The sequence below is a fragment of the Dyadobacter linearis genome (assembly GCF_907165045.1).
GTDB classification, from domain to species: Bacteria; Bacteroidota; Bacteroidia; order Cytophagales; family Spirosomataceae; genus Dyadobacter; species Dyadobacter linearis.
Genome location: NZ_CAJRAU010000010.1, coordinates 57,672 through 114,939 on the forward strand (window position 1 = coordinate 57,672; position 57,268 = coordinate 114,939).

Consider the following 57,268-nt stretch of genomic DNA (forward strand, 5'->3'; position numbering starts at 1 on the left):
GATATTTTCAATAATTCCGTAAATGCGGCGGTATTCAGGCCGGAAATCGTGGCCCCATTCAGAGATACAATGTGCCTCATCAATGGCTACAAAGGATATTTTGACTCTTTTCAGGAAGTCCAGGTTATCTTCCTTCGTAAGCGATTCCGGCGCGATATAAAGCAATTTCAGGCTTCCGTCCAGCGCGTCAGATTTAACGCGTGTCATTTCGGCCTTGGTCAATGTGGAATTTAAAAACTGAGCATTGATACCAAAAGCGGTCAACTGGTCGACCTGATTTTTCATCAATGCAATAAGGGGTGAAATAACGATCGTCAGCCCGTCGCTGACCAGTGCTGGCAGTTGATAGCAAAGCGATTTACCAGCCCCGGTAGGCATGATTACAAATGTATTTTTTCCCAGAAGTATGTTTTGAATAATAACTTCTTGGTCACCCCGGAACTGACTATATCCAAATATTTCTTTGAGTTTTTCTTTTAACGTGTCTAGTACGACATGATCAACCTGCTTTACCATACTCTGTTAACAAAATGGTTATTCCAAACTTCTATATCTTTGTTTTTTGATTTGAATATCCACAATTGTATCCTTTTAAACTGTGTTTCAGATTTGAAATTAATAAAAAATATCCAGTCAATAGCAAAAGAAGTAATACGGCAGGAGGCAGAAGCTTTGCATACAATTATTGAACTGATTGATGATGAATTTGAAAACTGCGTATATACTATTTTAAATTCGGGAGGCCGGGTTGTGATTTCGGGAATAGGCAAAAGCGCGATCGTAGGGCAGAAAATCGTAGCTACCTTAAACTCAACCGGAACGCCCGCATTGTTCATGCACGCAGGCGATGCTATTCATGGTGACCTTGGAATGATCCAGGATAATGATGTGGTATTGGTGATCTCAAAAAGCGGCGATACGCCGGAGATCAAAGTTTTGGTTCCGCTGCTGAAAAGAACCGGTGTGAAAATGATCGCGATGGTCAGTAACAGGGATTCTTATCTGGCAAAAAACAGCGACTTTATCCTGCACGCATACGCGCCCAGAGAAGCCGATCCGCTAAACCTGGCGCCAACTACCAGTACGTCCGTTACGATGGCGCTGGGCGACGCTTTGGCTATTTGTTTGCTGGAAGCGCGAGGGTTTACGCACGACGATTTTGCCAAATATCACCCGGGCGGGGCCCTTGGAAAAAGGCTTTATCTGAAAGTCTGCGACCTATACCCGCATAATGCACTGCCAAGCGTAACAGAAAGTGCTACATTACAGCAGGTTATCCTCGAAATGACTTCAAAAAGGCTGGGGGCAACCGCAGTAATAAAAGGGGAAAATCAAATGGCGGGCATTATAACCGACGGAGATTTACGCCGGATGCTGAAAGAACACGAAGGCGAAAGCTTGCTGAATTTGAAAGCCAGCGACATTATGACGATCGCGCCGGTCACGGTTTCACCCGATGAATATGCGGTGAATGCGTTGGAGATCATGCAGTCGAAGAGTATTACCCAGCTAATTGTCGTTGAAAACAACCAGGTACTGGGCTTCGTCCACCTGCATGATCTGTTACGCGAAGGATTGGTGTAATTTGGTACCCTGAGCGCACGGGCTAAGTGCCGATTGCCGAAGGGATTATCTGAATCTTTTGGATTGCTGCACGGTGCGTTCGTCTTTCCGAATAAAACGGTTGGCGAAAACGTTTGCAAGCATTGCCCCTACCAGTCCGTAAAAGCCCATATCGTATTTGCCGGGAAGCTCCGGATCAAATAATTTGGCAGCTTTATAGAATGTGAAATAGATCACCAATCCCATCAAAATCGTCATTACAATCGAATTGACGGCACATAGTGCCGATTGCAGAACTCTGTTCCGGTACTGGAAAATGGCGTAAGCAGAAATACCGGCCACAAGAATTGCCAGTGCGATCAAATAATAAACGGGCTGGATATTGGATTGCACGGGCGTAACCTGGTGCGTCAGTTTTGTTGCGGTGAGCAACGCGTTCTGATCTCCCGAGAGTGATACTTTATTCCAAATCGGGAAAGCAAGGAACATGCCCATTCCGATCACTGCAATAGCTAGAAAAACAGTTTGTACTCTTTGTAACATTTCTTTTAAATATTATTATTCAAAATTTTGAAAGGCAAATTTAGCAAGACTAACCCAGCGGCGAAAATATCAGGAGACAACTTCACCGTAGAGGTCAAATTCTTCTGCATTATTAATCTTAACGTTCGCAAAATCGCCTAACCTAACATATTGACTAGCTGGAACAAGTACTTCATTATCTACTTCCGGCGAATCGAATTCAGTCCTTCCGATAAAATGGCCTCCTTCTTTGCGATCGAATAAAACTTTGTAGGTATTCCCGATTTTCTGCTGGTTCAATTCGTAGGAAATTCCCTGCTGCAATTCCATGATCGCGTCGGCGCGTTCCTGTTTGATTTCGGCAGGCACATTATCTTCCAAAGTATACGAATGTGTATTGTCTTCGTGAGAATATTGAAATGCGCCCAAACGGTCGAAACGCAGTTTTTCTACAAAATCGTAAGTTTCATCAAAAAGTGCTTCGGTTTCGCCCGGGTGCCCTACGATCAATGTTGTGCGCAATGTGATGCCTGGTACCTTTTCGCGGATACTGTAAATGAGAGATTCCGTTTTTTCACGCGTAATACCTCTGCGCATTGATTTCAAAATCTCGGTAGAACCCGTTTGAAGCGGCATATCAAGGTATTTGCAAACATTACTGCGCTCATTCATAATGTCCAGGATATCCATCGGGAAACCGGCAGGATAAGCATATTGCAGCCTGATCCACTCAATTCCTTCTATGTCGGAAAGTTGGGCGATCAGGTCTGAGAGGTTTCTTTTTTTGTAAATATCAAGACCGTAGTAAGTCAAATCCTGCGCAATGAGGATCAGCTCTTTGGTACCTCGTTTCGCAAGTGATTTGGCCTCTTTTATCAACTCGTCTATCGGGCGGGAAATGTGGCCTCCGCGCATGATGGGGATCGCGCAAAAACTGCACGGCCGATCACAGCCTTCGGCAATTTTCAGGTAAGCGTAATGTGTTGGAGTTGTTAATAAACGTTCGCCTACGAGCTCGTGTTTGTAATCTGCTTTGAGCGTTTTCAGCAATCTTGGCAATTCGTTGGTGCCAAACCAGGCGTCGACGGTCGGGATCTCTATTGAAAGCTCATCTTTGTAACGGTGTGACAAACAGCCGGTAACATAAACTTTATCCACCATTCCAGCTGCTTTTGCGTCGGCATAGCGTAGAATGGTATTGATCGATTCTTCTTTGGCATTATCAATAAACCCGCAGGTGTTGATCACCACAATCTGAGAATCATCTCTTTTAGACTCGTGAGCTACTGCAAAACCGTTACCCTTCAACTGAGTATACAATACTTCCGAGTCCACCACATTCTTGGAGCAGCCCAGCGTGACGATATTGACTTTGTTTTTTACTATTCCTTTGGTTTTCATTGGGATTAGCTATCAGCGGTTGGCTTTCAGCTATTTGAATTAAAAAATTTGCAATGCCTTTGGTAGCAAGTAATTGATTGTGAACTGAGAATCGGGGCGCAAAGTTCGGAAAAAAATAATCAGAATCATCATTTTAAGGCATTAGCGGAAAACGTCGCTTGTGATGTATGGGCGTAATTTTCTTAAAATATTCAAAAATTGCCGCCACACCTTTCGCTTGTCCTGAAAGGTAAAACACCTCACCGCTGGTCAGTATGAACTTGAAATATTGGACTATGTACCTCGATGTGTGATTACTGTACACGTCCACGGATGCAATGGTATCTTCCCGTAAAACGAATTCATTTCCATCCTTTTCCACCCACACTGTTTTTGACTCAGGATCGAATGTCAGTACCAGATTTTTCGAATGTTTCCAGTGATTTATGTGTAGAATGTGTATCCAGCCGGCCAGGAAAAGGAGCATTACGACTATGATTGCAAACATTAGATAACTCCTCCAATCGCCGTCAGATGGATATACATTCAGGTTGAAAAGAATTGTCGTGAAAATACCTGCCATAAATGTAAAAATGTAGGCCATGGAATTTTCAAATGTCACAAAAAAGCTGACGACAGTCGTTTTATAAACGCGGGGCTCCTTGAGAACACCGTAGATTTCGTTGTTGTGTTTCGTCAGCCGAAATACAATTATAAAGAGTGGAGCTGTGGTACCGCCCAACGCTATTATAACAACAATAAATGTTTCCCAATTAGTCAATCAACCTATTTTCTTAAACAAAGAATCCACAAACTCAGCCCGGTCAAATACTTGTAAATCATCCATTTTCTCGCCGACACCAATGTATTTCACAGGAATTTTGAATTCGTCGGAGATACCGATTACCACGCCGCCCTTGGCTGTTCCGTCGAGTTTCGTAATAGCGAGGGCAGTGATTTCTGTTACTTTGGTGAACTCGCGTGCCTGGATAACTGCATTTTGTCCCGTACTTCCGTCTAACACGAGAAGAACTTCGTGCGGCGAGTCGGGGATGATCTTTTGCATGACGCGCTTAATCTTCGAAAGCTCATTCATGAGATTGACTTTCGTATGCAAACGTCCCGCCGTATCGATGATAATCACGTCGGCGCCAATTTCGCTGCCTTTTTTCAATGCGTCGTAAGCAACCGCCGAAGGGTCAGTATTCATTCCGTGGTCGATCACAGGAACGTCAACCCTTTTTCCCCATAATTTCAGTTGGTCGACCGCCGCTGCGCGGAACGTATCAGCTGCTCCGAGTACGACCTTGTGCCCACGCTGGTGAAACTGATGCGCCAGCTTGCCGATCGTAGTCGTTTTACCAACACCATTTACACCTACAACCATAATCACGTAAGGTTTTGGTAAATGCTGGGTTTCGAAACTGTCTTTAATATCGATGGATTTATTCTCTGTAAGCAGCGCAGCGATTTCCTCCCGAAGAATGCTGTCCAGCTCTGCCGTAGTCGCGTATTTGTCTCTTGCGACTCGTTCTTCAATGCGTTTGATCACCTTCACGGTAGTCTCTACACCAACATCTGAACTGACCAGAATATCTTCCAGTTCGTCCAGAACATCCTCGTCAATAGTGGTTTTACCCACAATAGCGCGTGAAAGTTTGCCAAAGAAGCTGTCTTTGGTTTTTTCAAGACCCTTATCTAATGTTTCTTTTTTTTCCTTCGAAAAAAAGCCGAATAAGCTCATAATCCATATATGTTAACGGACCAAAAATAAAACAAAAAAAGTCCCAACAGGGACTTTTTAGTAATACAATATCACACTTCGGCTTCGCTCAGTGGAATAAATGCGATCAATGTCAGTCTGAGCGTAGCCGAAGACTAGTTTTTCAAAGCGCCTTGAACACCGTCAAGGGGAACGATTTCTTCTTTGAAGGTATAAGCTCCGGTTTTAGGAGATCTTACGGCTTTAATCACTTTGGCAAATGATTTACCGCCTTCTTTTTTCAGGGTAGCAACTACTTTCTTTGCCATGTCTGTATATTGTTAAAGTTTAAAAACTTATTTGATCTCTTTATGGACGGTATAGCGTCTCAGGAAAGAATTGAATTTCTTCAGTTCCATACGGCCTGGCGTATTTTTCCGATTTTTTGTAGTCACATAGCGTGACATTCCCGGAACACCGCTTTCTTTCTGTTCTGTGCATTCCAGTATGACCTGTACTCTATTACCTTTCTTAGCCATTTCTTTAATCGTTTTTACAAATAGGAGTGCAAAAGTAACAACATTAATTTTAATACCAATAATAAGAGCAAAATATCCGCAGAAATTTTTGATGATTTTTCTTGAAAGCGGGCTTAGTTAACCTCTTGTAGTACAAACGGGTAACTGCATCAAAGTTGCTGATAAAATCTATTTTATGCGTGATTCATGAAGGAAATATCGAGCAAACATGCTTTCTTCGTGTGATGTTTGAACACATTCCTTAATCTGGCGGAAATTTAAAAATTGAAAACAATGACAGTGAAAAAAAGCACTTCTTGGGCGATCGTAGCCCTGGCGGTTTACTTCGTGACAGGATGCTCTTCGAAGGACGATCGTGATAAATATGACCATTACTACGGATCTGGAAGCAAGTCGAGAGAGGAAACTGCACTTGTGAAGCTGGCAAACGACAAGAAAAATCAACCTGAAAAACCTGCTGTCGCTCCGGCTGCTGCGGCTCCTGCTGCCGCAGGTGACTCTGCAAAAGCGGGCGATTCGACTGCTGCCGCTGCACCTGGCGCAGCCGCAACTCCAGCAGTAGCCGCTGCTCCAAAACGCAAAGCGGTACCCTCCGAAGTTTCTGCATTGCTTAATAAACATGCTTGCTTCGCGTGCCACCAGGCTTATGACAAAGTAATCGGGCCGGCATATTCGGAAGTGGCTAAAAAGAAATATTCTGCCGACGAGATTGTAGCGCTGGTACACAGCCCAAAGCCGGAACACTGGCCTGGCTACCCTCCAATGGCGCCGATGGCGCACGTTCCGAAAGCGGATATCGTGGTGATTGCCAACTGGATCAATTCTTTGTAATAGAGACTTTTTTAGTCTGATAAATACGGGCCGTCCATGCTATGGACGGCCCGTATGCATATCTTTGTTATAGCATTTTCTATTATTATGACTCAAAATACCCTGCAACCGGCTGATATTACGGACGAACTTTTAGCCACTTACGAAACCGTAATCGGGCTGGAAGTACATTGTCAGCTATTGACAGAATCCAAATTGTTTGCCCGGGACGTGAATCGCTTTGGCACCGAACCCAATACCAATATCGGCCCGCTTACCCTCGCTTTGCCGGGCACACTTCCCAAAATCAACAAAAAAGCAATCGAATATGCAGTGCGGCTCGGGCTGGCTTGCGGGTGTTCGATCAGCAGGAAAACTACTTTTGACAGAAAAAATTACTTCTATCCTGACCTTCCGAAAGGATACCAGATCTCGCAGGATAAAAAACCCATTTGTGAAAATGGCGGCGTTGCGATTTCATTCAAGAATGCAGAGGGAAAAACTACTGACAAAGTAATTCGCTTTCACCATATTCACTTAGAAGAAGACGCGGGAAAATCTGTTCATGAAGGTGACCAGGAGGAAACTTTACTGGATTACAACCGCGCGGGAACACCGCTGGTAGAAATGGTTTCTGAACCGGATCTGAGATCAGCAGAGGAAACAGGCGCTTTTGTAACAGAAATCCGCCGCTTGGTCAGGTACCTGGGTATCAGCGATGGAAATATGGAAGAAGGTTCGCTGCGTTGCGATGTAAACGTTTCTGTTCGCAAATACGGCGCGCCGGAGTATGGTACCAAGGTTGAAATTAAGAACATGAACTCGATTCGCAATATGATGCGGGCGATCAGTTTTGAAGAGAGGCGCCAGGTTGCATTGGTTGAAAGCGACGGCCAGGTTCAGCAGGAAACGCGGATGTTCGATGTGGATAATGGGCAGACTTACGGAATGCGGGTAAAGGAAACGATGAACGATTACCGTTACTTCCCCGATCCTGATCTTTCTCCGGTCGTTATTTCGGAGGAGTGGCTTTCGGCTATTACATCTGCAATGCCTGCCTTGCCGCACGAATTGCGCGAGAAATTTGTGAACCAATATGGTATCCCCACTTATGATGCGATGGTATTGACCGATACCAAGGAAATCGCTGACTATTTTGAAGCGGTTTGTAACAAAACACCAGCGTACAAAACGGTTTCGAACTGGTTAATGGGCCCGGTGAAATCTTTCCTGAACGAAAATGGAGGAGATATTGCGCTTTTTCCTGTCAGCCCACAAAGTCTGGCCGATCTGATAGACCTGGCTGAGTCGGGTACGGTGAGTAACTCAGTGGCTACACAGAAAATTTTCCCGGTGCTTTTGGCAGAGCCGCAGCGTGAGCCGAAAGAGATTGCTGCAACAAATAACTGGCTGCAAAACAGCAATACAAACGAGCTGGAATCGTTGGTAGATGAGGTAATTAATTCAATGCCAGACAAGGTAGCGGCTTACCGCAAAGGCAAAAAAGGTTTGATAGGATTGTTTGTAGGAGAGGTTATGAAGAAGTCAAACAATACGGCGGATCCTAAACTGGTGAATCAATTGTTAGCAAAGAAATTATAATATTGAGTTTTCCCTAACAAGATCTGAACTTAGGTTATGAAGAAATTGATGAAAAGCGTTTTACTGGCTGCACTCGTTTTTGCGGGAATGCAGTCGCAGGCACAACAGCTTGAACCGAAGGAGTTTACTATTAACGGGAAAGTAAAAAGCGGCGCCAAAGGCGAGAAGGTTATCTTGTCGAAATCCTCGGCCGGCGGATCAGCTGTAAAAGTGGATTCCACACAGCTTGGTGCAGATCGCAGTTTTACGATCAAATCGAAGGAAAGTGACAGAGGGAGCTTTTTTACAGTAAATATAGCTGAACGGCAAAAAGTAGTGCTGTTGGTAGAAGGCGGCGAAACTTTTAACATTAATGCAGACGGTACTCCGAAAGACGCAAAAGGTAATGGAGGGAAAGCCGAGGTAACAGGTTCCAAAAACATGGAATACTATGCGCAGATAGATCAGCTGATGCAGGCTTTTGCTGCAAAAGTGACCGTTTGGAATGAAGAATATGCTGCCGCAGAAGAAAAGAAAGACACTAAGAAAATTGCCGAGATCCAGCAATCATTTGCGAAAGCTGACGGAGAGAGACTGACGGTGATCCGGAAACTGCTGCCAGAAATGGGAACTTCGCTGGTCGCGCTATTCACGGCCAATAACTTTTTGAATCCCGAAACAGATATTGAGGTCCTTAAAAAGCTGGCTGCCGATTACGAGCAGGTACAGCCTATGCCGACTTTGGCAAAAATGTTTATCGGGCAGATCAAAAGATTTGCGGGTGTCACGATTGGTCAGGACGCGCCTGATTTTACACTAACTAGCCCCGAAGGTAAGCCGGTTGCATTGTCGTCGCTGCGCGGAAAATATGTATTAATCGATTTCTGGGCTTCGTGGTGCGGACCTTGCCGGATGGAAAATCCGAATGTGGTGCGGATGTATGATAAGTTCAAAGAGAAGGGTTTTGATATTTACGGCGTTTCGCTCGACGATAACGAGAAAGCCTGGAAAACGGCGATTGCCAAGGATAATTTGAAATGGCAACACGGCTCAGAACTTAAAAAATGGAACTCCGGCGTGGCGCAGACTTACGGTGTGAATGCAATACCAGCCACTTTTTTGGTGGATAAAGACGGCAAGATCATCGCTAAAAACCTGCGCGGGCCTGCGCTGGAAAGCAAGTTGACCGAATTGCTCGGAGGAGCTCAATAGTTTACTTTTTGGTTATATCAATATCAAAATCCGCGGAAAACATTCTGCGGATTTTTTCTTTATATTACTATCAGATAGGATCTTCCAGCATATAAAGAAATCGCAGCGGATCCGGGTACAGAAATTCGTAGGGAAAATGCTGGGTAAGTTTTTCGTTGGAAATGATCTTGAAATCGGGCTTCGCTGCGGGTGACAAAAAGGTAGGCGCTTCCCAGCCGAATTGTGCGCAGGTATCCAGATAAATGGCTTTTCGGGGTGGGTGTAGCGGCGCTACTATATTGAAAGTCTCGTTTTTTACTCCCAGTTTCAGCATTGTTAAGATTACAGCCGCGCCATCATCGCGGTGAATGTAATTAACAGGTATTTCGCCGGTTGACATATCTTTTTGTCCCTGCACATATTTGCCCGGAATGCGGTTATAGCCCAGCAAACCGCCGAATCTGAGAATACTAACCGTTTTTTCAGGTCTTAATGATTCAATTAGATTTTCAGCCAAAACCATTTCCTGCGCTGGCGAATGTTCCGGAAGTGTTACATCTTGTTCGGTTACAATTCTGTTCAGATCCGGGTAAATGCTAGTTGAACTGATGAATATGACTTCTTTGACCGGAGAGTTCCTGATCGCGTCTACAACTGCCTCTATTTGTTTTGTATAAAAGCCCGGTTCATTTTTTCCCGAGCGCGGCGGCAGGGAAATGATCAGTGAATCGGTATCGAAAAATGCGCTGACAGAGTCATTTTCTGGAAAACCTGGTGTTAATGGTAACCGAAAACCTTCCAGCCCCCGACGCTCGAAATCGGCCAGCTTCCCCTCTGAGGTGGTGCTCGCTTTCACTACCGATGTAATAGGATCGACCAGCAAGCGTTGAGCTAATGCAATGCCCAGCCAACCGCATCCAAGAATGCTTATCCGTTTTTTTTCTATTTTTGAAGCTTCACCTGACATGTTATTTTCTCGTAATCGAATGGTTTATTTTAAGAATATCATTCTGCTTTTTTTGCTCGCTGCACTCTCGTTCTCCTGCAAGCCCGATCACCGGAGCGAGCCGGATATTAGTGACATTAATATCAATATCGTTTCAGAAAACCTCGATCAGGAGCTTTTTGCCTGCAAGTCTGTTACAGAAGTACAAAATTTTTTAAACAAACACAGTCACCTTCAAAAGTATTACTTCACCGAAGCGCCGGTCGAATCTCCGCAGCTTGCGGGTTATTTGTTCAGTGTTTTACAAAATCCTGATTTTCAGAGTTTCAGAGGGGAGCTTGATTCACTGATCGGCGACAGGAAAGCAGGAATTGTCGATTCCCTTTCAAATGCATTCAAACGGATCAAGCATTACTATCCTGCCTTTCAGGCCCCCAAAGTCGAATTTATCGTCACGGGATTCACCGGCAGCGATCTGTATATATCCGATTCACTGATTATTATCGGACTGGATTACTTCGGCGGGCCCGAGGCAAGATACCGGCCGGATGTTTTCGATTACCAGCTCCGGCGCTATCAGAAAGCGTACATTGTTCCGTCGATCGTTTTCTTTTTATCCAATAAATATAACCGGACAGATCCGGGCGACCCGACGCTTCTGGGCGATATGATCGGCTACGGAAAAGGTTACGAGTTTGTGAAATTTATGCTTCCCCACACGCCCGACAGTTTTATAATCGGCTATTCCGAGGCGGATCTTAAAAAGACTTATAACAGCCAGCAGAACATCTGGGGGTACTTTATAGCGAGTAAGTTGTTGTATGAAAAGAATGTGCTGCAAAAGAGGAAATTCATTGAAGAAAGACCATTTACCACCGAAATAGGAGAAAAAGTGCCTGGTGCAATTGCGCGCTGGGTCGGCTGGCGGATCGTGGGAATGTTTATGGATAAGAATCCGGAAGTATCTATTGTAGAGTTGATGGAGATCGATAATGCCAGCCGGATTTTGCAGGAATCGGGGTATAGTGGCCAGCCAGACGAAGTGGAGTAACTTTTTTACTTACTTTTGCTAAAACGAGTATTTGACTGAAAAGGCATTGATACCATTTACGCTGATCATATTTTTATTGCTTGTGCCGGGTTTTGTGGTAATAGGCGTGTACCTGGAAAGAAAGGTATCCGCATTTATCCAGGACAGAATGGGGCCGATGGAAGTGGGTAAATGGGGTGTGTTACAACTCTTTGCTGATCTTTTAAAGCTACTTCAAAAGGAAGATATTGTTCCCAAGGCAGCCGATAAGTGGCTTTTCCTGATTGCTCCCTTCGTTATTTTTGTCGCCGTTTTTGCCGGATTTGCTGTCGTGCCGCTTGCTCCTGATCTAGCCGGTTCCGGTGCTGCGGTGGGTGTGTTTTTTCTCCTTACGATCGTTTCAGTTGATGTTGTCGGACTGTTAATGGCGGGCTGGGGTTCTAATAACAAATTCGCATTGTTCGGTGCCATGCGCGCCGTGGCGCAGATCGTTTCCTACGAAATTCCGCTTGGGTTATCCATACTGTGTGTGGTAATGCTCACGCAAACCCTTGACTTGCAAGCAATCAGCTTCCAGCAAGGCATTTACGCTGTTGATCCGGTCTATCTTTTTGAAATGAAGCAATTTGGGCTGGATATCAGCGCGATAGGTGGATTTCTATCCTGGAATATCGTACGAAATCCTTTTCTGCTGATCGCCTATGTCATCTTTTTCATCGCCTCTCTTGCGGAATGTAATCGCGCTCCATTTGACTTGCCGGAAGGCGAATCTGAGTTGGTAGCAGGTTTTCACACAGAATATTCAGGAATGCGCTGGGCCATATTTATGCTTTCAGAATATGGTATGATGCTGCTTGTGTCGCTCCTTGGCGCTATTCTTTTTCTCGGAAGCTGGAATACACCATTTCCAAACATCGGTCCGCTGCGGCTCGCAGACTGGACCAGCGGAGAGCCGGGAACCTGGTTTGGATACCTCAGCGGCGCGTTTTGGTTATTGGGTAAAGCTGTATTTGGTGTGCTTGTCCAGATGTGGGCGCGATGGACGTTACCGCGTTTGCGGGTGGACCAGCTGATGTACCTGGGCTGGAAAGTGCTCACGCCGGTAGGACTTGTACTCTTCTTTATCTGCGGCGTGTGGCGACTAATAGGCATCTGATTTTCAAATGCTTAGTTCGTGATTTCAGCTCCGTCCAGAATATAGTTCATCTGGTAAATATCATCTGTATTGAGCTTCAATGTACCCGTGAAAGTAAGCCTTTCGTCAGTCTTGAATTTTTTCCCGTCTTTCTTTTTAAAATTAAGTGTCATCACAGTCTCCGGCCCTGCGCCACCGCAAAAAAAGCAGGCGCTGAATGGGAATGCAGATAACACGTACAGATTAGCATCCAGATCCACCGGAAGAATATAGCCTGTGATCGCTACCTGCTGGTTTTTTAGTTTCTGCACGCTCGGCCCGAATGTCGGGTGAAGCATATAAATGGATTCTTCCGCGTACCATTTTTTCTTGAAAGTAACATCTCTCAAAGTCTCCCAGGTTACTTTAATCGGCTCATTTGTAGGTTTGAACGCGAGTAAAGAGGTAATGCAGAAAAGGAATATGATCGTATTGAAGGATTTCATTTTGAATCGATTTGAATAAGGATTTCGCCTGACTAACAAATTTATGCAGATTATCATTCCTCTGCCAGCGTGCGCGAAATATTCAATTTATAAATACCGATAGAAGGCAGGGCAGCGGCTATTGCACCAACTGCCAGTGCAGCAAAAAGCAGATAGACCTCCTCAGGCAGTATCGCAAATTTGCCCAGTGAATAATGGAAATCTTGTTCTGCCGCCTTTGAAAAAAGCATTAACCCGACCCTGCTGAGTAATATTCCTGCGAAAAAACCGACAACCGAAAGGAAAAGCCCCTCAATCAGTAACATTAAAAAAAGCGACGTGCGGGTTGCGCCCATTGACAGCATCAGCGCCATTTCATATTTTCTTTCTTTTAAAGAATTATAAAGGGAAACAAAAACACTCACGCCGGCGATCGTAATAATAACCAGCGCGATCGCGCGCAAAGTTTCGATACCCACTCCTAGCAAAGAGAAAAGCCGGTTGATTTCAATGCTGGGTAATGCGGCTTGCATGGAAGTGTTCGTATTGACCTGCCGCGGGATCGTCATTAATCCCATCGGGTTGCGGAACTGGATCAATGCGCTCGTCACATCCTGCCCTTCCTCTTCGGCCTCGCCACCAGCTTCCTCATGATGCTCTTCCGGTTTTCCGGCACCAGCCTCCGCATGTTCGTGAACATCCCAGATACTCGAAAGCCGGGTTACGATCAGTTGGTCCACGACCGTCCCGCTTGCTGCGAAAATGCCGGTTACTTTATATTTTTTATGATCGTGCTGGTCGCCTTCGCCGTCGAGCCCGTGCGAGCTGGCAAATGTATCACCGATTTTCAGTCCGGCATTGCGGGCTACTTTACTCCCCACGGTAACTTCCATCGACGCATTATGAATATGCCCCTCTGCAACCTTTACCTTATAATGCTCAATATATTTTGGAGTTGTCCCAAGAATGCGGAAACCCTGGTAACTGTCGCCCATTGAAAGCGGGATAACCGTTTTGACGAAAGGATTTTTGCGTAAAGAATTCACCTCCGCCAGCGGCACGTTTCCGGTAGGCGCGTCGATCTGGTAAATACTGGACAGAATAAGTTGCAGCGGACTTCCTTTGGCGCCCACCACCATATCTATCCCCTTGATATTTTTCCTGAACTGCTCGTCGAGTTGTTGGTTCAAAAGCAAAAGCAGAGAGATCATGCCAATACCAAGCGCCAGTAACAATGCACTGAGAAAGCTGTTAAGCTTCTTTTCCCTGATATTTGCGAGGCTGATCTTGAAAAGGTTCATTGCTTTTTGTTTAACTAGGCCTGCCGGGCCGCAGATAGATTCGCCGCCGGGCTACAAAATTACCTGATTGGAAAATTCACTTTTAAGTCGCTGATCGTGCGTTACTACCACCAGACTGGCTCCTATGGAAGCGGATTGTGTTTTTAATAGGTCAATTACGCGCTGACAATTAAGGTCGTCGAGGCTGGAAGTAGGTTCATCGGCCAAAATCACATTCGGATCATTCATTAATGCCCTCGCAATGCTCACCCGCTGCTGTTCACCCTGACTGAGCTGCGATGTTTTTTTGGACAAATGTTCTGCGAAACCAAGCTCGTTGGCCAGATAAATAGCCCTCTTCCGATCCTGGTCTTTTTCTGCCAGAAAGTTGGATAACAGCATATTATCAATCACAGACAATGCGCTGACAAAATGCGCCCGCTGGTAAACGATTCCAATAGTCTTCGCCCGAATCAGCGCGATTTGTTCATGCGAAAGGTGCTTGATCGATCTTCCGCCAATAATCACCTCGCCGGATTCGGGTTGTAGCAGGAGTGCCAGCAGGTGCAACAGGGTGGTTTTTCCCTTTCCCGATTGTCCCAGGATCAGTAGAGTTTCCCTGTCACCGCAGCTGATATCAGGAAATTGAAATTTTTTTTGAGCAGAATAGGAAAACTTTAAATTGTGACTCGTAATCATTTCCCGGATCTTTTTTGGTCTGCAATGATAGCAAAGTTTTATTTGAGGTCAATTTAAAACGTCTGCGAATGTGCTTTCGGAGGGATTTCTAAAAATTAGGACCGCTACAAATAATTTTATCGGAAATACGTTGAAATGGTGATACACTCTGAAGAAAATCAACAACTATCCTATTTTTGCAAAAAAACGATTTGAAAATGCGTAGAAATTTTGAATTCAAGACAGTACCCGGGACGCTGGCGTTGATTTTTACCCTTGGACTATTAATAGCAGGTAAAGAATCTCAGGCGCAGAGCCGGGCTATTTTTGTCCCATATTCTACGGCAGGTTTTGGTATCGGTACTTCCAGCTATTTCGGCGATATGGCTCCTTACAGAAGACCGCTTGCTTCGATGTTCAAAATGGTGCGGTGGAGTATCGGGGGTAACTATACAAGGCACTTTACACCACGTCTGGGCGCCAGGGCCAGCTTCACTTACGCAAGAATTGCGGGCGACGATTACATTATGAACCGCGGCTCAAAATATGAGAGCAACGTATTTTATGCCAGAAACCTGCATTTTCGCAATGATCTGAAAGAATTTTCGGTTCAAGGTATTTTTAAATTAATTCCAGATGGTCGCAGTTACGACAGACGCCCGCAGTTTGGTGCCTATCTGTTTGCAGGTGTCGCATTAACAGCCCACAATCCAAAGGCACTTGATTCTCTTGACGGAGATTGGGTTAAATTGCAGCCGCTGGGTACAGAGGGCCAGGGAAATGAAGGTTATGCCAAACCTTATTCATTGGTACAGTTTGCAATACCGGTAGGAATCGGAGTTCGGTACAAGATCAATTCAAGATTCGATATCTCGGCTGAACTGGGTTTCAGGAAAACTTTTACCGACTACCTGGATGACGTTGCTGGAAAGTATGCAGATCCGGCTTTGTTTGCGGATGATCCATTGGCGGCGACAGTATCCAACCGTTCTACTAATCCGATTGCAGTAAGAAAAGGGGCCGACAGAACGGAATCTTTGAAGAAATTTTTGCAGGTTAATTATCAGATTGATGCCGCAGATCCTCTTGCAGCACTTCCCGCTACTGGTTATGGCGCACCTGGGAGCGCACGCGGGTATAGCCCCAGGTTGAAGGATAATTATCTGTTCGGTATGATCCATATCAACTATATGCTGCCTTCTCAAATTAAATGTCCTCCTTTAAAATAAAGGCACACTTTGAAATATTTTTCTAGAAACTATATTGATAAATACTTGCTGTACATCTTGTCGGCAGGTATTTATTTTTTTGCCGCAATTTATACAACCACAATTGCTCAGAAGATCGAGTTAGGAGCTGGAATTGGGGGTTTTAATTACAAAGGCGATATTGCTCCTACGCAAAAAATTCGCTTCATCAAACCGGCCGGTAGTTTGTTTTTCCGGTTCAATCCTAATCAGGCATTGTCGCTTCGCGCTGAAATTGCGGGAGGTATTATCGGTGCGGATGACAAGCATAGTGACGATCCTTTTCAGCTAGCGAGAAACAAGTCTTTCACGACCAGGATATTCGAAGGAAGCGCAGTCGCGGAATATAACTTTCTGAATTTCCAGGAACGCAGATTAGCTGTCAACTGGAGTCCTTATTTATTTGGCGGGGTAGGGTATTCAAAGTTTGATCCCAAAGTTCAGACCAATCCTTACAAAACATCCACATTTACGCTGCCTTATGGTGTTGGTATCAAATACCAGGTTCGCCGGCCGTGGAATATTGGTATTGAATATGGCGCGAGAAAGACTTTTACAGATTTTCTTGATGATCTGGGTGGCAAGCCAGTCGCAACCGACAAGCTAGTACAAGGCGACCCTTCACTGAAAGACAACTACTATTATCTCCGGTTATCAGTAACCTACACTTTTTACAAAATCGTTTGTCCCTGATCTATGAAGAAAGCGCTACTGATCGGGTTAGGTGTTATTGTTCTCGGATTGATTGCGTTTGCCGGCGTGAGAATGTACACCAAATCTTTCAGCCCGGAGGCAGTAGCGGAAACTTCAAAAGTTGCGGGCATCAAGGTTACTTACAGCAGGCCAAGCAAAAAAGGAAGATTGATTTTTGGCAGGGATAAGGATAATGCACTCTCTCCTTACGGAAAAGTGTGGCGAACGGGGGCCAATGAAGCAACGTTAATCGAATTTCAAGAGGATATATTAATGGCGGGGAAACCTGTTAAGGCGGGCACCTACTCGCTGTATTCCGTTCCGGGGCAAAGTACCTGGAAGATTATCCTAAATGCAGAAACCGGGCAATGGGGTACCGAATATAATGACGGGAAAAACGTAATGCAGGTTGAGGTTCCAATTCGGATCCGCCCCACTGTTCAAGAGCAATTTAATATCTATTTTGAAGATATACCCGAAGGTGTAAATATGATATTAAGCTGGGATCAGACAGAAGCGCTGGTTCCTTTCACCCACAAATGAGATTGGTTTACTACATTTGCCGACATGTTTGTTGGAGCTATTGAGAGAGTAGATCAGTTCACCCGTCCGATCCATTTCATTTTCAGATATTATTCGGGCAGCGATATCGTACCCGGAACTGCCACTTTGTTTTTCGTGAACGAAGACGGATTTGCAATTACATGCAGGCACGTGGCAAAGCAGATTTTGCATGCAAATGCGATCTACGAGAACTATCTCAAATTCAGAGGTGAACTACGAAAATTTGAAAAAGACCCCGGTTTAGAAACGCAGCGGCTCAGCCTGGAAACCAAATACCGGATCAACTCGGTGAATCCCATCCGCATTCTTTTCAACTTTATCCAGTGCGTTTCGGCTTACAAAGCGCTCTCCATCCATTTGCATCCTACCCAGGACCTGGCGGTTATTCAGTTTCGTGATTTCGAATCCATTCAATACCAGGGCCACGCGCATTTTCTGAAAGATTCGCGCGCTGTGCGACAAGGCCGGTACTTATGCCGGCTGGGTTACCCTTTTCCTGAGTTTACAAATTATCAGTATAATAAAAATTCCGGGGATATTGAATGGACAAAAGCGGGCCGCTCAAAAACCCCCAGTTTCCCGATCGACGGCATCATTACTAGGCACATCGGTGAGGCTAATGAAGTAACAGGAATTGAAATGAGCACCCCCGGCTTACGCGGCCAAAGCGGCGGGCCGCTGTTTGATCCGAACGGCATTATTTACGGAATGCAAAGCGCCACCCGCCACCTCCATCTGGGATTTGATCAGGTCAACAGAGAAGTGATTTCGGAAGGCCAGCGAAAGAGGGTTTCCAATTATCCTTTTTTGAATGTAGGTCAATGCGTGCACGTGGATGTGATCAAGAACTTCTTGCGCGAAAAAAAAATTAACTTTTACGAACAGGATCACTAAGGTAGTTTTTGCCTGAAAAAATCTTTTTTTTACTGAAAAACGACTTGATCATGGCAGAACTGCAATACGATTTGATTCAGAGTGAGCTTTCGGAACCATTTATAGTTTCGCAGGAATCGATTACACATTTCGAAACCTATGGATATGTTAAGCTCAAAAACGTGCTCAGCCCGCAGCTGCTCGAACATTATGGAGCAGTTATCACCGATCTCGTATTCAAGCTGAACAAATTGACCAAGCCGATGGAAGAACGCACGACTTACGAGCGGGCATTCTTGCAGGTGATGAACTTGTGGCGCGAAAGTGAGGAAGCAAAAGAGTTTGTTTTTTCAAAAAAGCTGGCCCGGATCGCGAATGACCTGTTGCAGGTGAAAGGCGTGCGGCTTTATCATGACCAGGCTTTGTATAAAGAATCTTCGGGAGGCATTACTCCCTGGCATGCGGACCAGTTTTACTGGCCACTCTCTTCACCTAAAACGGTTACAGGTTGGATCCCTCTTCAGGAAACTTTGATGGAAATGGGGCCGCTGGCATTTGCAGAAAAAAGTCACCACGTAGAAATAGGTCGCGACCTCGAGATCAGTGACGAAAGCGAGGCGCTGATGAATGAGAGTTTAAAGCAATTTTCATTGAATGAAACTCCCTTTGAATTGGGCGAAGTAAGCTTTCACGCAGGCTGGCTGTTCCACCGGGCAGGAGCGAATGTATCCGGCCGGCCGCGCAAGGTGATGACGATGATCTATATGGACAAGGATCAGCAAATTGTGCAGCCAAGAAATGAGTACCAGCAGGCTGACTGGGAAACCTGGTTGCTATCCAGACCAGTTGGCGGACCAGCCGATAGCGAGCTGAATCCTGTGTTGTTTCAATATTAGTTCGGTTAAAGAATAAGCAGTAGTTCTTCCAGCCGGCGAATATCGTAGGTCGGTGCCTCGTCAAACTGCAATCCGGCAGGGTTGAGGTAAACGGTATCTATTCCAACCTGTTTGGCCCCCATAATATCCGCAACCCAGTTATCTCCGACCATAATACTTTCCTCAGCAGAGGCGCCTGCGGTTTGCATAGCGAATTCAAAGATCCGTCGATCAGGCTTTCTCGCATTTGCATTGTCGAAACTGATCACATTCTCGAAAAAGTGGCTGATCTGAGAGCTGGCTATCTTCCGTACCTGGATTTCGTTGAAACCGTTTGTGATAATATGCATCCGGTAGCCGGCAGCCTGAGCGTAGGTCAATAGATCCAATGCGCCTTCCAGCAGGTGTTTTTTGTCAGGTAGCGCCCGCAGGTACATTTCGCCGATCTCGTCATGATTGTCCGGGCAATGTACGCCCAGTTCCGCGAAAACCAATTTAAACCTTTGCTCACGTATATAGGTATGGTGCAATTGTCCGCGGTCGAAAGCATCCCACAATGCAGTATTAATTTTGAGGAAACAGGTAATAAATGCGTCCTTTGATGTAACTCCGTGTTGTTCCAGGGCTAGCCGGTGAAAAATCTCTTCGAGGGATTCCGACGAATTTTTTTCAAAATCCCAGAGTGTATGGTCCAGATCAAAGAAAATATGTGTGTATTTCATATCTGGCAAAAGTTCAATATTTATTGGAAAAGTTAAATTTTTAGATTCTATTTCTTTGTAAAAATAATTGTGTCGATGAGTAAATCCGTCGGCCCCAATTAAGCGTAAGTCTATTTGATAAATTCTATTATTTGTTGCCAAAAGAACAGAAGATATCGCAAAGGATCGAATAATAGCAAAAATATACCCTGGTTGTTAACATGTGTTAACGGAAAACAATTTCCCGAAAAAAGAAACCCAAACATTTGCAAATTATTTGCTAAATCTATTTCTTTGAATCGTATAATTTCAAATACAGATAATTATTTCATTTTTATCACCAGACAGAAAGGAGAAACAATATCGGAGAACCGCTCTACGTTAACTAAATCGAATAATAAAAATGGAGAAAGTCCTAGTTAGCGACAGTGAGTTGGTGACATTGTATATCCGTGGGAACGAGAAAGCTTTCGAAAAACTCGTTCAACGCCATAAATCAAGAATATACACCACTATTTATCTAATTGTCAAAGACCAATATGTAGCCGAAGACTTATTACAGGATACATTTATAAAGGCCGTAGATACGATAAAAGGAGGTAGATATAATGATGAGGGCAAGTTCTTGCCATGGATTATACGTATCGCACACAACCTTGCCATTGATTATTTCAGACGCGATAAACGCTACCCCAATGTAGTATTCGAAGACGGAAGCAGTGTTTTTAATACGCTGGATTTTTCGGAGGATTCCGTTGAGTCAATCCAGATTCGTCAGGAAACACATGAACAACTGCGGGAAATGATCCAGCGGTTACCTGATGTGCAGAAGCAAGTACTGATCATGCGCCACTATGAGGACATGAGTTTTCAGGAAATTGCGGACGCCACGGGAGTGAGTATTAATACGGCATTGGGCAGGATGCGTTACGCGTTGATAAACTTGCGTAAGCAATTCAACCAACGTGCCCCACAGTATGACAAAAACTTTTACCTACGATGATGTTGTAAGGTATTTATATGCCGAGACAACAGAAAATGAAAATGAACTGATTGTTGAGGCGCTTGCTCTTGACGATAATCTGATGGACTTCTATCTGGATTCGCTCGAAATTCAAACCCAGATGAACAAAATCACCCGGACTCCTTCGGAAAAAGTGATTTCGGAAGTTTTCAGATATTCACAGCAATTCTCGTCGAAAAGACCTATTGCCCTTCTCTATAATTGAGGGCGGTAGGTTTTTCTTTTTACCAGCTATTCGCTGAATAGCTGGATTTTGTCGTTGTTATCAGCTTTGATTCCTATTTATGCTTAGACAGGAGCGGTTCAGACTATTTCTGGATTATTTTACCAATAACTTCCCTGAACCTGAAACCGAATTACATTACAACAACCCGTACGAATTGCTGGTATCGGTGATATTGTCGGCACAATGCACAGACAAACGCGTAAACATCGTGACGCCGCCGCTTTTCGAGCGTTTTCCCATTCCTGAGGCGCTGGCCGCTTCCAATGCAGAAGAGGTTTTTACCTATATCCGCTCAATATCCTACCCAAACAATAAGAGTAAGCATTTGGTAGGAATGGCCCGGATGCTGGTCGAGCAATTTGGCTCAGAAGTGCCGGCTTCCGTGGATGAACTGCAAAAGCTGCCGGGCGTTGGTCGAAAGACAGCCAATGTAATTGCGTCGGTGATATTTAACCAGCCTGCAATGGCAGTCGACACGCACGTATTCCGCGTTTCGCATCGTTTGGGGCTCGTTCCTTCTACTGCGAAAACGCCGTTAAGTGTTGAGAAAATATTGGTAAAATATATTCCGAAACAGCTCGTTCATAAAGCGCATCACTGGCTGATTTTGCACGGACGTTATATTTGCGTCGCCAGAAACCCGAAATGCGGCGTGTGCCCGTTATCTTCCTTTTGCAGATTCTACGAAAAAAATGTACTTATGGAAGTTTCGGCTTTGTGATTGCAACCAATAACAGTTGCGCAGAGTCTATCGATGCAAGTAGTTAATCCCATTTAATTTAAAAGAAAGGAAGACAAGAAATGAAGCGTACTTATTTAGCATTGTGTTTTTTACTTGCTATGGTGGCAGGTTTGTCAGGATGTATGAAATCCGACAACGAGGATGAGGAGAAAATGGCTGAGAACGAGACTCAGATCCAGGAGTTTCTCGCAAAAGACAGCGCAGGATCTTCTGCGATAAAGGATAGTTCGGGTTTGTATTACATTATCAGGAAGTCAAATCCAAATGGTCAGCGGCCAAAGAGAGGGGACGGAGCGACTGTCAGGATCAATGGATATCTGTTGAATGGAACGAAGGTTTTATCAATCAAAGACGATTCGACATTTACTTTTCCAGCGGAGGGATATTCGACCAATATCTTCGGTCTTGAGCGCGGAATATTCCTGATGAAAACGGGAGAAAAAGCTACTTTTCTTCTGCCTTACACGTTGGCTTTTGGCAATGCAGAAAGAGTAAACATCCCTGCTTATTCTGTGATCAGACTTGAAATTGAATTTGTAAAAACCAGAACCGAAGTTCAGCAGATCGACGATTTCCTGGCGAGGAAGCAATTTCCTGTCTCTGAGCGTACCAGCAGTAATTTGGTAATTATTAGAACCAACACGGTTACTGGGGATACGCTGGGTGTGGGCAAATCCGTCAGCGTTAAATACGTTGGAAAGTTCTTAGACGATTCGAAATTCGACGAAGGAACCATTGCAGTAACTACCGGCACTAACGGTGTGATTCCGGGATTCGACAGAGCAGTGCGAAGAATGAGGAAAACTGAAAAAGCGATTATCATTTTTCCGTCTTCTCTTGGATACGGAGCTAACGGTAACCCGAAGGTACCGCCTTACACGCCATTACAATTCGAGATCGAAATTCTGTAATACGCTAGTTAAGAGAAAAAGGCTGTTCGTGACCCGCTCATGAACAGCCTTTTTTATTTTTCAACCAATTCAATAATTACGTTGCTTATTTCTGTAACCTCTTGCTCCGTTAACTGAGATCCGGATGGAAGGCAAATACCATTTTCAAAAAGATTTTCAGCCACATTTCCTCCAAAGTAGGGTGCTGATTTATAAAGTGGTTGTAAATGCATCGGTTTCCAGACCCGTCTGGATTCTATTCCTTTTTCGAAAAGAGCCAGTCTGATTTCTTCTGGCGCAACATTGGAAGTTAATTGCAATGCAGTCAGCCAGCGGTTTGAATATCCGCCTGCTGGTTCCTCCTGAAATGAAATGCCGGGAATTGCAGCCAGGTACTGCTGATACCGATTGAAATTAGACCGGCGCGCTGCCACACGCTCATTCAGAACTTCCATTTGTCCGCGCCCGATACCTGCACAAACATTGCTCATCGCGTAATTATAGCCAGCCTCGGAATGCTGAAAATAAGTAGCCGGATCTTTCGCCTGCGTCGCTAAAAACCTGGCTTTATCCGTAAGCGTTTTAGAATCTGAAAGTAAAGCGCCACCGCCGGAAGTAGTGATTATTTTATTTCCATTAAAAGAAATAATCCCAGCTTTGCCGAAAGTGCCCAAATGCTTCCCTCTATACGTAGAACCCAGCGCCTCGGCTGCATCTTCTATCAATGCAATACCGTACTTGTCACAAATCGCCAGCAACTCATTCATTAAACAAGGCATTCCATACAAATGCACGCAGATCAATGCTTTTGGTTTTTGGTTACGCTTTATGTAATACGTTACCGCCGTTTCCAAAGCCTGTGGGCATATATTCCACGTTTTTGGTTCGCTATCGATGAAAACGGGCGTGGCGCCGAGATACAGAATCGGATTAGCAGTGGCAACGAAAGTCAGCGACTGGCAGAGTACAATATCGCCTTTGCCTACACCTAATGCACACAATGCTAAATGAATAGCCGCTGTCCCGGAAGCCAGCGCAACCGCATATTTTGCATCGGTATATTGGGCTAGCTCATTTTCAAAATGACCAATATTAGGTCCGGCAGGCGCGATCCAATTGCTATTAAACGCCTCTTGAACGTATTTCAATTCTCCACCGCCCATGTGTGGAGGCGACAGCCATATTCTGTAATTCATAGTATGTGGTTAATATGTTAAAATTCTGGCCGGGTTACCTGCGGCGGTAACATTATCCGGAACTGATTTGGTAACGATGCTACCTGCGCCGATCATGCAGTTTTTTCCAATTGAAATATTAGGTAAAATAATGCAGCAGGCACCCAGCAACGTATTTTCACCAACTTTCACATTGCCGCAAAGCGTAGCCCGAGGCGCTACGTGCACGAAATCGCCGAGCTCGCATTCGTGTTCTACAATTGCTGCTGTATTGATAATTACATGCTTGCCAATCCGCGCATCTGCCTGGATAACTGCCTGTTGAAAAACCACAGAACCTTCCCCGATCATTACCGTGGAGTCGATAAATGCGCTTTCATGAATGAAATTGCTAAACTTATGACTTACTTTTTCTGCTATTAAGCGCCTTGCCGAATTGTCTCCTACCGCGACGATCAGCTCCTGTCCGGCAAAAATTTGCGGGTGGTAAGTGACTGTTGCCTGTTCAAAAAGAGCAGTATCCATTTGATCGTCGAAAATTGCTTCGACTGTTATTCCTGCATCAATCAGCATTCGGAAAATGACCTTCGAATGGCCGCCCGCTCCGTAGATCAGCATATCAGTTTCCTTTAAATTCGTCAGTTGGCAGGCCGGACAAAGGCTTTACATTTTTGCGGTCCAAAAGTTGGGAAAACGTCCGACCAAGAATTTCCAGATCCAGTTCTAGCGACAGATCCCGCACGTAAGCAACATCGTACTCAAATTTCTCCTGCCAGCTGATCTCATTTCGTCCATTCACCTGCGCGAGGCCGGTAATGCCAGGCAAAACGGTGTGACGCTGCTTTTGAAACTCATTATACAAAGGAAGGTATTGCACCAAAAGCGGACGGGGGCCCACAATGCTCATTTCACCACGCAACACATTCCAAAGCTGCGGGATCTCATCAAATGAAGTGATCCTCAGAATGCGGCCGAAGGCGGTAACTTCACCATTGTTACGCATTGTCCTAAGTTTGACCAGCGTAAACAACTTCTCATTTAGTCCCGGCCGTTTTTGAAGAAAAAAGGGCCTCCCGCGCGAATCAATGCAGACAACGAGGGTTATTAAAACAAATAGCGGCAGCGAGATGAAGATCCCGGCTGCCGCTATTATCAAGTCTAAAATTCTCTTTCCTGATTTTTTATACATATAAATCAAACACTAAAACAGTTCCGGATAAAGCTCGGGCTCCGCTTCGTGCATGATATTGTAAACAGTTTCAAAGATATCGTCCATATTAGGTTTCGAAAAATAATCACCGTCCGAACCGTAAGGCGGGCGATGGTCTTTCGCGGAAATTGTCACCGGCGCCGAATCCAGCCAGCGGTACGCATTCTGCTTTTCAATAACCTGCTGCATCATATAAGCTGATGCGCTGCCTGGCAGATCTTCATCGGCGAAGATAACCCTGCTCGTTTTTTTAATGGATTCAACAATGCTGCTGTTCACGTCAAATGGCAAAAGTGTCTGTACATCGATCACCTCAGCGTCGATCCCTACACTTTGCAATTGAGAAGCGGCCTCCATTACTATACGGCACATGGAGCCATAAGTAACGATGGTCACATCATTTCCTTCCTTTAAAATTTCAGGTTGCCCCAACGGAATGCAGATTTCGGCGATATTATCGGGTAGAACCTCTTTTTGGCGATAAGAATTAAGCGGCTCGACAATAAGCGCCGGATCGTCGCCCTTCATTAATGTATTGTAGAAACCGGCTGCCTGTGTAAAATTTCGAGGTACGATCACGTGCATGCCGCGCAAGCTGCTGAGCATGGTACCCATCGGAGAACCCGAGTGCCAGATACCTTCAAGCCGGTGACCTCTCGTGCGGACAATAAGCGGCGCTTTTTGCCCCCCAGCTGTCCGGTACCGGAGCGACGCAAGGTCGTCGGTTAATATGGAAAGTGCGTAATAAATATAGTCGAAATACTGGATCTCTACGATCGGCCGCAGCCCACGCATTGCCATTCCTATTCCCTGACCGATTATGGTCGTTTCGCGGATTCCGGTGTCGGTAATGCGCAGTTCGCCATATTTTTCCTGCAAACCTGCAAAACCCTGGTTTACATCACCTATCATACCAATATCCTCTCCAATCGCAACCACTTTAGGGTCTCTCTCAAAAAGAGAATTGAAGTAAGTCCTGATAATTTCGCGACCGTCTACCGTAGGGCTGTTTTCCGAATATTCTGGTTTAATGCCTTCTACGTTTAAAGGAGAATCCTGGGTTTCGCTGTATAAATGTGTATTAAATCGCGCTTTGTTCTCTTTCAGGCTGTTTTTTAAAAATGCTTTCAGCGGACTTTTTACCGGCTCCGCTTCACTGCCCAATATCCGAAGCGTTTTGCGGATACTGGAAACCATATCCCGTCGCACAGGCAAATAGGTTTTGGAAAGATCATGGACCACATTGCTGAGTTCATCGGCAAACTGGCTCTCTTTCCCCGCTGTCTGAATTAGCTGTATTGTTTCCAGGTATTCCTTATCAATATCTTTCCGATAAGCCTGCCATGCATTGTTACGCGACTGTGCCGCAACTTCCTTGGACTCTACTTCGATCTGTTCAAGTTCTTCGTCGGTAGCATATCCATTTTTCAATATCCAGTCCCGGAAACGCAAATTGCAGTCGCGCTCGACTTCCCAGTTCAGCCGCTGCTTGGATTTATAACGCTCGTGCGAGCCCGAGGTCGAATGCCCCTGAGGCTGAGTGAGTTCGGTTACGTGTACTAAGACCGGAACCTGCTCCTCGCGGCAGATCCTGGTCGCTTTTTGGTAAGTCTCGATCAATGCAGGATAATCCCAGCCACTTACTGTGAATATCTCCATACCCGGCTCATCCTCATTACGTTGCATTCCTGCCAACGCTTTTGAAATACTTCCTTTTGTTGTCTGATATTCAATAGGAACTGAAATGCCATAACCATCGTCCCACACGGAAGTGAGCAGCGGGATTTGCAGTACTCCGGCTGCATTCATCGCCTCCCAGAACATCCCCTGAGAAGTGGAAGCGTCGCCGATCGTAGCAAATACAATCTCGTTTCCCTGACGCGAAAAAGTAGTTTGTCCGTGCAGTTGCTTATTGGCCCGGTATAATTTGGAAGCATAGGCAAGTCCTACCGCCCTGGGCATTTGCCCCGCAGTGGAGGATATATCGCAAACAGAATTGTAAAGTTTCGTCTGATCCAGCCAGCGCCCGTCTTCATCCAGCCAGCGTGTCGAAAAATGGCCGTTCATGGATCTTCCGCCTGTGTTAGGCTCGTGTTCGAGATCTGCATGCGCGTACATTTGCGCAAAAAACTGCTGCCAGGTAAGGTTACCCAAAGCAGCTTCAATCGTTTGGTCCCTGTAATAGCCGGATCTGAAATCACCCTGCCTGAAAGTCCTTGAAAGTGCGATCTGGGCCACTTCCTTACCGTCTCCAAAAATGCCAAATTTAGAACGACCTCCCATTGTATCTTTCCGGCCCAGCAGACTTACCTGGCGACTCTCGCAAGCAAGGCGATAATCACTGATAATGTTTTCTTTACTCAAAATACCGGAGCCGGTCAAACTATCATTCGGAAGCATAAGCGAAATTTTCTGGAAATAATCAGTAGTTAAATTACGTTTTTTTGAATGCAAGCCAAAATTAAGCAGGAAAATAATAATCCGCTGCCATACCACGATTCGCTGCCTTCTGTTAATATTGGTTAACGATTATTAAATTTAATTTTTAAGCATTAATCTTGTTTGCTAATTAGTTTTTCACCACTTAATGTATAGTCAAAGTTATGAAAGTATTTTTTTCAGCTCTGGTTCTATTGGTTGGCCTGACCACCGTTAGTTTCGCTCAGAAAGGTGTGCTAAAATTCAAAGAAGAAACGCATGCATTCGGTAAAGTGCCTCAGGGAACACCGGTAACGCACGAGTTTGTTTTTACCAACACAGGTACAGAGCCAGTAATTCTTTCCAATGTAACCGTATCTTGCGGATGTACAACACCGGTTTGGTCTAAAGACCCTGTACTTCCTGGAAAGACAGGATCAGTAAAAGCTACTTTTAATGCAGCAGCAGCAGGTTCTTTCAACAAACCTGTAACCGTTTTCAGTAATACCGAAGGCGGATCGATTACCTTATATCTGAAAGGTGAAGTGGTTCCAAAGGCTGCTAAGCCAGCTTCGAAGTAATCTGATCAAAGAAATTGAGAGGCTGCCTGCATGGGCAGCCTTTTTTTGTGCCTGATCAATAGGCTGATCTGTCGTAGAACGAGCGGCGGCGCGTTACTTTCAGATCCTGCAGGAGCGCCGACTTCACTTTCAGCGTAAAGTTGTAGTTACTTACCCTCGCCGCGCTGCCAGCGAATGGTGTCCAGCTGAAACTCATATCCCAGCAATGCAGATCCCGGTAAAGTGTAAGCTGCGTAATGGTAGGAGAGAATGCAGTAAAATCGAAACCGGTACTTACGCTTACTTTGAAATTCTTAGACAAACTCAAATCACCCGTCGCCTGCACAGCCTGGATCAGAGTTGCTTTGGAAAGTCCGGGCTTGCTGAGGCCGAAGTTGTAGTTAAGCGACAAATTCCAGGGTACATTGAAATCGACATACAGCTCGGGGTTTTGCTCAATGTATTCCCGTTGCTCCTGTTTAATCTCCGCATCGGGATCAGCCCCGTTAACCGGCGGTGTTTTCGTTTTGTCTGATCCCTTAGGTGAAAAGCTGGTACCTAATGTAAAGCCCAGGTTTTGCAGCTTGGCAAGTCCCTGCCCCTGCGTGATCGCATATCTGTTGACCTTGGTACCAACCTGGTTAGACAAAATCCGCGGATTCGCTTCATAAGCATACGGATCAAGGTTCATATTAAAGTTCAGATTCAGGTTCCGGCCGACCCGCGCATTCGCATTCACAGTGATATTGGAGAGATTCAGTGAATCGGCCAGGAGATTGTAGCTACCTCCGACACTCAAATTGTCAAGCAGCGATATTTTCTCGAATTGGGTAGCCGCAGTATCGCTTTTCGATTTCAGCTTCATCTCAAAAGAGTTGTTTAAACTGAAAGAAATTACACTACTCGCCCGCCCGTTACCGACTCCCGTACCAATCCCGCGAAACCGGGAAAGTGAATAATCCTGTATTTCGTCTTTCCGGTTCCGGACACTTACCTTTTGATAAAAACCAAATGCGTCGCCAGTGAAATCCGGAGTGTAAGTGAATGATAGAGAAGGTATTACTGTGTGTCGGATCGCTTCCAGTCTCTTTCCTCCGATAAAGAACGTACCATAAAAACGAGTGTTTACACCTGCCCCGAAGTTGTACGAGTATTCGGTCCCCGCCTGATTGAGCGTATCGATGCGGACCCGGTTGGTGAGCGAATCCACAGAGTAATTATATTGTTTTGTAAAAACCTCCCCCTGCAAAGAAAGGCTCGGGGTCACATTCACAAACCGCAATACTTTAAAGTTGGGCAGCGAGATCGGCAAGCTGTAACGTCCGGTAAACTGCGCATCTTTCAACATATCTGGCAGATTATTCAGGTTGAAGGGTACCACTTTTGCTATCCCTACCCTCGAAGTATCTACTGTATTAGAGATCTGGAAACCCAATCTGCTGAAAGAAGTATCGATCGCAGTCAGCGAGTTTGTCAATGCATAATTTCCGCTAAAATCCAGACCAAGACGGAAGCTTTCGTACCACTTGCCGCGACCACCTTTTAATGCAAACGGGGCGATCTGATTGATACCAAAGCTGAAATCTGTGGAAACGTTGGTTTTTCCGTTTGTCCGTCGCTCGGTTACCGGGTCAATTTGTCCAAAGTTTTGATTCACACGCAAGCTCGCAGCGGCTCTGGCATATTGGCCAAATGTACGGTTGTACTGAACTGAGGAACTCGCAACATTGGATGTATATCGCTCTGTATTGAACTCCTGCAACTGGTTATAGCTATTGCTGCTTACATTGACATTGGCAGAAAACTGGGAGTTTCCCCGCGGCCTAGGTGCATGTGACCATACAACGCTAAAGTCATTGGTAACACCCCGGCCCAGCAATCGATCCACTTCGTCGCTCGGTTTGTTTTTATTGAAACGCAATGCAAAATTCCCGCTGTACTGGTACCTTCTGATATAAGTGGAAGCCACACCCAAACCCCAGCTGCCGGTCGAATAGATCTGTCCGGTTACGATGGCGTTGACATATTCACTGATTGCAAAGTAATATCCGCCTTCGCGCAGGTAAAAGCCCCGCCCGTTCGGTTCCTCTCCGTAAGTAGGGAAAATGATCCCGCTCGTGCCGCTTTCTTTTTTCTTTGGAAAAGGGAAAAAACCAAAAGGCAGCGCAATAGGAAGCGGAACGTCGCTGATCACGAGATTGAAAGGTCCCGAAATGACCTGCTTTTTGTTCACCATTTTAATCTTCGGCGCATTGATGAAGTAATGCGGGTGCGTAAGATTACACGTCGTGTACATGGAGTGGCGAATGTAAAAGTTGCCTTCCGCGTCTTTCTTGACCTTTTCCCCCCTGATATTCCCGTCGCCCTCCTGGGTTACAATCCCCTGGATCAGCGCTTTTTGAGATTTAAAATTATACCTGATTTCTTTGGTATTATAAGTTTCCGGACCGTCCTGGAATATAGGATCGCCGACCATCTTTTTGGAGGTAGAATCGTAGGTGCCGATCGCATATACCTCATTAGTAACCCAGTTAAGCCGGATGTAATTGGCTTTCAGGTTGATGGTACCATAGTTCACTTCCGCATTTCCATACAAATGAACCTGCTTAAGAACAGCGTCCATAATCGTCGAATCCTCGGAAGTATATTCGACTACATTCTGTAAATCGTCCGGGTTTGAAATCGTATCCGCGGCGGTAGAATCGGCGGAAATATTCTTATTAAGTGAGTCAGCAGGCGTTAGCGGCTGAGACGTACGATCCTCACCGGTACCAAGTGTATCGGTACCAGACTTTTGGTTAGCTGTAAGAAGAGAATCCGAAGTTTGTTTTTCAGAAGAGGAAACAGCCTGCTTACTCTTATTTTTCCCGGACCCCTTGGAGCGTTGCTGCACACAGGCTAAAGTGCTGAACAGGAGAAACGCCGCAACCACTGACGATATAATAATCGCCTTTCTTTTCAGTTTTAACAAATAGAGTATTTTTGCATTCGATATCAAAATTAGCAGAGAAACCTCTAACGAGTAACGCCCCAATTAAAAAATAATGTTAAAAGTTCTTAAATCAATAATTGCTGCGAGTTTCCTGCTGGCAAGTCTTGCGTTTGTATTTCAACAGGAACCCGCCGATTCCAAGTCCGCAAAAGTAAGAACAGTTGTAATCGACGCCGGTCACGGGGGGAAAGACCCGGGCACCAGAGGCCGGAAAATAAAGGAAAAAGACGTCGCGCTGAGCGTCGCGCTTGAGTTGGGCAGGAAGATCAAAGAAGCTACACCGGAAGTCAAGGTTCTATATACCAGATCGACTGACGTTTTTATAGAATTGGGTGAACGTTCTGCATTCGCCAACCGTAACAATGCAGATCTTTTCATATCTATCCATTGTAATGCGACGCCGAGATCAAGGTCGGTTCACGGGACGGAGACTTTCGTAATGGGTTTGCATAAAACGGAAGGTAACCTGGAAGTGGCGAGAAGGGAGAACTCGGTAATCTTGCAGGAAACGAACTATAAGCAGAAATACAAAGGGTTTGATCCAAATTCACCGCTGGCGCATATTATGCTCGCCAATTACCAAAGCGCATTTATTTCAAGCAGCCTTCGTCTGGCGGACCTGATCGAAAAGAAATTCCAGTCGGTTTCGGACAGGGAAAGTCGGGGCGTGAAACAAGCAGGGTTCCTGGTATTATGGCGCTGCGCAATGCCGAGTGTGCTGATCGAAACCGGGTTTTTATCCACACCGGATGAGGAAGATTATCTGGCCTCGGAAGACGGGCAGGTAGAAGTTGCAGAATCTATTCACCAGGCATTCATGGCTTATAAGAAAGACATGGACCGTTAAATAGACGGGATGCCGATGTTTTGATTTGTCAAAACAATTTTTGATACTTTGATGTTATGCAACCGATATAAACTTAGTGCTGCCGAGTTGCTGGTTGCCTGGCAGGAAATTATTTAGTCCATGAAATTATCGAAAGAAGCAAAAGTTGGAATGATGGCCATTGCCGCAATGGTAATGCTGTATTTCGGCTTTCATATCCTGAAAGGCTCAGATGTTTTTTCAAGAACGCATCAATACTTTGTTATCTACGACAATATTGACGGATTGACAGCTTCTAATCCCGTACTGCTCAATGGGTTGAATGTAGGCAGGGTTCGTGAGATCAAATTGCTGCAAAATCGTAAAAACCACTTGCTTGTCTCGCTTGATATACAGAAAGGAATAGCGATACCTGGCGGAAGTTCGGCAATACTCGCCGACGGCGGACTGCTAGGCGGAAAAGTAATCCATTTGTCCCCGGGTACCGGCGCTCCGATGCAGGACGGAGATACGCTTTTAGCCAAAAAAGACCCTGGTATCTCGGCCGTGCTACAACAGCAAGCACTACCGCTGGTAACATCCGCCGATTCGCTCATCAGAAACCTGAACCAGGTAGTAGCGGGTTTTGAAGAGACAGGATTGATACTGAATCAGGTATTGAAAAACTACAACCAGACAGGCAGTAGCTTACAAGGATTATTGAATGAGAACCGTACCAACCTGCTCGCGCTTACTTCCAATCTGAACAAGCTTTCCACTTCCTTAATTGAAACTGAAAAAGAGATCAAGCCGCTGCTCACCAAAACAGGAACACTTGCTGATTCTTTGAATGCATTGCAGCTCGGGGAAACTGTCCGTAATGCAAACAAGACAATCGGGGAGCTGCATAACCTGCTTGCGAGTGTGGAATCAGGGAAAGGAACAGCGGGTAAACTGATTAAGGATGAGACACTTTACACTAATATCGACAGGACGGTCGTGAGCCTGAATAAACTTTTGACAAACCTGAGAGAACATCCGAAACGGTATATTAACATTTCGGTTTTTGGTAAAAAAGACAAAGGCCCCTCGGAATCGCCGCTTGATACTACAACAGTGATCAAATAGAAAAAGTAATTTCTTAATAAGTATGAAAGTCGTTTGCTTGCGGGTAAACGACTTTTTATTTTGTGAAATAATCCACACTTCATCTGCTATGACTACACAGGAAAGCCTTCCGCAACTATTGGAAATTCTCCGGCAAAAATATGACCAGGTAAAACTCGGCGGCGGGATCAAGAAAATCGAAGCACAGCACAAAAAAGGCAAACTAACCGCACGCGAAAGAATCGAATACCTAATCGATTCCGAATCAAAATTCGTGGAAATTGGTGCATTCGTGGCGGACAATATGTACGCCGAAGAAGGCGGCTGCCCCTCAGGCGGCGTAATTGCGGGAATCGGAATTGTCTCGGGGAAACAATGCATGATCGTCGCCAACGATGCGACCGTAAAAGCCGGCGCCTGGTTTCCGATCGCAGCTAAGAAAAACCTCCGGGCACAGGAAATCGCAATGGAAAACCGTTTACCCGTCATTTATCTGGTAGATAGCGCCGGGGTATACCTGCCCATGCAGGCTGAGGTTTTCGCAGATAAGGAGCATTTTGGAAGGGTTTTCAGGAACAATGCACAAATGTCCGCGATGGGAATCGTCCAGCTTTCGGCTATCATGGGCAGCTGTGTGGCTGGCGGGGCTTATCTGCCGATCATGTCCGATGAAGCCTTTATCGTGGAAGGTACCGGCTCTGTTTTTTTGGCTGGGCCGTTTTTGGTAAAATCCTCTGTTGGTGAAGAAGTAGACGCGGAAACGCTAGGCGGCGCGACAATGCATTGCGAGATTTCAGGCGTAACCGATAACAAGTTCCCCGACGATAAATCCTGTCTGGACGCAATTAAAAGACATATTGATAAGATCGGCAGGCCGCTTTCCGCGGGCTTCGACCGCAAACCCGCCATTGATCCCAACAGAAACGCAGAGGAAATATATTCTTTACTACCAATTGACAGGCTGAAACCCTACGATGTCCGGCCCATTCTCGAATGCATTGTCGATGGTTCGGAGCTGGATGAATACAAGCCGGATTATGGAAAAACGTTGATCTGCGCCTACGCCCGCGTCGACGGCTGGGCGGTTGGAATCGTGGCCAATCAGCGGAAAATGGTCAAATCCGGCAAAGGAGAAATGCAAATGGGCGGGGTGATCTACGGCGAGTCTGCCGACAAAGCGGCGCGGTTTATCATGAACTGCAACCAGAAAAAGATCCCGCTGCTATTCTTTCACGATGTGACGGGTTTTATGGTTGGCAGCCGGGCGGAGCAGGGAGGTATTATCAAAGACGGCGCCAAAATGGTCAATGCAGTAGCCAACTCGGTCGTTCCCAAATTTACATTCATCATCGGAAATTCTTATGGTGCAGGCAATTACGCAATGTGCGGCAAAGCCTTCGATCCAAGGCTAATTTTTGCCTGGCCAACTGCGCAAATGGCTGTAATGAGCGGCGCAACTGCTGCAAAAACGCTGTTGCAGGTACAAACGGCCACATTAAAAGCAAAAGGAGAAATCATCACCCCTGAGCAGGAAGAGAAATTATTGAAGGAAATTACGGATCGGTATAACGAAGAACTGTCCCCTTACTACGCCGCCGCCCGCTTGTGGGTAGATGGTATCATCGATCCGGTCGAAACCCGGAATATTATTTCAACAGGAATTCAGGCTGCCGATCAGGCACCGATCGAAAAACAGTTCAATGTTGGAATTATGCAGGTTTGAGAAAAGTTACTCAGGTAGTACTCTGTTTATTTCTTATTTAAAAAATTGAGATTATGGCTGAAAAAATAGCTTTTCTGGGTCTTGGAAACCTGGGCGCACCAATAGCACAAAGATTAATTAACTCAGGTTTCGAAGTGACGGTTTGGAACAGGACCATTTCAAAAGCTGAACCGCTGGCCCAACTCGGTGCAAAAGTTGCCGAAAATGCGATCGACGCGATCGAGCCCGGAGGAATTGTATTTTCTGTGCTTGCCGACGATAATGCGGTTGAAACAACATTTTCTGATGCTCTGCTGCAAAAGCTTGGCAGTAATGGTTTGCACATTTCCATGAGCACCATCTCACCAGACTGCTCACGCAAGCTCACTGAAACGCACAACAAATATGGAGCAAGCTACGTGGCAGCACCAATTTTCGCGCGCCCCGACGCGGTACTTTCAGGAATGGGGAATATTGTAGTATCGGGAGAAGCAGGAGCGAGGGAGCGTGCAAAACCGTTGGTGCAAAACTTCGTAAAAGGCGTTTTCGACTTCGGGGACGATCCCGGCGCAGCGAATGTGATTAAGCTTTGTGGCAACTTTATGATCGCAGCGAGCCTTGAAATGATGGCGGAAGCATTTACACTGGCGGAAAAAAGCGGTATCCCACGTCAGAGCATATACGAAATGCTCACTTCCACCTTATTCGCCGCCCCAATTTTCCAGAATTATGGTAAGATGGTGGCGCAGCATACTTACGAGCCGGTACTATTTGGCCTGCCGCTGGGTTTAAAAGATATCAATCTGACTTTGCAGGCTTCGGCGAAGGTAAATGCGCCTATGCCGCTGGCCGATCTGGTTAAGAACCGTTTCGTCTCCGCACTGGCAAAAGACCGCGCGGGCATGGATTGGGTAGCCTTGGCCAAAGGTGCTTCCGATGATGCCGGACTTTGATATTTAAATACATACAAACGAAAAAAGCTGCACGTTGCAGCTTTTTTCGTCTTCAATGGAAAGTGAGATTACTCTCTGATTTCCATTAACATCTCATCAGTAATGTTGTTTTTCTCTTTGAAATCCGAAACGGTTTCCGTGAAAGAAGTATGGAGTGTTTCCACGTTTTCAAGGTTTTTGTAAGCGCCATCGTAAATCGCACCTAACGACTTTTCCAGGTCCTGAATGTTCAGGTTCATATTCTCTGTTTCTATCTGACCGATCTTTTTAATCACGGCAGTTTCACTATTTTTCAAGTCTTCAATTTCACGGAGAATCTTCTCCATGCTCTTAAACTTTTCGATCTTATCCATAAGTTCTTAGTTATTGTACAATGCATTAACTTAAAATATCGTACCACACAGAGAATCGATCCCGGTAAATCTAGCCGAATGATCTCTTTTCCAGGTTATGATCAAAAAACACATCCAACAGCTCATTTTATTGATTATTTGCCTCTCCGGGCGCATTAGCTACGCACAAATTGTCGAAAAGGAAACCTCCTGGAAGGGCTTCGATAAAATTGAATTTACATTTGAAAACAGGGAAGCCTGGTATGTGAAGCCGGCTAAGGCAATACCGGGCAATCCGTGGGTTTGGCGCGCACATTTCCCCACCTGGCATACTGAAATGGATAGTATCCTGCTTTCGAGGGGATTTCATATTGCTTATGTAAATACCAACGATATGTTCGCACACCCGGAGGCTATGCAGGTTTGGGATGCGTTTTACGATTATTTGGTGAAAGAAAAACAATTCGCTCCCAAGGTCGCATTGGAAGGAGTGAGCCGCGGCGGGCTGTATGTGTACGGCTGGGCAAAGCGAAATCCCGATAAGGTAAGCTGCGTTTATGCCGAGGCGCCGGTTTGCGACCCGAAAAGCTGGCCGGGAGGAAAAGGGAAGGGACCTGGATCGGAAAAGGATTGGGATTTGTGGTTAAAATTGTTTGGAAAGTCCGAAGAGGAAGCTCTGAAATTTAATGATATCCCACTAAACGACCTGGCCGGGCTGGCTGCATTCAAGGTGCCAATTGTTCACGTAATCGGCTTGCAGGATAAATTGGTGCCGCCCGCAGAAAACAGCGATTTATTGGTTAAAACCTATCAGCAGCTCGGCGGGCCGGTGTCTGTCTACCCGATGACACGCGGCGAGCAGAAGCTGGACGGTCACCATTTCCCGATCGAACACCCTGAGTTTTTTGCTAATTTCATTGAGCAAAATAGTGTTCCTGTGATCAAACCGCTTCCGCACGATCCTTATATTGAAGTCAATGCAGGACTTGGGAATGCATTTGAAAAATTTAAAACGACCAAAAAAGGCACCGTCGCATTTCTGGGCGGCTCGATCACGCATAACCCGGGCTGGCGGAACAAGACTTCGCGGTATTTGCAAGAGCGTTTCCCTGATACTGAATTTACATTTATAGCAGCCGGAATACCCTCGCTCGGCAGTACGCCGCACGCATTCAGGTTTAGCCGGGATGTTTTGGCCCAAGGAATTCCCGATCTTTTATTTCTCGAATCAGCTGTAAATGACAGGGGAAATGGATTCAGCGAAAAGGCGCAGGTTCGCGCGCTGGAAGGGATTGTCAGGCAAATGCATGCTGCAAATCCGAGGGCGAATGTGGTATTAATGGCTTTTGCCGAGCCCCTGAAAAATTCGGATTATGAAAAAGGAAAGGAGCCGACTGAAGTAGCAGTCCACCAGCGCATTGCCCAGTATTACGGAGCAGCCTATATCAATCTGGCGAAAGAAGTATACGACCGCATCAAGGCTGGCGAATTTTCCTGGGAATACGATTTCAAAGATCTGCATCCGTCGCCTTACGGACAGGAAGTGTATTTTCAAACGATCAAAGAATTGCTGAAAAAGGCTTCTAATTCAACAAAACCGGCAGTTCAGTTTCCAAAAGCGATAGATCAGTTTTCCTACGAAAAGGGAAGCTATCACTCTATTGAAGAAGCGAAAAACGTCAAAGGTTTCACATTAGACCCAAGCTGGAAACCGGCCGCAAAACTCTCGACCCGCGAAGGTTTTGTAAACGTGCCAATGCTGGTCGGCGAAACTGCAAATGCTTCTTTCGAACTACCGTTTAAAGGCCGTGGCGTAGGGATAGCGATCATTTCCGGCACCGACGCAGGGATCATCACCTATTCAATCGACGGCAAAAAACCGAAATCGCTTGATCTGTTTACGAAGTGGAGCACCCAGCTGCATTTGCCCTGGTACCTCATGCTCGACGACGAACTCTCCCCCGGCAAACACACTTTAAAGCTCACTATCTCCTCAGAAAAGAACAAAGAAAGCACCGGAACCGCCTGCCGCATCGTTCATTTTTTGGTTGCGGAATAGTATGAAAGTTTGAAACAGTTTATTAATGATTAAATTAGAAGAGGAAATAATAACCTTATGAGTCGAAACGATCTGAAATCCAGCCTGCACGCATTGATTGATGGCATTGATGATACCGCAGTTTTGCAGGCATATCTTATTCTACTATCTAGGGAAGCCAAATCTCAGGAGGATTTTTGGGGAAATCTTGACAGTAATACAAAAGCAGCAATCGACGAAGGAATTGCAGATTTCGATTCCGGGAAGCATTCAGATTTCTTTGACCATATGAAGTCTGCTTATGGCATTGAACGTTAGATTGTCCGATAGAGCCCGCGGAGACATCGAAGAGATTTCAGCATATTTAGGAGAACATTGGTCAGAAAAAATAAAGACCGACTTTCTAGTGAGTCTCACTAATCAGATTGATTTGATCAGTAAAATGCCATATATGTACCGGGCATCTCCTTCTAAGCCCAGTGTGCGGGAATGCACTTTAAACAAACAAACCCTGATATATTACGAGATTATAAACGAAGATCTTATTCGGATTCTGACTATTCGGAATACTAAAAAAGATAATAGTTAACCGTTACTTCCCAGTCTGCGTAGTATAAGTACTCTCAAAAATCTTATCAGCATTTCCGGCTTCGAAACCGTCTCTGCGGTGTCTTCGGTGAAGTTCTTGCTGAGGGATGTTTTTGAAGTGAGGTAATACTTTTCTTTCAGCAAACTCCACATAAGAGCCGGATATACTAAGCTTTTCTCCGCCCGCAAATTCCGCGTCGATCATTTCCGCAACCGTCGAACTTTGCAGCAGGCCTCCGTCAGGACTCTCTTTAATCTTCCCGCCCGAGGTATTGAGCCTGATCCCATTTTTCTCTAAAAATGTATTGAAATCGGCGACGGTATTGTAGCCTTCCGGCAGGTTATGTACGCTGATCGTGAAGTGATTAAGATAATATCTGTTATAAATCACCCAGGCTGCATATTCGCTTTCTTTTAAAAGTGCCTGGTAATCCGAAACCGTCGGTGTGCGCCAGAGCGGCTTGTGAAGGAATGCGTCTACTTCCAGGCCATTATCCAGAACAAGCGAATCGGCAGGGTCGCTGGTTACTTCGTCTGTGTAGCTGCGAATAATGCGTTGCGCCTCTTTGGAAAGATCATTTACACGGAGTTCGCTGACGAAAATGCGCGGGTCGCTCTCACGCGGCGGACTATACCACCACGCGTCCAGTTTTTTACCTTCAAAAAAATAATGGTCGCGCTTTTCGTAACCATAATGCAGGAATATTTTTTCAAACGACTGCACACCAAGCTGAGGTACGCCCATTGTCCGGAATGCAATATGGTCGTTTTCAATTTCGTCGGCATGATTGATCATACCTGTGCTCACCATCGCATTCAGGATCGTTCCCACATCGGGAACGCGCTCCTTGTACCTCCGCATCAGCCCGTCGAGAACAATGTCCAGCGTGGCCAGTTTATCCGATTTTGCTTCCATTAGTTTTGATTGAATTTGTGTTACAATAAAAACGAAAGTTACCCTTTCGATAGTTCGGCTGACCTGATCTGTGCGGCTACAATGCCTTGTTTCAGTGTTTCGTCCAGACTACCTGCCTCAAATTGCCTTAAAGCAGCCTCGGTAGTTCCGCCTTTCGAAGCTACCGCTTTGATAAGTTCGTCGAGGGATTTGTCGGCCGTATTGATCAAATGGTACGAACCAAGCATCGTTTGCTTCACCAGCAATGCAGCCACTGATTCTTCAAAGCCCATTTGCTTACCCGCCTCGATCATCGCTTTCACCACATAAAAGAAATACGCCGGGCCGCTGCCGCTGAGTGCGGTTACTGCATTCAATTGCTCCTCATTTTCAAGAAATACGGATCTCCCTGTTGCATTGATCAGGTTTTCGACTTTACGCAATTGCTGAATATCCACCTCCGGCGACGCGGCGTAGGCAGTAATCCCCATTCCAAGCATTGCAGGCGTATTCGGCATGGCGCGGATCACCGCTTTGTGTCCCAGTGTATGCTGAATGCTCTGAATCGTGATACCTGCCATAATCGACAATACAACCTGTTTCGGCTGTACGACTTCCTTTAAACTCTGACCAACCGCCGCAAAATCCTGGGGTTTTACAGAAAGGATAATCAAATCATATTCACTGACTTGCGGCCCGATCACGCCGGTAAGCACGCCCGGTTGAAAGCTGGTCAGACTTTCCTGTCTGTCGTTACTTTTTTCAACTAATAAAAAGTCTTCTTTTTTGACAAGGTCGAATTTCAGGAAAGCGCGGGCGAATGCCATTCCCATGTTGCCGCAGCCTATAATTGCTATTTTCATTTTAAAATTTCTGAGAGATAATGGTTAGGATGAAGGCGAATTACGCAACTTTTGAAGAAATATCAGTCTGCGCAGCTTCTTTAAGAATGTTTTAGCTTTAAAATAAAATTTTGCGTAAATTATTTAGTGCCGGTTTATATTTTGAAAAACAACTATAATCCGTTTTTTTACAAACAGATGTACTCCTGATTACCAAATTAATTTAGATTATTGTAATACTCCAACTATGGCTATAAAAGTTGCAATTTCGCACAAGACCAAATATAAGTTTGACCGGAGTGTTTCACTTTCACCGCATATATTTCGCCTGCGCCCCGCGCCGCATTCACGCACACCAATTGAAGGTTATTCCCTGAAAATTTCTCCCGAAAACCATTTTATAAACTGGCAGCAGGATCCATTTGGTAACTATCAGGCCCGCGTCGTTTTTCCCGAAAAAACAACAGAATTGAGCATTGACGTGGAAGTGATTGCTAAAATGCAGGTGATCAATCCCTTCGATTTCTTCGTGGAGGAATATGCGGATATGTTCCCGTTTCAATACGAAAAAACGCTCAAAATGGAGCTGGGACCTTACCTGGAACCCAGGGAATCGGGGCCGCTGCTGATGGATTTTGTGGAAAAATCGAAGGTTAACAGGGATATCAAGACTGTCGATTTTCTGGTGCATTTGAACCAGGAACTATATAAGGCAATACATTACAATATCCGGATGGAAGCGGGTGTGCAAACCTGCGAAAGTACGCTGAACATTCAAAGTGGCTCTTGCCGAGATTCGGCCTGGCTATTGGTGCAGATATTGCGGCATTTGGGCATTGCAGCGCGGTTTGTGTCGGGTTACCTGGTTCAGCTTACTTCCGATATCAAGTCGCTCGACGGCCCCTCTGGCCCGGAAGCGGATTTTACAGATCTCCACGCCTGGACTGAGGCTTACGTTCCCGGCGCAGGCTGGATTGGACTGGATCCTACTTCCGGACTTTTCGCAAGTGAAGGCCACATTCCACTTTGCTGCACGCCCGATTATGCCAGCGCGTCGCCCGTTTCGGGGGCTACGGACGTGGCACAGGTTACTTTTGAATTTGACAACAAGGTTTATCGGATACACGAAGATCCTCGCGTTACCAAGCCTTATACCGAAGAACAATGGGCTGCCGTCATGCAGGTTGGGCACGATGTGGAAAAGGATTTGCAGGAAGGCGACGTTCGGCTGACGATGGGCGGCGAGCCTACTTTTATTTCCATCGATGATTTCGAATCCCCGGAATGGAATACCGCAGCCGACGGACCTATGAAGCGCCAGCTTGCCTACGATCTGTCACTGAGACTGAAAAAACGTTTTGCGCACGGTGGGTTGCTGCATTTCGGTCAGGGTAAATGGTATCCGGGAGAGCAGTTTCCGCGCTGGCAATATGCATTGTACTGGAGAAACGACGGTGTGCCGATGTGGCGAAACGATGAGCTGGTAGCCAAAGAGAACGGTACCAAATATACTTTCCGGGACGCAGAGGCATTTACAACAGAACTTTCAAGATACCTCGGTATTGATACAAATAATATTACCCCGGCCTACGAAGACCCTATTTACTGGGCGATGGAGGAAGGGAAATTGCCCGTGAATGTGGATCCTTTGAAAGTTAATCTCAAAGATTCCATTGAAAGAAGGACACTGGCGAAAGTGCTGGAAAGAGGCTTAAATAACCCTGCCGGTTTTGTATTGCCTGTTAAATGGGACGAAAAAGGTAGTCACTGGACAAGTTCTGTGTGGCAGTTCAGACGTAATAACTGCTTTCTGATTCCCGGAAATTCGGCGATGGGTTACCGGCTTCCACTGAAAGCATTGCCAGAAGTTGCCAAAGATCGCCGCGAGCTGCCGGTTGAAAGAAGTCTGTTTGAAGATCTGCCCGCTTTGGGCGATTATAAGTCGGCCGTTCAAAATCGTTACGGTTCTGTGGCGCCGGCTTATGAATTGCCTGTTAATAAGGGAGAAAAGGAGGATGGAGGAAAGGAGGAAGGGGTTTTGTTTGATGTTCCAATTGTGAAGACGGCGATTTGTGTGGAGGAACGTGATGGGATTATCTATATTTTCCTGCCGCCTATTGATTATCTGGAGCATTATCTTGATCTGATTGCCTCTATTGAAGCAACTGCCGAGAAGCTGCAAATGCCGGTCCGAATTGAAGGTTATCCTAACCCTTCGGATTATCGGGTTCAGAAATTGATCGTGACGCCGGATCCGGGGGTTATTGAGGTGAATATCCATCCTGCAAAAAACTGGCAGGAGCTGGTCGACAATATCAGTGCGTTGTATGAAGAGGCTTTCTTTTCGAGATTGGGCACTGAGAAATTCATGGTCGACGGGCGCCATACCGGAACCGGTGGAGGTAACCACGTTACTATCGGAGGCGCGAAGCCAGCCGACAGCCCCATATTACGCCGGCCCGATCTGCTGCGGAGTTTGATTACCTACTGGCAGCACCACCCGGCGTTAAGCTATCTTTTCGCAGGTCCGTTTATCGGTCCTACCAGTCAGGCGCCGCGTATCGATGAAGGTCGGGATGAAAGGTTGTATGAGGTCGAAATTGCATTTGAACAGATTCCCGAGGACGAAGAAGTGCCTTTTTGGATGGTAGACCGCATTTTCAGGAATTTGCTGGTTGATATTACTGGCAATACCCACCGGTCGGAGTTTTGTATGGATAAACTATATTCTCCCGATTCGTCGACGGGTAGGCTGGGTATCCTCGAATTCCGTGCGTTCGATATGCCGCCGCACAAGCACATGAACCTGGTACAAACGCTGCTCATCCGCGCTTTGATCGCTAAGTTTTGGAAAAATCCATATAAGCATAAACTGATCCGCTGGGGCACCGAACTGCACGACCGATTCCTGCTGCCACATTTTGCGTACCTGGATATGGTCGATGTCGTGAATGATCTGAAAGAGTCAGGCTACAATTTCGATATTTCGTGGTTCGACCCATTCTTTGAATTCCGCTTCCCTCATTACGGAGGTATTACGGTAGATAATATCCAGCTCGATTTGCGTCTGGGTATTGAACCCTGGCACGTGTTGGGAGAAGAACTTTCCAATACCGGTACCGCGCGTTTTGTTGATTCTTCGCTGGAAAGATTGCAGGTCAAAATCAGTGGATTTGTCGAAGGAAGGCATATTCTGGTATGTAACGGTTGCCGCGTGCCGCTGAGGAGCTCTGGGATCAAAGGGGAATATATTTCGGGAATACGGTACAAAGCGTGGAACCCGCCTTCTGCATTACACCCTACGATCGGGGCCGATGCGCCGCTGGTTTTTGATATTGTGGATACCTGGAATAACCGTATATTGGGCGGTTGTACCTACTTCGTTTCTCACCCCGGCGGGCGTGCTTTTGATACACATCCTGTGAATGCATTTGAGGCAGAATCCCGCAAGATCAGCTTGTTTCAGGGTTTTGGACATACACCTTCTTCACGGCAGGAAGTGCAGATCAAGGAAGACACGTCGGGTGCGGTTTCTCGTTTTGTGGCAGAAACCAAAAAAGATATGAAGGCGGATGCACCTATTGAATTAATCAATCCTGAGTATCCAAATACGCTGGATTTACGTAAATACTGGAAATCAAAATAGGTTTCAGTATTAATCCCTTCTTACGAAATTATGCTTACCGAGGCTCCCGTGAACCTGTTACAATCTTATCAAAGCGGACTGAGCTCTTATGACGAGGTGCTGGATTTGCGTGGAAACGTCAAGCCGCATTGGAACGCACTGTTCGCAACACTCGAAAAGCTGGGCCTGGATGAGCTGAAAAGCAGAAATCAGGAAATCATCGGGAAGCTGCGGGAAAATGGGGTTACCTACAACGTGTACGGCTCGCCCGACGGCATGAACCGGCCGTGGCAGTTGGATCCGATCCCCTTTTTAATAGAACAAAAAGAATGGAATCAAATTGCAAAAGGTTTACAGCAGCGCGCCGTGCTGCTGGACCTGATGCTTAAAGATCTGTACGGCCCGCAAAAGCTTGTACGCGACGGGATTATTCCGGCCGAATTGGTTTTTGACAATACCGGCTTTTTCAGGCCCTGCATTGATATTAAAATCCCCGGCTCAAACCAGCTTACCCTTTTTGCAGCAGATATGGCGCGCGGCCCAGACGGACAGATGTGGATCGTCGATAACCGGACGCAGGCGCCTTCCGGCTCGGGTTATACCCTCGAAAACCGCGTTGTGATGAGCAAGCTATTGCCAGAGCTCGCAGACGGCATGTACGTGAGCAAGCTGGCCCCATATTTCAACAGCCTGCAAAGTACCATTTCCCGGCTTGCCGATAAAAGCAAGGACGCTCCAAATATCGTTTACCTCACTCCCGGGCCAAGTAACGAAGCTTATTTCGAACATGCTTACCTGGCTTCCTACCTCGGTTACACGCTTGCACAGGGCGACGACTTGCTTGTTCGTAACGGTTCTGTGTGGCTGAAATCCATTGATGGTTTGCAGAAAGTAGACGTGATCCTACGCCGGATCGACGACGATTGGTGCGACCCGCTCGAACTGCGCGAAGATTCGCGGCTAGGAGTCCCCGGACTATTACAGGCGATCAGAATGGGCAATGTGCAGGTACTTAATGCGCCGGGATCCAGTGTGCTTGAAAATCATGCATTTCTGGCATTTATGGAAAATATCAGCCAGTATTTTTTGGGTGAAAAACTCATTATGCCTTCGGTAGCGACGTGGTGGTGCGGGCACCGGAAAGAATTGAGCTACGTACTGGAACATCTGGACGAGCTGATCATTAAAAAGGGGAACCGGAAAACGAAGTTCAGGTCCATTTACGGCCGGCTGTTGAGTTTTCAGGAAAAGGAAGAGGTAAAACGGATGTTGTTAAAAAATCCGCACGAGTTCATCGCCCAGCAAGAAGTAAGCCTTTCCACGACTCCTTCGCTGATCAATGGAAATATAGAGCCTCGGTACGCGGCACTGCGCGCATTTATGGTAGCTGATGAAAATGGCTATTACGTGATGCAGGGCGGATTAACGCGCAGCTCGCCGGTGAAGGACAGGTTTGTGATCTCCAACCAATATGGCGGACTTTCGAAGGATACCTGGATTGTTTCAAACAAAACCGAAGAAGTACAGGAAAAGGTAAGTCTGCCCAGTCCAGCGTCGGTCAACAAGCACGTTTCTCTGCCGAGCCGCAGTGCCGAAAACCTTTTTTGGGTAGGAAGATATTGCGAGCGCACGATGGCGGTGATCAAATTTATGAACATCACGATCAACGTACTGAACCTCGACCGCAACTTCGGCGGATCCGCCAAACAGGAGCATATTAAGGTATTGCTGCAATCTGTTACGCATTTATCAGGCACTTATCCGGGATTTTTGGATGAAGAAGTCGATCATTTCCGGGATCCCTATCAGGAGATCATAGACCTGATTTCCAATACAAACCGCCCCGGCTCGATCGCTTCGAATATTGGCGCATTCCTAAATGCGGTTGGCGCCGTGCGGAACCAGTGGGACCTGGAAACCTGGCGAATCGTGGATCTGATCGACAACGGATTTCATGAAATACGGAATGCGTCGAGCATGAACAGTAACAATATACAGAAAACGCTGGACGGGCTTTTTAACAATATGTTCACGTTTCTGGGCGTGATCGCCGAAAGTATGCCGCGGGACAATAGCTTTTTGCTTTTAGAAACAGGCAAGCTGATCGAGCGCATTTTGTCGAGGATCAGTGTGATACAGTCAAACTTTGGAGTTGTTAATTCGCAGGCGGTTGAAAATGAGCTGATCGAAGCTACTTTGATCAATCATCATTCCCTGGTTAATTACCGGCAGATATATAAATCCCATTTGAGTGTGGAGGCGATGCTGGATATGGTTTTGCTCGAAAAAGCATTACCTTATTCGCTGGTGTATATGCTGGACGAATTGAAGAGTAATCTTGGAAAACTACCTACCACTACCCGCGGCGACAGGCTGAACGAGGCGGAAAGATCCGTATTGAAGGCTGTAACGGCTGTAAAACTCTCTAATGTTGCGGAGTTGAGCAAAACCGGCCGGAATTCTGAAAGGCACGAATTGTTCAGCTTATTATCAGAGGTTTCCAGGTTAATATCTTCGGTCTCCATCAGTCTGACCAATATGTATTTCAGCCACACCATCATGCATCATTCTTTCTTTGAACCAGTGGATTACGACACGGATGAAATATAAGCTGGTACACAAAACGAAATATGAATATGCGCAGGCGGTGAACAATTACCATAGTTTGCTTTGTCTGATGCCGCGCACATTACCAAATCAGTCCTGCCGGAACTTCCACATCCAGATCACGCCGCAGCCTTCACAGATCGTGGAGCGGACGGATTTTTATGGAAACAAAACACATTATTTCTCCCTCCACGCGCCACACAAAGAACTTACCGTACTCACCACTGCTTTGGTGGAACGGAATGTGGAAGATATGGGTGCGCTGTTTATGCCCTCGGAAATCAGCTGCGCGGCAGCGAGGCAGCGGCAGCTTAGTGATCGATCGCTGAAAATTGCGCTGCTGGAATACATATTACCAAGTCCGATGGTAAAGTGGGGACAAGATATCTCTGCTTTTGCCAGCGATTGTTTTCAGGAAGATATGCCGCTTTATGAATGTGTCAGAAACCTTTGCCGGAAAATTTACACCGAATTTGATTTCGTACCCGATTTTACGACGGTACATACGCCAATCGAGGATGTCCTGGCGGCTAAAAAAGGGGTTTGTCAGGATTTTTCACATCTGGCTATCGCCTGTATCCGGAGCTTTGGGTTTGCGGCCCGGTATGTGAGCGGTTATCTCGAAACATTACCGCCTCCGGGAAGACCAAAGTTGCAGGGTTCCGACGCTTCCCACGCTTGGATCTCGGTGTTTATTCCCGATTACGGCTGGTGTGATTTTGACCCGACCAACAATGTGGTGCCCGGCGAGCGGCATATTGTGACAGCCTGGGGCCGCGATTACAGCGACGTGCCTCCCTTGAAAGGAATCATTTTCAGCTACGGAAAACATACGCTCACAGTAGAAGTGGACGTAATCCCGGTTTAATGTCCGGTCGGCGAAAATTAGCTCGGTTATTTACCCTATTGGTTTTTGTAAAGATTTGAGAATTGGGCTTGTTTCTCTAATTTTACAAGACGTTTTGAAAACTAGTCTATCAAACCTCTTTTAATGTAACCGGGCAAAGTAGTTGATTAGTTGGCTGGATTTTGCGAAGGTTTCTTCTAAGATTAAATAATTATACAATTACGAATGAAAGAATTAGCATTCAGAGATGCCATTCGCGACGCAATGTCGGAAGAGATGCGCCTTGACAAAAGTATCTTTTTGATGGGGGAAGAGGTTGCAGAATATAACGGTGCTTACAAAGCCAGTCAGGGTATGCTGGATGAATTCGGGCCGGAACGTGTGATCGATACGCCGATTGCCGAGCTTGGTTTTGCGGGTATCGCGGTAGGAGCAGCCGGAAACGGACTTCGCCCGATCGTTGAATTCATGACTTTCAACTTCTCACTCGTTGCGATCGACCAGATCATCAACAGCGCTGCGAAAATCCTTTCGATGTCTGCCGGTCAGTACGGTTGCCCCATCGTATTCCGCGGACCAACCGGAAATGCAGGCCAGCTGGGCGCACAGCACTCTCAGAATTTTGAAAACTGGTACGCCAATACACCAGGTCTGAAAGTAGTTGTTCCTTCAAATGGTTACGATGCAAAAGGACTTTTGAAATCTTCCATCCGCGACAATAACCCGGTGATCTTTATGGAATCCGAGGTAATGTACGGTGATAAAATGCAGATTCCCGACGAAGAATACCTGATCCCGCTGGGTAAGGCTGATATCAAACGTCAGGGAAAAGATGTTACCATTGTTTCTTTTGGTAAAATGATCCCGCGTGTGGTAATGCCGGCTATTCTCCAACTGGAAAAAGAAGGTATCGACGTGGAATTGGTTGATTTGAGAACAGTCCGTCCTATTGACTATGCGACTGTAATTGAGTCAGTTAAGAAAACAAACCGCTGCGTGGTCGTGGAAGAGGCCTGGCCGCTAGCATCTATTTCAACAGAAATAACTTACCATATCCAACGTCACGCATTTGATTTCATGGATGCGCCGGTAGTGCGGGTAACGAACCGCGACGTGCCTTTGCCTTACGCACCGACTTTAATCGAAGAGATATTGCCGAACACGAAGCGCGTAGTTGAAGCAGTGAAATCGGTACTTTACAAATAGAACAATCATGTTATAACACAAAGCCATATCCTGAAAGAGGTTGTGGCTTTGTTAGGTTATAGTCCCTCATATCAGTGTTAGTAAGTTTCATGTAGGAAAGCGTTTGCATGTTTTGAAGTATGCGTAAATAGCCAGAATACTCGTATTTTTATATTTGAAAACGCTCCTTAATATAGATTAACATAATTTCATTAAGATCATGCAAGAAGAACGCACAAGATATTCAGAGGAAGAATTAAGAGAATTTGAAGAGTTGATTCGTGGGAAGCTGGATGCAACAATGAGTGAACTGAATTATATTAAAGGAGGACTGAGTAAGAAAAACGATAGTGGAACAGATATAACGGCAGGTTCGGCGAAGTTGGTAGAAGACGGAGCAGATGCGAGTGAGCGCGAGAACCTGAGCCAGCTGGCCGCCCGTTTACAGAAATATTCAGTGCAGCTTGAAAACGCATTGATCCGCATCAAAAACGGCACTTACGGCGTCTGCATCGACACAGGCAAACTAATCCCCAAAGAGCGCCTGCGCATCGTACCCCACACGCAGCAAACGATCGAAGCGAAGCTGAGAAGAGCGAGTTAAAATATGTAAATGTAGCAGATGAAAAACAGGCTATTCCATGAGGAATAGCCTGTTTTGCTATATAATGAGCTGTGAAGGCGAAAATGGGCCACGGGGCGGCCTCCTGTTTATAGCATCAGCAATAAAAAATGTGTGGTCTCTGGAGGAGACTCCTGCCGGAGTCGTTGTATTTCCGGGTCGTATTTTTCTATAAACAGGGGGCTCCTACCGGAGCTTTTCGGTCCTCACTTATCTATTACTCTCCTTCGGTTCCTAATACCTCCCTGAACACCTCCAATAACCCTTCCGACGGTTCCTGGCCTTTGTTTTTGCTTTTGAAATATTCCTGGAAAAGCTTTTCCATACTGAGCGAAAGGTCTACTCCGGAAGTGGCTTCTGCCAGCTCGGGCTTTTTGATTTGTGGAATGATCTGGATAATGCCCGGGTGCGCCTCCATCAATCGCTTCTTGTCCGTGGCTTCGAGGTAATTATCGGAAACGATCGTTAATTCGATCAGATCCTCGGGATATTCGCCGAGCCACACAATCGCATCGTCGATGCTATGAAAGCTTTTTCTTCTCAATTTTTTTCCTTTCAATAATTCAACCGGTCGGTAGCTGATCAACTTTCCTGCTTCCGCTTCCAGTATCACCACATATTTGGTCTGGTTGGACTCCGAAAAGCTGTAAGCCAGCGGGCTGCTTGAATACACCGCCGGGGCTGGTTTTTTGTCGACTACCTGGTATCTGTGTAAATGACCGAGTGCAATGTAATGCACATTTTCAGGGAAGTTTTCGGTATAAATAGCCTGCGCGCCACCGATATGCAGGATCGGCCGCTCTTCTTCGGGCTCTTCCGGGACAGGTTCCCCTTTTTTCATTACAAACAAATGCGTGGCCAGCAGGTTGAAACCTTTATCATCGAGGTATTCGTCGGCCAGCTTTTTCCAGTGCTCCTGCAAATGCAGCCGCAACAGTTCTTCGGAATCTTCGACGCCCAAAAACGTTTTCAAACGCTGTTCGTTCGCATAAGGTGTGTGCAAAATACGGAGCGGGAAATCACAGTTGGGAAGTGTTATTTCAATAAAACCGCGCGTAGTTCTGATAATTTCGACTTTTCCTTGCGTGCAGAAGGCTTTTACTTCGGTATTTGGAAAACCTACAAACAATATACCGCAGACCTTCGCCAAAGCGTCGGGTACCTGAATGCGCTCGGGGGAATCGTGGTTGCCGGCGATCGCGATAACCGCACGTGTTCCATTTGCTGAGAGTCGGTGTAATGTACTGTATAGTAACTCGGTAGCTTCCGAGGATGGGTTGAAATTGTCAAAAAGGTCACCAGCGATAACAATAGCGTCGACCTGCTCATTTTCGGCGATTTCACAAATTTCTTCCAGTACCAGCCGCTGCTCTTCCAGTCTTGAATAGAGGTCAAGTTTTTTACCGATATGCCAGTCTGCCGTGTGAAGTATTTTCATTTGTGTGATTAATTTAGCGAAAATAACATTTCATTCCCGAAGTATTGAAACATTGCGTACCCCGAAGAAAGCGAGCGAGCGCCCTGAAACTGCTACTGATTTTGGTTGGATTTTATACATTATCCTGCCAGCCAAAAAGTAGTGAGCAGAATCGTGCAGGTATCGCTATTTCCTTTGACGATCATTTTATCGAAGAATGGTACGCATTAAGGCCGCTTTTTCAGAAATACGGGGCAAAGGTTACATTCTACATTACCTGCTCTGATAGTCTGACTACGGATGAAATTTCGAAATTGAAGCAGCTGGAAAAAGACGGACACGAGATCGGTTTTCATAGTACAACGCACGGGAAATCGACCGAGATCATCGCAGCCGGCGGCCCGGAAGGATATTATACTGCTGAGATCAAGCCTGGAATGAAGTATATGAATGCAGCAGGATTTAGTCCCACTTCCTACGCGCACCCGGGTGGAAATCATAATGAAACGGTGGATTCGGTTTTGTATGCAAATGGGTTCAAAATCATTCGTGACGTGGCGATCTCGAAACGAAAGCTGCTTGGATTTCAGATTTATGCGTTGGCGCCGCGGTTAATGCCCTGGATTTTTTATGATTTTAAAAAAGAAAAATCCGTAGATGCGCTATTGATCGATACTGATACCGGGCTGACTGAAACTTCCATGAAGGAAGCAATCCGCCGCGCAAAAGAGACGCACACTGCGTTGATGCTGTTTGGGCACGAGCCGCTTTATAAAGCACCCGAAAATGGGGAATATGGATTTAGTGTAAATTTTCTGGAAACTATCCTGAAAGAGGCAAAAGCGCAAAACCTGCATTTCTATAAAATGTCGGAACTGGCTGATCAGTAGCATTAAAAAGATTATCTGCCGAATTTTCTATCCTTGAATCTCAGTAAAGGCTGTTCGAAGTAAGAAAAAGAAAGCGATGCTACTGCAACGGAGCCCAGCAGTGTCAGTACGTACAGGCCAAACTGGTAAGACGTACCATTCCATTCAGGAAGATACCTGTTTAAAATGTTGATGATCAATACGATCACTACCACGTGATACAAGTATAATCCGTAAGAAATCTTCCCCAAATGCTCCATGACGGGATTTTGCAGACTGATAATGGACTTCGGGTTGCAGGATACATTCAGGATAAAGAATGCGAAAAACAGTGCGTATACTTCCAGGAAACCAAAGAAATGCACGCCTGAAAAGAAGAGTATCAATAGCAGGGTGTAACCGATAATCTGTATATCTTTTCTGAAAATAATATCCAGAAATCTATCTTTTCCAGTGTAAACCAGCCACGCGCACAGCCCGCCCAGCGCCATAGTTTGTATCCTGAACTGCCCCAAAAAGGTGCTTATCATTGACTTTCGCGCTTCCTCGGTAGGGTCTGCAATTTCGAGCCCGATGTACAGGAGTGCGGCGCTTAATGCTAAAAACAGAATGACGATTGGAATACTGCGTTTCGGGTATTTGATAAGCCAGGGCCAGAGGTAGTAAAACTGCTCCTCGACACCGATCGACCATGTTTGTGCGCACCAATAGGGGAGATCGTATAAAACAAAAGCGTAATTTGGGAATACCAAAAGTAAAAGGATCAGCCGCTCTGCTGCGTCAGTTGCCAGCTTTTCGTCGATACCCGGATAGTCGAGCAAGTCAATATGCGGGAAAACGAAAAAGGAGAGCCCGATGATCAGAAAGTAAATGGGCCAGATCCGGAAAACGCGCCGCAGATAGAACTTTTTCGCATCCACATTCCCATACCTACCTTTTTCATCCAATAACAAATAGGTGATCAGAAAGCCGCTGAGCACAAAAAATAGCCCCACACCCAGCCTGCCGGCATGCTGCACAATAGGCACTTCGTACATATTAGCAATTCCCAGTGCATGTTTGGCCTGTTCGAGGTGATGAAAAATAACCAAAACCGCAGCGATGCAGCGAACGCCGTTCAAATTGGGGAAGTAACGCCTTTTTTCCACTTCGGATTTAATTATTCAAACCACGCCATCCATTTCCCCTGCACCTTCATTACCTGTTCGATCAGGTCGCGAACTGCGCCGTGTCCGCCATTTTTAGGAGATATGTAGTCGGATAAAGCGAGGATTTCTTCGGCCGAATCAGCCGGGCAGGCGGCCATTACGCCGGTACGCATTACTTCGTAGTCGGGCAGATCGTCGCCCATAAATACGATTTCGTTGATATTCAAGCCCGTTTCTGCAAGGTATTTTTTGAAAACAGGCAGTTTGCCGTCGGGAGAAGTTCCAATGAAAATATCCTTCACACCCAGATATTCGAGCCTTTTGCGCACGCCCATTTGACTTTGCGCGGAGATAATTGCGACTCTGTAACCCATTTTAATCGCGCGATTGATCCCATAACCGTCGCGTACGTTGAAAATCCTTGGCTGCTCACCGGTTTCAAGGGCGATCACACTGCCGTCGGTCATCACGCCGTCGATATCAAAAATGAAAGTAGTAATCTGGCTGAACCGTTCCGTTAACGTAGAACTCATGAAAATGGTCAATTGGGAATGCTGCAAATATAGACTAACTTTTTTCCTGACGGAGGTTTTGCTATTTCGAAATGTAGGTATTCCTGATTTTGTCGGTCAGCAGTCTGTAAATCTCGGTCCAGTCTTCATTTGTTTCCTGAAGGTATTCCAGGTGGCGGCCCGTCGTTTTCCAGTCGCCTCGACGAGCCGGGCCGGTTTGTCCCAGCGACGGATCGTTTGATTGCAGTGCTTTGGAAATTGTGGTATGTATCAATGGTTTCAATAAGTCAAAACTCAGCTGCTCCCTTTCCAGCAGCTCGTGTGAAACGGTAAGGAGGTAGTTGGTGAAATTGCTCGCGAAAACGGCTGCAACGTGGAGGATAAATCGCTCGTCGGAGTCGGTCCTGCTCACCTGGTCGCTGATACTCTGTGCGAGCGCGATCAGTTTATTTTCAATCAGCTCAGTTTTTGATTCAATACAAAAAGGCAGATCCCGGTAGTCCATTTCGACGTCTTTCGTGAAGGTTTGCAGCGGATAAAAGACGCCGGTATGGACAAAAACGTCGCTGTATATTTCCACCAGATTCTGGAATTCCGCCAGCGAACGCGTGCCTGATGTATGTACCAGAATGACGCCTTCCGGCAACACAATTCTTTCGATCACACTTTCGATTGCATCGTCACTTACCGCGATCACGATCACCTCGGCTTCACTTTCTGAGAAGTTAAGGTCGGGCTGGATATTGGTATCGTACAGATTTGAAGCCAGTTGACGAGCTTTTTGGGTGTCCCTGCTATAAACTTCACAAATCCAGTGGCCCGCCTCTTCGAAAGCCTGAGCAAGGTGCCAGGCTACATTCCCGGCACCTACGAAGGAAATTTTCATGAATAAGTAAATTTGTCTAGCTATAAATATTGCGTAAAGAGTCCCGACTGACTAATTGACGAGCGGCGCGGTTTGTTCCGGAGAAGTAATGCCGCCCGGCAGCTCCATAATGCGCATATTGCGAAAGTGTATCTCTGCACCCTCGGCTTCCAGGCAGATATAGCCTTTCTTTCTTTCAGAGGCGCGTAATCCGTTCACAAACTTTCCATTTACAGATAATTTCACGGTCCCGTCGACACACACGACCACATATTTGTTCCATTCACCTTTTCCTTTGCAGCGTTTTTCAAGCGATTTGCTTCTGATACCGCGGGGGTTATCGGGTATCGCAGTCATTCCCATGGTTGGAAACAATTCGCCGTGCACGTAATCTTCGGTTGCATTATGTTGAGGCGCGTATTCCAGTTCGAGCATTTGTACTTCGATCGCCTTGGTAAGCGGGTCATTTTCCTGCGGCGAGCCTTCGCTCCAGACGAATATGCCAGAGTTGCCGCCCGCTTCCATGTGTTTCCATTCCACTTCGAGAATGAAATTTTCATATTGGCGATCAGAGCGCATTACGCCAATAGGTTTGCCGGAACAGATCAGTGTGCCGTTTTTTACTTTCCAGGTCTCCTTGGAAGTATTGACATCAACCCAGCCGTCAAGGTTTTTCCCGTTAAAAAGCGGACGGAAGCCGAGTTTATCAACATCCTGCGCTATTAATGGGGATGAATACCAAGTCAGGCACAGCATTAAACCAAGCGTAAATAGTGTCAAGCGAGTGGGTAGGGAATTTTTCATGGGTTTAGTGGTCAAGGTTTTATAAATCTTCAAATACGCATTCGTACCGGAAATCCGCAATATCGCAAATCTTCGCATCCTGCAAACTATATTTGCTTCTCAGGATCTTTTTAACATATCTTTTCGGTCAATAACATTTGCGTATCCAAGAATGAAGGCACTTCACATACTACCGTTTTTTGCTTTAATCCTGTTCAGTAATGCTGCAACCGGCCAGCGCCAGTCGCAGGTGAGTGCGGGTATTGATTTAGGTTCTGGTTTTAACAGCACATCCTGGGCTCCTTCTATTCTATATCATGAAGAAATAAGTCCTAATAATGTACCTTGGCTGCGTTTCGGGCTCGGGCTGCGGGCGTGGGGATATTATGCGGGTAGGACCAATTTATATTCCAAAAAGTCTGACTCCGACTATCTTGAATACGATCATGTTTCAGCAAATGGTGTCAGTTTTGTAGCTGGGGTCAACCTTCGATTCTGGCGGATCGATCTGGGCGTCAATACCGATCTGATCGGCGCGTCACTCGGTTCACGCAGACGCGGGTATTATGATAAATTGGTAGGAAACGGGACAGGGAGGCCAAATTATGGTCAGTGGCTTTCCACTTCACCTGTGATCCTCAATCTTGTACCATTGGCTTTGAAGAACTACAATGGCCAATCTGAGGTGTACGCACGGATCTTTTTAACAAAACGATTTGGTTTAAAATTGGGCTACGTCCACGGCCAGATCGCTTATCATACCAGGGAAAGAAACAATACTAAAGTGTTACTGGATAACAGTCAGCGCCGCGCTTATAATTTTTACGGATTGCCTTATGCAGCTGTGAGCTTTCCGATCTACTAGTTCTGTTTTTTGTCAAATAGCCCTGCAGAGCCCGCCGCCGCCCGAAATTTCCAAAACATACTTGTAATTCAATTTGTTAAACTCTATATTTGCACTCCCATTTTGCGATGGGACTGTCTTGTTACAGTGTAATATATTGAAAATCAATTAAATTTTTTGTTAATCGTGGATACGTTAAGCTACAAAACCATCTCGGCGAACAAAAACACAGTAAACAAGGAGTGGGTTGTTGTTGATGCTCAGGATGCAGTTCTTGGTCGTTTGGCCAGTGAAGTTGCTAAAATGATCAGAGGCAAACACAAAACCAGTTACACTCCTCATGTGGATTGTGGTGATAATGTTATCATTATCAACGCCGACAAAATTAAGTTGACAGGAAAAAAGATGACCGACAAAATTTATGTTCGTCATACTGGCTATCCGGGAGGTCAACGTTTTCAAACTCCCCGTGAGTTGCTCGAAAAACACCCAGAGCGTGTGATTGAGAAAGCCGTAAGAGGTATGCTTCCAAAGAATCGTTTGGGACGTCGTTTGTTTACTAATCTGTTTGTTTACGCAAAGCCGGAACATCCGCACAGCGCGCAGCAACCAAAAGAAATCCAGTTGTAATTCATGGAAGTGATCAACACAATAGGTAGAAGAAAAACAGCTGTGGCTCGTATTTATATGACGCCAGGCAAAGGAGATATTAAAGTAAACGGTCGCGATTACAAAGAATACTTTCCATTTGAAGTACATCAGATCGTTCTTCAGCAACCTTTCGCTGTGATCAGCGGAGGTAATGGTTACGATCTTAAAGTAAATGTAAGAGGCGGCGGGATCTCAGGACAGGCGGAAGCAATCCGTATGGCTGTTTCCCGCGCACTTTGCGAATACAACGGAGAATTCCGCGGTGCGTTGAAAAAAGAAGGATTTCTTACACGTGACCCTCGTATGGTTGAACGTAAGAAATACGGACGCGCTAAGGCTCGTAAACGGTTCCAGTTCTCGAAACGTTAATAAGAAATGGTCATGTGTGGTCATTTATAGTCAGTGGGTCATTTATTGTTCTTATTAAAACAACAAGTGACCATTAATGACAACAAATGGCACTTAATGACAACAAATTGTCCAGACGTTGCTTATCGTGCCCGATGCTTCGTGCTGCGTAATTTCAAAACATTCAAAATTTTAAATCTGCAATGGCACAAATAGAATATAAAGAACTATTGGATGCAGGTGTCCATTTTGGTCACCTTACCCGCAAGTGGGATCCACGTATGGCTCCGTATATCTTCATGGAGAAGAACGGGATCCACATCATTGACCTGAACAAAACTTTGAGCTGCATCAATGACGCTGAGGCTGCGTTGAAGCAAATCGTTCGTTCAGGACGTAAGATCATGTTTGTTGCTACTAAAAAACAAGCACAGGAAATCGTAACGGAAGAGGCGAAACGCCTTAAAATGCCTTACGTAACTGATCGCTGGTTGGGTGGTATGCTTACAAACTTCGGCACAATTCGCAAGTCTTTGAAAAAAATGCAGACTCTTGAGAAGATGCTAAAAGACGAAACCACGGTTAGCAATATCGCGAAAAGAGAACGCCTGATGCTTACACGTGAAAAGGATAAATTGGAAAGAGTGTTAGGTGGTGTAGCTGACTTAACCC

General features: G+C 45.8%; 58 protein-coding genes (2 of these 58 only partly in view). 33 read left to right on the top strand and 25 right to left on the bottom strand.

Translation table 11 applies throughout. The features are described 5' to 3' along the window. On the bottom strand, window positions 1-516 hold the 5' portion of the coding sequence (gene recQ / locus KOD92_RS24565) for a DNA helicase RecQ (RefSeq protein ID WP_215236270.1). It extends 1,695 nt beyond the left edge of the window; only the first 516 of its 2,211 coding nucleotides appear in the window; it begins with the start codon at window positions 514-516; the stop codon falls past the left edge of the window. Window positions 517-609: 93 nt separating this feature from the next. Here recQ and KOD92_RS24570 point away from each other — a divergent pair, with 93 nt between their 5' ends. After that, on the top strand, window positions 610-1,584 hold the full coding sequence (locus tag KOD92_RS24570; protein WP_215236271.1) for a KpsF/GutQ family sugar-phosphate isomerase: 975 nt from the start codon (window positions 610-612) through the stop codon (window positions 1,582-1,584). 45 nt (window positions 1,585-1,629) lie between these two features. Here KOD92_RS24570 and KOD92_RS24575 read toward each other — a convergent pair whose 3' ends face one another. The 6 genes from KOD92_RS24575 to rpmG all read right to left on the bottom strand — a co-directional run bounded on the left by KOD92_RS24575 (window position 1,630) and on the right by rpmG (window position 5,706). Then, window positions 1,630-2,106: a DUF4293 domain-containing protein gene (locus tag KOD92_RS24575; protein ID WP_215236272.1), complete on the bottom strand. Its 477-nt coding sequence runs from the start codon at window positions 2,104-2,106 to the stop codon at window positions 1,630-1,632. A 69-nt stretch (window positions 2,107-2,175) separates the two neighbouring features. Then, window positions 2,176-3,486, bottom strand: a complete 1,311-nt coding sequence (gene rimO / locus KOD92_RS24580; RefSeq protein WP_215236273.1) for a 30S ribosomal protein S12 methylthiotransferase RimO — start codon at window positions 3,484-3,486, stop codon at window positions 2,176-2,178. Window positions 3,487-3,619: 133 nt separating this feature from the next. Then, the gene (locus KOD92_RS24585; protein WP_215236274.1) at window positions 3,620-4,069 is read right to left on the bottom strand and encodes a hypothetical protein; all 450 of its coding nucleotides are present in this window, start codon (window positions 4,067-4,069) and stop codon (window positions 3,620-3,622) included. A gap of 177 nt (window positions 4,070-4,246) precedes the next feature. After that, window positions 4,247-5,209, bottom strand: a complete 963-nt coding sequence (gene ftsY / locus KOD92_RS24590; RefSeq protein WP_215236275.1) for a signal recognition particle-docking protein FtsY — start codon at window positions 5,207-5,209, stop codon at window positions 4,247-4,249. A 134-nt stretch (window positions 5,210-5,343) separates the two neighbouring features. Next, window positions 5,344-5,496, bottom strand: coding sequence for a DUF4295 domain-containing protein (locus KOD92_RS24595; protein ID WP_149639761.1), 153 nt, complete (start codon window positions 5,494-5,496; stop codon window positions 5,344-5,346). A gap of 27 nt (window positions 5,497-5,523) precedes the next feature. Further along, the gene (rpmG, locus tag KOD92_RS24600) at window positions 5,524-5,706 is read right to left on the bottom strand and encodes a 50S ribosomal protein L33 (RefSeq protein ID WP_019944752.1); all 183 of its coding nucleotides are present in this window, start codon (window positions 5,704-5,706) and stop codon (window positions 5,524-5,526) included. A gap of 273 nt (window positions 5,707-5,979) precedes the next feature. Between rpmG and KOD92_RS24605 the strand changes: the two genes are divergently transcribed. From KOD92_RS24605 to KOD92_RS24615, 3 genes are all read left to right on the top strand, one after another. Beyond that, window positions 5,980-6,537, top strand: coding sequence for a c-type cytochrome (locus tag KOD92_RS24605; RefSeq protein ID WP_215236276.1), 558 nt, complete (start codon window positions 5,980-5,982; stop codon window positions 6,535-6,537). Window positions 6,538-6,624: 87 nt separating this feature from the next. Beyond that, window positions 6,625-8,118, top strand: a complete 1,494-nt coding sequence (gene gatB / locus KOD92_RS24610) for an Asp-tRNA(Asn)/Glu-tRNA(Gln) amidotransferase subunit GatB (protein WP_215236277.1) — start codon at window positions 6,625-6,627, stop codon at window positions 8,116-8,118. Window positions 8,119-8,154: 36 nt separating this feature from the next. Then, complete coding sequence (locus KOD92_RS24615; RefSeq protein WP_215236278.1) at window positions 8,155-9,309, top strand: TlpA disulfide reductase family protein; 1,155 nt, start codon at window positions 8,155-8,157, stop codon at window positions 9,307-9,309. A 70-nt stretch (window positions 9,310-9,379) separates the two neighbouring features. On the opposite strand, the gene KOD92_RS24620 is transcribed toward KOD92_RS24615, so the two are convergent. After that, complete coding sequence (locus KOD92_RS24620) at window positions 9,380-10,255, bottom strand: NAD-dependent epimerase/dehydratase family protein (RefSeq protein ID WP_215236279.1); 876 nt, start codon at window positions 10,253-10,255, stop codon at window positions 9,380-9,382. Between the two features lie 19 nt (window positions 10,256-10,274). Between KOD92_RS24620 and KOD92_RS24625 the strand changes: the two genes are divergently transcribed. Both KOD92_RS24625 and KOD92_RS24630 read left to right on the top strand, forming a co-directional pair. Further along, entirely contained in the window at window positions 10,275-11,285 is a 1,011-nt protein-coding gene (locus KOD92_RS24625; RefSeq protein WP_215236280.1) for a gliding motility protein GldB-related protein, read from the top strand. A 49-nt stretch (window positions 11,286-11,334) separates the two neighbouring features. Then, window positions 11,335-12,420, top strand: a complete 1,086-nt coding sequence (locus KOD92_RS24630) for a complex I subunit 1/NuoH family protein (RefSeq protein WP_215236373.1) — start codon at window positions 11,335-11,337, stop codon at window positions 12,418-12,420. Between the two features lie 11 nt (window positions 12,421-12,431). Here KOD92_RS24630 and KOD92_RS24635 read toward each other — a convergent pair whose 3' ends face one another. From KOD92_RS24635 to KOD92_RS24645, 3 genes are read right to left on the bottom strand one after another with little or no spacing between them, the layout of a single operon-like run. Then, the gene (locus KOD92_RS24635; protein ID WP_215236281.1) at window positions 12,432-12,884 is read right to left on the bottom strand and encodes a DUF3299 domain-containing protein; all 453 of its coding nucleotides are present in this window, start codon (window positions 12,882-12,884) and stop codon (window positions 12,432-12,434) included. A 53-nt stretch (window positions 12,885-12,937) separates the two neighbouring features. Beyond that, window positions 12,938-14,164 (bottom strand): ABC transporter permease, encoded by a 1,227-nt coding sequence (locus KOD92_RS24640; RefSeq protein WP_215236282.1) that lies wholly within the window; start codon window positions 14,162-14,164, stop codon window positions 12,938-12,940. Window positions 14,165-14,215: 51 nt separating this feature from the next. Next, entirely contained in the window at window positions 14,216-14,842 is a 627-nt protein-coding gene (locus tag KOD92_RS24645) for an ABC transporter ATP-binding protein (protein ID WP_215236283.1), read from the bottom strand. A 197-nt stretch (window positions 14,843-15,039) separates the two neighbouring features. On the opposite strand from KOD92_RS24645, the gene KOD92_RS24650 reads away from it, so the two are divergent. From KOD92_RS24650 to KOD92_RS24670, 5 genes are read left to right on the top strand one after another with little or no spacing between them, the layout of a single operon-like run. After that, the gene (locus tag KOD92_RS24650; protein WP_229254829.1) at window positions 15,040-16,050 is read left to right on the top strand and encodes a hypothetical protein; all 1,011 of its coding nucleotides are present in this window, start codon (window positions 15,040-15,042) and stop codon (window positions 16,048-16,050) included. 9 nt (window positions 16,051-16,059) lie between these two features. Beyond that, a complete protein-coding gene (gene porG / locus KOD92_RS24655; RefSeq protein ID WP_229254830.1) occupies window positions 16,060-16,761 on the top strand; it encodes a type IX secretion system protein PorG in 702 nt (233 codons plus the stop codon). Between the two features lie 3 nt (window positions 16,762-16,764). Then, window positions 16,765-17,304, top strand: a complete 540-nt coding sequence (locus tag KOD92_RS24660) for a DUF2911 domain-containing protein (protein WP_215236284.1) — start codon at window positions 16,765-16,767, stop codon at window positions 17,302-17,304. 24 nt (window positions 17,305-17,328) lie between these two features. Then, window positions 17,329-18,219, top strand: coding sequence for a trypsin-like peptidase domain-containing protein (locus tag KOD92_RS24665; RefSeq protein ID WP_215236285.1), 891 nt, complete (start codon window positions 17,329-17,331; stop codon window positions 18,217-18,219). A 50-nt stretch (window positions 18,220-18,269) separates the two neighbouring features. Next, entirely contained in the window at window positions 18,270-19,094 is an 825-nt protein-coding gene (locus tag KOD92_RS24670; RefSeq protein WP_215236286.1) for a phytanoyl-CoA dioxygenase family protein, read from the top strand. A gap of 5 nt (window positions 19,095-19,099) precedes the next feature. Here KOD92_RS24670 and KOD92_RS24675 read toward each other — a convergent pair whose 3' ends face one another. Continuing rightward, window positions 19,100-19,795 carry a YjjG family noncanonical pyrimidine nucleotidase gene (locus KOD92_RS24675; RefSeq protein WP_215236287.1) on the bottom strand — a complete coding sequence of 232 codons (696 nt, stop codon included), beginning with the start codon at window positions 19,793-19,795 and terminating at the stop codon, window positions 19,100-19,102. Between the two features lie 382 nt (window positions 19,796-20,177). Here KOD92_RS24675 and KOD92_RS24680 point away from each other — a divergent pair, with 382 nt between their 5' ends. The 4 genes from KOD92_RS24680 (at window position 20,178) to KOD92_RS24695 (ending at window position 22,677) form a co-directional block, all read left to right on the top strand. Next, the gene (locus tag KOD92_RS24680; RefSeq protein WP_149639748.1) at window positions 20,178-20,777 is read left to right on the top strand and encodes an RNA polymerase sigma factor; all 600 of its coding nucleotides are present in this window, start codon (window positions 20,178-20,180) and stop codon (window positions 20,775-20,777) included. After that, a complete protein-coding gene (locus KOD92_RS24685; RefSeq protein ID WP_215236288.1) occupies window positions 20,752-21,003 on the top strand; it encodes a hypothetical protein in 252 nt (83 codons plus the stop codon). The genes KOD92_RS24680 and KOD92_RS24685 overlap by 26 nt, the downstream gene beginning before the upstream one ends. 79 nt (window positions 21,004-21,082) lie before the next feature. Beyond that, window positions 21,083-21,745 carry an endonuclease III gene (gene nth, locus KOD92_RS24690; RefSeq protein ID WP_215236289.1) on the top strand — a complete coding sequence of 221 codons (663 nt, stop codon included), beginning with the start codon at window positions 21,083-21,085 and terminating at the stop codon, window positions 21,743-21,745. Between the two features lie 80 nt (window positions 21,746-21,825). After that, window positions 21,826-22,677, top strand: coding sequence for an FKBP-type peptidyl-prolyl cis-trans isomerase (locus KOD92_RS24695; protein ID WP_229254832.1), 852 nt, complete (start codon window positions 21,826-21,828; stop codon window positions 22,675-22,677). A gap of 53 nt (window positions 22,678-22,730) precedes the next feature. Here the strand turns inward: KOD92_RS24695 and KOD92_RS24700 are convergent, their stop codons facing one another. Genes KOD92_RS24700 through KOD92_RS24715 form a run of 4 tightly spaced genes read right to left on the bottom strand, consistent with a single transcriptional unit; the run spans window position 22,731 to window position 27,441 of the window. Continuing rightward, window positions 22,731-23,852, bottom strand: coding sequence for an aminotransferase class I/II-fold pyridoxal phosphate-dependent enzyme (locus tag KOD92_RS24700; protein ID WP_215236290.1), 1,122 nt, complete (start codon window positions 23,850-23,852; stop codon window positions 22,731-22,733). A gap of 9 nt (window positions 23,853-23,861) precedes the next feature. Next, window positions 23,862-24,449, bottom strand: a complete 588-nt coding sequence (locus tag KOD92_RS24705) for an acetyltransferase (protein ID WP_215236291.1) — start codon at window positions 24,447-24,449, stop codon at window positions 23,862-23,864. A gap of 1 nt (window position 24,450) precedes the next feature. Next, entirely contained in the window at window positions 24,451-25,020 is a 570-nt protein-coding gene (locus KOD92_RS24710; protein WP_215236292.1) for a sugar transferase, read from the bottom strand. A gap of 12 nt (window positions 25,021-25,032) precedes the next feature. After that, window positions 25,033-27,441 (bottom strand): alpha-ketoacid dehydrogenase subunit alpha/beta, encoded by a 2,409-nt coding sequence (locus tag KOD92_RS24715; RefSeq protein WP_215236293.1) that lies wholly within the window; start codon window positions 27,439-27,441, stop codon window positions 25,033-25,035. Window positions 27,442-27,644: 203 nt separating this feature from the next. On the opposite strand from KOD92_RS24715, the gene KOD92_RS24720 reads away from it, so the two are divergent. Continuing rightward, window positions 27,645-28,040 (top strand): DUF1573 domain-containing protein, encoded by a 396-nt coding sequence (locus tag KOD92_RS24720; protein WP_215236294.1) that lies wholly within the window; start codon window positions 27,645-27,647, stop codon window positions 28,038-28,040. 55 nt (window positions 28,041-28,095) lie between these two features. Here KOD92_RS24720 and KOD92_RS24725 read toward each other — a convergent pair whose 3' ends face one another. Continuing rightward, window positions 28,096-30,990: a putative LPS assembly protein LptD gene (locus KOD92_RS24725; protein ID WP_215236295.1), complete on the bottom strand. Its 2,895-nt coding sequence runs from the start codon at window positions 30,988-30,990 to the stop codon at window positions 28,096-28,098. Between the two features lie 73 nt (window positions 30,991-31,063). Between KOD92_RS24725 and KOD92_RS24730 the strand changes: the two genes are divergently transcribed. The 4 genes from KOD92_RS24730 to KOD92_RS24745 all read left to right on the top strand — a co-directional run bounded on the left by KOD92_RS24730 (window position 31,064) and on the right by KOD92_RS24745 (window position 35,578). After that, window positions 31,064-31,858, top strand: a complete 795-nt coding sequence (locus KOD92_RS24730; protein WP_215236296.1) for an N-acetylmuramoyl-L-alanine amidase family protein — start codon at window positions 31,064-31,066, stop codon at window positions 31,856-31,858. Window positions 31,859-31,978: 120 nt separating this feature from the next. Beyond that, window positions 31,979-32,944, top strand: a complete 966-nt coding sequence (locus tag KOD92_RS24735) for an MlaD family protein (RefSeq protein WP_215236297.1) — start codon at window positions 31,979-31,981, stop codon at window positions 32,942-32,944. Window positions 32,945-33,032: 88 nt separating this feature from the next. Beyond that, on the top strand, window positions 33,033-34,646 hold the full coding sequence (locus KOD92_RS24740; protein WP_215236298.1) for an acyl-CoA carboxylase subunit beta: 1,614 nt from the start codon (window positions 33,033-33,035) through the stop codon (window positions 34,644-34,646). 53 nt (window positions 34,647-34,699) lie between these two features. Then, window positions 34,700-35,578 (top strand): NAD(P)-dependent oxidoreductase, encoded by an 879-nt coding sequence (locus KOD92_RS24745; RefSeq protein ID WP_215236299.1) that lies wholly within the window; start codon window positions 34,700-34,702, stop codon window positions 35,576-35,578. Window positions 35,579-35,646: 68 nt separating this feature from the next. Here KOD92_RS24745 and KOD92_RS24750 read toward each other — a convergent pair whose 3' ends face one another. Further along, window positions 35,647-35,931 (bottom strand): hypothetical protein, encoded by a 285-nt coding sequence (locus KOD92_RS24750; RefSeq protein ID WP_215236300.1) that lies wholly within the window; start codon window positions 35,929-35,931, stop codon window positions 35,647-35,649. A gap of 97 nt (window positions 35,932-36,028) precedes the next feature. On the opposite strand from KOD92_RS24750, the gene KOD92_RS24755 reads away from it, so the two are divergent. Genes KOD92_RS24755 through KOD92_RS27780 form a run of 3 tightly spaced genes read left to right on the top strand, consistent with a single transcriptional unit; the run spans window position 36,029 to window position 38,537 of the window. Continuing rightward, window positions 36,029-37,969: an SGNH/GDSL hydrolase family protein gene (locus KOD92_RS24755; RefSeq protein ID WP_215236301.1), complete on the top strand. Its 1,941-nt coding sequence runs from the start codon at window positions 36,029-36,031 to the stop codon at window positions 37,967-37,969. 57 nt (window positions 37,970-38,026) lie between these two features. After that, window positions 38,027-38,266 (top strand): hypothetical protein, encoded by a 240-nt coding sequence (locus KOD92_RS24760; RefSeq protein ID WP_215236302.1) that lies wholly within the window; start codon window positions 38,027-38,029, stop codon window positions 38,264-38,266. Next, window positions 38,250-38,537, top strand: a complete 288-nt coding sequence (locus KOD92_RS27780; RefSeq protein ID WP_215236303.1) for a type II toxin-antitoxin system RelE/ParE family toxin — start codon at window positions 38,250-38,252, stop codon at window positions 38,535-38,537. Before KOD92_RS24760 ends, KOD92_RS27780 begins: the two co-directional genes overlap by 17 nt. Window positions 38,538-38,540: 3 nt before the next feature. Here the strand turns inward: KOD92_RS27780 and KOD92_RS24770 are convergent, their stop codons facing one another. Beyond that, the gene (locus KOD92_RS24770) at window positions 38,541-39,452 is read right to left on the bottom strand and encodes a DUF1338 domain-containing protein (protein WP_215236304.1); all 912 of its coding nucleotides are present in this window, start codon (window positions 39,450-39,452) and stop codon (window positions 38,541-38,543) included. Window positions 39,453-39,490: 38 nt separating this feature from the next. Beyond that, window positions 39,491-40,294, bottom strand: coding sequence for a pyrroline-5-carboxylate reductase (proC, locus tag KOD92_RS24775; protein ID WP_215236305.1), 804 nt, complete (start codon window positions 40,292-40,294; stop codon window positions 39,491-39,493). A 226-nt stretch (window positions 40,295-40,520) separates the two neighbouring features. Between proC and KOD92_RS24780 the strand changes: the two genes are divergently transcribed. The 5 genes from KOD92_RS24780 to KOD92_RS24800 all read left to right on the top strand — a co-directional run bounded on the left by KOD92_RS24780 (window position 40,521) and on the right by KOD92_RS24800 (window position 49,141). Further along, on the top strand, window positions 40,521-43,919 hold the full coding sequence (locus KOD92_RS24780; protein WP_215236306.1) for a transglutaminase family protein: 3,399 nt from the start codon (window positions 40,521-40,523) through the stop codon (window positions 43,917-43,919). Window positions 43,920-43,949: 30 nt separating this feature from the next. Next, the gene (locus KOD92_RS24785) at window positions 43,950-46,508 is read left to right on the top strand and encodes a circularly permuted type 2 ATP-grasp protein (RefSeq protein ID WP_215236307.1); all 2,559 of its coding nucleotides are present in this window, start codon (window positions 43,950-43,952) and stop codon (window positions 46,506-46,508) included. After that, entirely contained in the window at window positions 46,498-47,373 is an 876-nt protein-coding gene (locus KOD92_RS24790; RefSeq protein WP_215236308.1) for a transglutaminase family protein, read from the top strand. Before KOD92_RS24785 ends, KOD92_RS24790 begins: the two co-directional genes overlap by 11 nt. A 204-nt stretch (window positions 47,374-47,577) precedes the next feature. Next, on the top strand, window positions 47,578-48,558 hold the full coding sequence (locus KOD92_RS24795) for a pyruvate dehydrogenase complex E1 component subunit beta (protein ID WP_215236309.1): 981 nt from the start codon (window positions 47,578-47,580) through the stop codon (window positions 48,556-48,558). A 196-nt stretch (window positions 48,559-48,754) separates the two neighbouring features. Then, the gene (locus KOD92_RS24800; protein ID WP_215236377.1) at window positions 48,755-49,141 is read left to right on the top strand and encodes a TraR/DksA family transcriptional regulator; all 387 of its coding nucleotides are present in this window, start codon (window positions 48,755-48,757) and stop codon (window positions 49,139-49,141) included. Between the two features lie 235 nt (window positions 49,142-49,376). On the opposite strand, the gene KOD92_RS24805 is transcribed toward KOD92_RS24800, so the two are convergent. Continuing rightward, window positions 49,377-50,597 carry a metallophosphoesterase family protein gene (locus KOD92_RS24805; protein ID WP_215236310.1) on the bottom strand — a complete coding sequence of 407 codons (1,221 nt, stop codon included), beginning with the start codon at window positions 50,595-50,597 and terminating at the stop codon, window positions 49,377-49,379. A 101-nt stretch (window positions 50,598-50,698) separates the two neighbouring features. On the opposite strand from KOD92_RS24805, the gene KOD92_RS24810 reads away from it, so the two are divergent. Next, window positions 50,699-51,466 carry a polysaccharide deacetylase family protein gene (locus KOD92_RS24810; protein ID WP_229254834.1) on the top strand — a complete coding sequence of 256 codons (768 nt, stop codon included), beginning with the start codon at window positions 50,699-50,701 and terminating at the stop codon, window positions 51,464-51,466. An 11-nt stretch (window positions 51,467-51,477) separates the two neighbouring features. On the opposite strand, the gene KOD92_RS24815 is transcribed toward KOD92_RS24810, so the two are convergent. The 4 genes from KOD92_RS24815 to KOD92_RS24830 form a co-directional block, all read right to left on the bottom strand. Beyond that, entirely contained in the window at window positions 51,478-52,593 is a 1,116-nt protein-coding gene (locus tag KOD92_RS24815; RefSeq protein ID WP_215236312.1) for an acyltransferase family protein, read from the bottom strand. 11 nt (window positions 52,594-52,604) lie between these two features. Then, complete coding sequence (locus KOD92_RS24820; protein WP_215236313.1) at window positions 52,605-53,126, bottom strand: KdsC family phosphatase; 522 nt, start codon at window positions 53,124-53,126, stop codon at window positions 52,605-52,607. 61 nt (window positions 53,127-53,187) lie between these two features. After that, window positions 53,188-53,991, bottom strand: a complete 804-nt coding sequence (locus tag KOD92_RS24825) for a Rossmann-like and DUF2520 domain-containing protein (protein WP_215236314.1) — start codon at window positions 53,989-53,991, stop codon at window positions 53,188-53,190. A gap of 51 nt (window positions 53,992-54,042) precedes the next feature. Beyond that, window positions 54,043-54,774 carry a 3-keto-disaccharide hydrolase gene (locus tag KOD92_RS24830; protein ID WP_229254835.1) on the bottom strand — a complete coding sequence of 244 codons (732 nt, stop codon included), beginning with the start codon at window positions 54,772-54,774 and terminating at the stop codon, window positions 54,043-54,045. A 151-nt stretch (window positions 54,775-54,925) separates the two neighbouring features. On the opposite strand from KOD92_RS24830, the gene KOD92_RS24835 reads away from it, so the two are divergent. The 4 genes from KOD92_RS24835 to rpsB form a co-directional block, all read left to right on the top strand. Then, entirely contained in the window at window positions 54,926-55,618 is a 693-nt protein-coding gene (locus KOD92_RS24835; RefSeq protein WP_215236315.1) for a hypothetical protein, read from the top strand. A 165-nt stretch (window positions 55,619-55,783) separates the two neighbouring features. After that, window positions 55,784-56,227 carry a 50S ribosomal protein L13 gene (rplM, locus tag KOD92_RS24840; RefSeq protein ID WP_215236316.1) on the top strand — a complete coding sequence of 148 codons (444 nt, stop codon included), beginning with the start codon at window positions 55,784-55,786 and terminating at the stop codon, window positions 56,225-56,227. Between the two features lie 3 nt (window positions 56,228-56,230). Beyond that, window positions 56,231-56,617, top strand: a complete 387-nt coding sequence (gene rpsI, locus KOD92_RS24845; protein ID WP_026631735.1) for a 30S ribosomal protein S9 — start codon at window positions 56,231-56,233, stop codon at window positions 56,615-56,617. 182 nt (window positions 56,618-56,799) lie between these two features. Next, window positions 56,800-57,268 carry the 5' portion of a 30S ribosomal protein S2 gene (gene rpsB, locus KOD92_RS24850; protein ID WP_215236317.1) on the top strand. Its footprint extends 359 nt past the window's final position, so 469 of the gene's 828 nt are visible here — the first part of the coding sequence; the start codon lies at window positions 56,800-56,802; its stop codon lies off the right edge, out of view.

Coding starts and splice junctions, on each gene's coding strand:
- KOD92_RS24575 (WP_215236272.1), bottom strand. CDS start 2,106: ATGTTACAAAGAGTACAAACTGTTTTTCTAGCTATTGCAGTGATCGGA.
- rimO (WP_215236273.1), bottom strand. CDS start 3,486: ATGAAAACCAAAGGAATAGTAAAAAACAAAGTCAATATCGTCACGCTG.
- KOD92_RS24585 (WP_215236274.1), bottom strand. CDS start 4,069: ATGGCCTACATTTTTACATTTATGGCAGGTATTTTCACGACAATTCTT.
- ftsY (WP_215236275.1), bottom strand. CDS start 5,209: ATGAGCTTATTCGGCTTTTTTTCGAAGGAAAAAAAAGAAACATTAGAT.
- KOD92_RS24595 (WP_149639761.1), bottom strand. CDS start 5,496: ATGGCAAAGAAAGTAGTTGCTACCCTGAAAAAAGAAGGCGGTAAATCA.
- rpmG (WP_019944752.1), bottom strand. CDS start 5,706: ATGGCTAAGAAAGGTAATAGAGTACAGGTCATACTGGAATGCACAGAA.
- KOD92_RS24605 (WP_215236276.1), top strand. CDS start 5,980: ATGACAGTGAAAAAAAGCACTTCTTGGGCGATCGTAGCCCTGGCGGTT.
- gatB (WP_215236277.1), top strand. CDS start 6,625: ATGACTCAAAATACCCTGCAACCGGCTGATATTACGGACGAACTTTTA.
- KOD92_RS24615 (WP_215236278.1), top strand. CDS start 8,155: ATGAAGAAATTGATGAAAAGCGTTTTACTGGCTGCACTCGTTTTTGCG.
- KOD92_RS24620 (WP_215236279.1), bottom strand. CDS start 10,255: ATGTCAGGTGAAGCTTCAAAAATAGAAAAAAAACGGATAAGCATTCTT.
- KOD92_RS24625 (WP_215236280.1), top strand. CDS start 10,275: ATGGTTTATTTTAAGAATATCATTCTGCTTTTTTTGCTCGCTGCACTC.
- KOD92_RS24635 (WP_215236281.1), bottom strand. CDS start 12,884: ATGAAATCCTTCAATACGATCATATTCCTTTTCTGCATTACCTCTTTA.
- KOD92_RS24640 (WP_215236282.1), bottom strand. CDS start 14,164: ATGAACCTTTTCAAGATCAGCCTCGCAAATATCAGGGAAAAGAAGCTT.
- KOD92_RS24645 (WP_215236283.1), bottom strand. CDS start 14,842: ATGATTACGAGTCACAATTTAAAGTTTTCCTATTCTGCTCAAAAAAAA.
- KOD92_RS24650 (WP_229254829.1), top strand. CDS start 15,040: ATGCGTAGAAATTTTGAATTCAAGACAGTACCCGGGACGCTGGCGTTG.
- KOD92_RS24660 (WP_215236284.1), top strand. CDS start 16,765: ATGAAGAAAGCGCTACTGATCGGGTTAGGTGTTATTGTTCTCGGATTG.
- KOD92_RS24665 (WP_215236285.1), top strand. CDS start 17,329: ATGTTTGTTGGAGCTATTGAGAGAGTAGATCAGTTCACCCGTCCGATC.
- KOD92_RS24670 (WP_215236286.1), top strand. CDS start 18,270: ATGGCAGAACTGCAATACGATTTGATTCAGAGTGAGCTTTCGGAACCA.
- KOD92_RS24675 (WP_215236287.1), bottom strand. CDS start 19,795: ATGAAATACACACATATTTTCTTTGATCTGGACCATACACTCTGGGAT.
- KOD92_RS24680 (WP_149639748.1), top strand. CDS start 20,178: ATGGAGAAAGTCCTAGTTAGCGACAGTGAGTTGGTGACATTGTATATC.
- KOD92_RS24685 (WP_215236288.1), top strand. CDS start 20,752: ATGACAAAAACTTTTACCTACGATGATGTTGTAAGGTATTTATATGCC.
- nth (WP_215236289.1), top strand. CDS start 21,083: ATGCTTAGACAGGAGCGGTTCAGACTATTTCTGGATTATTTTACCAAT.
- KOD92_RS24695 (WP_229254832.1), top strand. CDS start 21,826: ATGAAGCGTACTTATTTAGCATTGTGTTTTTTACTTGCTATGGTGGCA.
- KOD92_RS24700 (WP_215236290.1), bottom strand. CDS start 23,852: ATGAATTACAGAATATGGCTGTCGCCTCCACACATGGGCGGTGGAGAA.
- KOD92_RS24705 (WP_215236291.1), bottom strand. CDS start 24,449: ATGCTGATCTACGGAGCGGGCGGCCATTCGAAGGTCATTTTCCGAATG.
- KOD92_RS24710 (WP_215236292.1), bottom strand. CDS start 25,020: ATGTATAAAAAATCAGGAAAGAGAATTTTAGACTTGATAATAGCGGCA.
- KOD92_RS24715 (WP_215236293.1), bottom strand. CDS start 27,441: ATGCTTCCGAATGATAGTTTGACCGGCTCCGGTATTTTGAGTAAAGAA.
- KOD92_RS24720 (WP_215236294.1), top strand. CDS start 27,645: ATGAAAGTATTTTTTTCAGCTCTGGTTCTATTGGTTGGCCTGACCACC.
- KOD92_RS24730 (WP_215236296.1), top strand. CDS start 31,064: ATGTTAAAAGTTCTTAAATCAATAATTGCTGCGAGTTTCCTGCTGGCA.
- KOD92_RS24735 (WP_215236297.1), top strand. CDS start 31,979: ATGAAATTATCGAAAGAAGCAAAAGTTGGAATGATGGCCATTGCCGCA.
- KOD92_RS24740 (WP_215236298.1), top strand. CDS start 33,033: ATGACTACACAGGAAAGCCTTCCGCAACTATTGGAAATTCTCCGGCAA.
- KOD92_RS24745 (WP_215236299.1), top strand. CDS start 34,700: ATGGCTGAAAAAATAGCTTTTCTGGGTCTTGGAAACCTGGGCGCACCA.
- KOD92_RS24750 (WP_215236300.1), bottom strand. CDS start 35,931: ATGGATAAGATCGAAAAGTTTAAGAGCATGGAGAAGATTCTCCGTGAA.
- KOD92_RS24755 (WP_215236301.1), top strand. CDS start 36,029: ATGATCAAAAAACACATCCAACAGCTCATTTTATTGATTATTTGCCTC.
- KOD92_RS24760 (WP_215236302.1), top strand. CDS start 38,027: ATGAGTCGAAACGATCTGAAATCCAGCCTGCACGCATTGATTGATGGC.
- KOD92_RS27780 (WP_215236303.1), top strand. CDS start 38,250: ATGGCATTGAACGTTAGATTGTCCGATAGAGCCCGCGGAGACATCGAA.
- KOD92_RS24770 (WP_215236304.1), bottom strand. CDS start 39,452: ATGGAAGCAAAATCGGATAAACTGGCCACGCTGGACATTGTTCTCGAC.
- proC (WP_215236305.1), bottom strand. CDS start 40,294: ATGAAAATAGCAATTATAGGCTGCGGCAACATGGGAATGGCATTCGCC.
- KOD92_RS24780 (WP_215236306.1), top strand. CDS start 40,521: ATGGCTATAAAAGTTGCAATTTCGCACAAGACCAAATATAAGTTTGAC.
- KOD92_RS24785 (WP_215236307.1), top strand. CDS start 43,950: ATGCTTACCGAGGCTCCCGTGAACCTGTTACAATCTTATCAAAGCGGA.
- KOD92_RS24790 (WP_215236308.1), top strand. CDS start 46,498: ATGAAATATAAGCTGGTACACAAAACGAAATATGAATATGCGCAGGCG.
- KOD92_RS24795 (WP_215236309.1), top strand. CDS start 47,578: ATGAAAGAATTAGCATTCAGAGATGCCATTCGCGACGCAATGTCGGAA.
- KOD92_RS24805 (WP_215236310.1), bottom strand. CDS start 50,597: ATGAAAATACTTCACACGGCAGACTGGCATATCGGTAAAAAACTTGAC.
- KOD92_RS24820 (WP_215236313.1), bottom strand. CDS start 53,126: ATGAGTTCTACGTTAACGGAACGGTTCAGCCAGATTACTACTTTCATT.
- KOD92_RS24825 (WP_215236314.1), bottom strand. CDS start 53,991: ATGAAAATTTCCTTCGTAGGTGCCGGGAATGTAGCCTGGCACCTTGCT.
- KOD92_RS24830 (WP_229254835.1), bottom strand. CDS start 54,774: ATGAAAAATTCCCTACCCACTCGCTTGACACTATTTACGCTTGGTTTA.
- KOD92_RS24835 (WP_215236315.1), top strand. CDS start 54,926: ATGAAGGCACTTCACATACTACCGTTTTTTGCTTTAATCCTGTTCAGT.
- rpsI (WP_026631735.1), top strand. CDS start 56,231: ATGGAAGTGATCAACACAATAGGTAGAAGAAAAACAGCTGTGGCTCGT.